The following is a 57,671-nucleotide window of genomic DNA, read 5'->3' on the forward strand; positions in this document are numbered from 1 at the left end:
TTCGGCGAGCTGGTGGGCACCTCCGTCGTCGCGCGCGCCAGCTTCGCGCTCATGGAGCGCGCCGCGGCCAGTGACGCCACCGTGCTCCTGGAGGGAGAGACGGGCACCGGCAAGAGCCGCGCCGCGCTGGCCATCCACCGCGCGGGCTCGCGTGCCGCCGGTCCCTTCCTCACGGTCGACTGCGGCGCCATCCCCGGCAACCTGCTGGAGAGCGAGCTGTTCGGGCACGAGAAGGGCTCCTTCACCGGCGCGCTCCAGCGGCGCATCGGCGCCTTCGAGGAGGCCGACGGCGGCACCATCTTCCTCGACGAGGTGGGTGAAATGCCCGCGGAGCTGCAACCCAAGCTCCTGCGCGTGCTGGAGCAGCGCGAGATTCGCCGGTTGGGCGCGAACACGTATCAGCCCGTCAACGTGCGGGTCATCGCGGCGACCCACCGGGACCTGCGCGCGGAGGTGAACGCGAGCCGCTTCCGGCCGGACCTCTTCTTCCGCCTCGCGGTGGTGCGCATCCTCATCCCCTCGCTGCGCGAGCGCCCCGAGGACATCCCCGCCATCGCCGAGCGCATCCTCGCGGGCTTCGGCGCCGCGCCCGAGCAGGTCTCCGCGCTCAACACACCCGAGTTCATCAACCAGCTCCAGCACGCCGCGTGGCCCGGCAACGTGCGCGAGCTGCGCAACCACCTGGAGCGCTGCCTCGTGTTCCAGGACGCGCTGCCGCCCGAGACCGAGACCGTGGGCGCCCAGGGTGTCATGGGGAGCCTGGTGGACCCGAAGCAGCCCTACGCGGATGCACGTCGCAGGGCGCTCGAGATCTTCGAGCGCGAGTACCTGGACGCGCTGATGCAGCTTCACCACGGCAAGGTGTCCCAGGCCGCCACCGCGGCGGAGATGGACCGCGTGTACCTCTACCGGCTGCTGCGCAAGCGCGGACTGCGGACGTAGCTAGCGCGCCGCGTGCTCGGTCACCTGGCCGGGCACGCCACCCGTGGTCCAACCCTCGAGCCGGGCCAGGGGGCTCCCCGCGAGCTGCCGCGCGCCTCGCGCATCCGTCGAGAGCGCTCCGGGCTCGGCGTGCAGATAGATGCGCGTCTCGAGCTCCGTCCCCGCGAGCTCCAGGACACGCGCGAGGAGCCGCTCGGCGAGCTTCCGACAACCCCGTTGCTCCAGCGCCCGCGCCGGCGCCTCGTCGGACAGCGCGCGCCACGCGAGCAGGGCATTGCCTCCCTCCAGCGCCAGGGTCCACCCCTCGGACTCCAGCAGCTCACGGCCCGCGTCGAGCGCGGCGTCCCTCGCGTCGAGCGCTTCGTCCGTCGGGTCCACGTCCGAGGTCGCGAAGCGCAGGTCCAGGTACAGCGCCGAGGCCCACGTGTTGGAGTCGGAGGATGCGATGAGCGCCGCGAGGAAGCTCGTCACGTCCGGCCAACGCTCCTCGGGCCTCTTGGCCAGACAGCGTGAGACCACCGCCTCCAACGCCGCGGGCACCCGGACGTGTTCGCTCAAGCGGGGCGGAGGCGCGTGCAGGTGTTGCTCCTCGACCTCCACCGCGCTCTCGCCGTCGAACGGGGGGCGTCCCACGAGCAGCTGGTAGAGCAGCACGCCCAGCGCGTACAGGTCCGTGCGCGCGTCCACGGGTTGGCCGAGGATCTGCTCCGGCGCCATCGCCACCGGAGTTCCGAGCACCGCGCCCGCGGTGGTCAGCGCCGTGCCTCCGGACAGGGGCGCCACCTTGGCGATGCCGAAGTCCACCAGCTTCACCGTGAAGCCCTCGGGGCGCGGCAGGAACATCACGTTCTGGGCCTTCAGGTCGCGGTGCAGGATTCCCTGCCCGTGTGCCGCCGCGAGCGCGCTCCCCAGCTCCTCCATCACCGTGTGGGCCTCGGCGAGCGAGAAGGGGCCTTGCTGGGAGAGCCACCGGTCCAGGCTCTCTCCCTCCAGCCACTCCATGGCGAGCCAGGGCCTTCCGTCTCGCAGCTCCCCGTACTCCAGCACGCGGACGATGTGGGGATGGTCGAGCGCCAGGAGGGTGTCCGCCTCCTGCTTGAAGCGCAGGAGGACCTCGCTGACGTGGTTGAGGTGGGCCCGCACGATCTTCACGGCGGCGGGCGTCCGGGTGTCCAGGTGGATGGCGCGATAGAGCGACGCGGTGATGCCGGAGTGGACCCGCCGCTCCACCATCCACGCGCCGACGAGGGCTCCGGGCTCCAGCTCGTCGCCGTACAGGGCGACCTGGGCGTTGCCCTCGCGCTTGTCCCACTCACTCATTGCGGCCCTCCATCCCCTGCGCTCGCGTCCTTCCAGGACGTCCCATCGGGTGCCTATGGACCTGTCTTGGCACGCGTGCTCGCGGGAGCGCCATCCGGCCACTGGCCCTTCACGGCCGACTCGAGCCCTCGCACACGCGAGGTCCAGAGTGGCGCCTCATGCGCGGTCTGCTCGACCTCGGCCACCCGGGCACCCAACGCTTCGTCGTCGCCCGCCGCACGGGCCGCTCGCGCCGCCCAGACGAGGACCTCCATCCGTTCATCGGGCGGCATCCGTGTTCGCGAGGCCTCCACCTGGGCCTCCCAATGCTCGCGGGAGTAGGGCACCGAGGCCGAGGACTCGGCGACCACGCGGCGCACCACCTCGCCCATGAGCTGGTCCGCCGACGTGAGGCGCACGCGTGAGGCCTGTTCATCGAGCCACGCGAGCTGCTTCGTGGCCTCGGACAGGTCGCCCAGCTCGCAGCACAGGCGCGCCACGAGCAACGCGTCCTGCGCCATGGAGTGGGGGAAGCAGCGCTGGCTGAGCACTCCCGCGCGTCTGGCCAGCGGCAGGGCTTCTTCCGCGAGGCCCTGGTAGCCCAGGAGCACGGCGAGGTTGAACGCCGAGGTGCGCTCTATCTGCACGTTGCCGAGCTCGCGTCCCAGGCTCACCGCGCGCTCCAGGTCCGTGCGCGCCCCCGCCACGTCGCGGCGCTGGACGTGGAGCACCAGGCGGTTGTTGAGCGCGACCCCCAGGTGCAGCGTGTCTCCGGTGGACTCGCACAGTGCGATGGCCTCGGCGAAGCGGCGCTCGGCGTCGTCGAGCTGCCCTGTCCAGCCCAGCATCGCGCCGAGCATGGCCAGGGCGATGGCCTCCGTCTCCTCGTCGCCCGTCGAGCGCGCCAGCGTCACGGCTTCTTCGAGGGGCGCGATGGCCCCCGTGATGTCCTCCCGACGCACGAAGGCGCGCGCCTTGGCCAGGGCGTGGCGCGCGGCCAGCTCGGAGGGGACGGGCTCTCCGAGCAACTGGAGCGCCTGTTCCTGCAGGGCCGTGGACTCGTCCGTGTCGTCCCTCCAGTCGAGCGCGGTGGCTTCCTCCAGCAGCAGGTCCGCCTCGCGCAGCACGGCGCCTCGGGATGCGGCGATTCGCCGCGCCTCACGCAGGTCCTCGAGGGCGTCGTCGATGCGCTGGAGTCGGTAGCGGACGCGGCCCCGGCCCGACAGCAGCTCCAGTCGACGCACGTCATGCTCGCGAGGCGCGCACTCCAACGCGGCGGAGAAGTGGCGCTCGGCCTCGAGCAACCGGTGTCCACGGCGGCTCGACTCCGCCAGGGCGTGGTGGAGCTCGAGCGCCAGGATGGTCTCGCCCGCGCCCTCGGCCCAGCGGGCGCGCCGGGGCAAGGGGGCGTCGGGCAGGGCCTCCAGGGCGGCGGAGCAGATGCGGCGACGGAGCGCTCCAGGCAGCCTCGCGGCGAAGGCCTCGCGCAACAGGGTGTGCTCGAAGCGCCAGCGGCGGGGGCCTCGGGGCTCCAGCATCCCGAGCCGCGCCAGTCGCTCCAGTCCGACGCCCGGGTCCAGGGAGAGGTCCAGCGCTGCGCTCCCGTCGAGCCGGGTGAGCGTGGCGGACAGCTCCTCCCAGCGCACGTCTTCGCCGAGCACGGCCGCCACCTGGAGCAGCGCGCGCAGCCCAGAGGGCAGGGCGAGCAGGCCGCGCTCCGCCACGCGCTCGTCCGGGCTCTCCACGGCCAGCGCATCCAGGGCCTCCGCCGCGAGATAGCCTCCTCCTCCGGCGCGAGTCCGGATGGCGCCGGCGGCCCTCAGCGCGCGGACCGTCTCCACCAGGCGCAGCGGCGAGCCACCACAGCGCTCCACCAGCTCACGGAGCATGCTCTCCGCGGGGACATCCACGGGACTCAGGAGCTGCCGCAGCACGTGGCTCGCGGCCTCGTCATCGAGGGGCGCAAGCGTGCGCCGGGCGCTGTCCGCCGCGCGCTCACCGAGGTATGGGCGCAGCTCCAGGAGTCGAGGGCGTCCGGTGAGGACGATGCAAAGCGGCGAGGTGAGGCCGGAGAGCGTGGCCAGCTCCAGCGCGTCGAGCGCGGTGGGGTCCATCGTCTCCGCATCGTCCACGAGCAGCACCAGGGGGCGCTCCTCGGCACGGCGGCGCAGGTGCGACGCGAGCGCTCGTGCGAGGTGCTGTCTGCGCGCCGCGGGATGCGCGGTCGCCAGATCCAGCGTCGTGTTCGTGCTCTCGATGAGCCTGCGCACCCCTTCATCAGAAGAGGTGGTTGGCGGCAGGCCGAGGAGGGTGGAGATGAGGTGACCCAAGCCACTCTCGGTGGCGCTGCCTTCGTCCCGCTGCGCTCCCACCAGCAGGGTGGACAGAGCGCCTGCTGTCAGCAGCTCACCGTGGAGCTCGGTCAACAGCCGCGTCTTGCCGAGCCCTTCGTCGCCCAGCAGGGTCAGCAGCATGGGCGAGCGCTGCTCGCGCACCTTCGTGATGCCCGCGCGCAGCCAGTCCAGCTCCGCGTCGCGGCCCTGCACGGTGGCGATGGGGAGGGGGGCGAGGTCCGATGGCGTGGGTGTGCTGACAGGGTCGAGCGCGCCGAGTCCTTCACGCGCTTCGGCAGTCAGCAGGAGTGTGTCGGATGGGGCCGCGGGCTCGGGCCACCACCTGCCCACCTGTTCGAGCGCGACGCCACCGAGAACCCATCGGCCACCTCGCTCGCGCACGCGGAGCCGTGCCTGGTGCACGACGCGCATCGAGCCGGGAGGAAGCTGGCTCGTCAGGGCTTCCGCGGCCTTGAGCGCGGCGCGCAGCCCCGACTCGACCTGGGGCGCATGGGGAAACGCGAAGATGGCGAGCCCCGGCTCCATGCGCGCCAGCTCCGCGCCGGTGCTGGTGAGCAGTCCGCGCAGCGTGGGGACATCGAGCGGCGTCTTGACGCCCAGCAGGGCGACGTCCCTGGCTCGTTGTGCGGAGGTCTCCGAAAGGCCCGGGGGGCTCTCACCCGTCGTGGCGACCGTGCGCGGTTCGGGAGACTCCAGCACTGGCGCGGAGGTCCCCATCAGGACCCCGTCCGCGTCTTGCGTCGCGCTGAGCAGTGGCGGGGTTGCGGCCCTCGAAATGGTCTCGGCGTTGAGCGCATCCGCCACGTCCGCCCGTTGCGTCGAGCTGAGTTGCGGCGGTGCGGAGGTCCTCGCCCAGGTCTTGGCTTCGAGCGCATCCGCCACGACCACCCTTTGCGTCGAGCTGACTTGCGGCGGTGCGGAGGTCCTCGCCCCGGTCTCGGCATCGAGCGCATCCGCCACGACCACCCTTTGCGTCGAGCTGACTTGCGGCGGTGCGGCGGTCCTCGCCCCGGTCTCGGCATCGAGCGCATCCGCCACGTTCGCCCTTTGCGTCGAGCTGAGTTGCGACGGTGCGGAGGTCCTCGCCCCGGTCTCGGCATCGAGCGCATCCGCCACGTCCGCCCGTTGCGTCGAGCTGAGTTGCGGCGGTGCGGAGGTCCTCGCCCAGGTCTCGGCATCGAGCGCATCCGCCACGCCCGCTCCCTGCGTCGCGCTGCCCCGTGGCCTCCCAGAGGTCCCCTTCCGCGGCACGGCTTCGAGCGCATCCGCCACACCCGCCGCGCCGGGCCCGCGCTCCTCCGGGGCCTTCGCCAGCAAGCGGGACACCAGGGCATCCAACTCGAGCGGCACCGCCCACGGCGCCAGCTTCGAGAGCACCGGTGGCCTCCGGGCGACATGCGCCTGGAGCACCGACGCGGTGTCTCCCACGAACGGCGGACGCCCACACAGCAGCTCGAAGAAGACGACGCCCAACCCGTAGAGGTCCGCGCGCGCATCAATGGCTCGCGCATCGAGGCACTGCTCGGGCGCCATGTACTCGGGCGTGCCCAGGCGCTGCCCGGTCCTTGTCACCGTCGGCGCGGGCGCCGCGTCCCGCTCCGCGCCCAGGCGCGCCAGCCCGAAGTCCACCAGGACCAGCCGCTCTCCGGAGAGCATGATGTTCTCCGGCTTGAGGTCGCGGTGCACCACTGCCGCGGCGTGCACCCGCGCCAGCGCGCGCGCCAGGGCGAGCATCACCGGCCTCGCCTCCTCCCACGGCATCGCGCCCGACCGGGGCAGCTCCGCCAACCGCTGCGCGAGCGTCTGCCCGGCGATCAGCTCCATCACCACCACGGGCTCACCCGTCAGCGTGCGGGCCTCGCCCAGCAGCTCCGGCGTCACGGGCGGGCCGATGCGTCGCAGTGCCTCCAGCTCCCGCGCCAATCGTTCCGCGGCGAGCGGCTCCAGCACCTTGAGGGCCACGGGCCGGCCGTCGGACTCCCGCCGCGCGGCGAGCACACGCCCGAAGCCGCCTCGTCCCACGGAGACGCCCCGCTGGTACCCCGGGACGTCCGGAAGGGGGGCCGCGGGGACTCTCGGCGGGAGCTCGGCCGAGGGGTGGAGGGGACAGTGCTCCACCACACGGCGATGACAGGCGGGACAGCGCATCGATGGCGGCGGCGAGGGGGGAGAGAGAGTCCGACGTGCGAGCGGGCCCGTCGAAGCATCGCCTCTCGGTGGCATGGACGGAAGACCTCCCCCGATACGCCCCCGTCCATCCGTCAGGCGCCGGTCGGGGCCATCAGCCCTCGTCCCGGCGCGCTTCCGGACGCATCCTCAGTCACTCATCTCCGGCAGCTCCTCCGGCAGATTGTCCGGATCCAACCGGAGGATGATGCACAGCCGTACCAGGGTGGAGATGGTGGGCACCATCACCCCGCGTTCCACTCGGGAAAGAACCTCCACGGGCATCTCCAGGCGCTCGGCGACTTCCTCCATGCCGAACCCCTTTGCCTGGCGGGCGGCCTTCAGTGCCGCCCCGAGCACCTCGGCCCTTTCCGCGCGACTCGTCTTCATGGATGCGAGCATGACGCCATCCGGCCCGCTCGTCATCCAATTCACCACATGCTTTGTCGCCGACGCCCGGCCTCCAACACTGACGTGGGGCTGGAGTCGGAGCCGGGGAGGCCTCGGCCGGCGGGGTGCCCGGCGCAGGGTGGAGTGCCACCCTGGAGGAGGGCTGGGCGCCTGCCTGGGGCGTGCCTAGGCTGCCTGAATGGGGGCTGTGGCATTGGCGCCGGGCGAGGGCTGTGTTAGGCCGCCCCTCCCTCGTTGGCCTGCCCAGGAGTCAGGAGAAGCGAATGGCCCGTCGCCACGTCCGCGTCGTCGGTGCGATGCTCGAGAACGAGCAGGGACGCTACCTCATCACCCAGCGCCCCCCCACCGCGTCGCTCCCCCTGCTGTGGGAGTTCCCCGGCGGACGGGTGGAAGAGGGGGAGAGCGACCCCGAGGCGCTCATCCGGGAGATCCACGAGGAGATGGGAGTGGCCGTGGAGGTGCTCGACCAGGCCATGCACACCCGCCACGAGTATCCCACCTACGACATCGACTTCCGGGTGTTCCGCTGCCGTCTGGCCGAGGCCGAGCACCACATCCGCCACCTGCGCGTGCATGACCACCGCTGGGTGACGCTGGAGGAGATGTCGCAGTACCGCTTCCCCGACGCGGACGCCAAGACGCTGGCGAAGCTGTTGGACCTGGACTCCTGACGTGTGGCCCCGCTGGACCTGGGCCCTCCTCGTGGGGATGGGGCTCGCCGGTTGCTCCAGCCCCAAGCCCCTGCCGCCCGACTCGGGCGTCGAGGACGCCGGCGCCCAGCCCCCGGCGACGGGCCTGCCCGGGTGCACCTGGTACGGCGTGCCGCTGCGCACCGGTGAGGTGCCCTCCGAGCTGCCGGAGCTGTCCGGCCTGGCCGCCAGCCGCCGCTTCCCCGGCGTCTTCTGGGCCCACAACGACTCCGGCAACGACTTCGAGCTGTTCGCCATCGACGAGACCGGCCGCGTGCGGGCCCGGCTGAAGCTCACCGGCGCCCAGCCCCGGGATCTGGAGGACGTGGCTGTGGGGCCTTGCTCACCCGGGGAGACGCGCACGTGTGTCTTCCTGGCGGACACGGGCGACAACTTCGAGATTCGCGACCAGGTGCGCCTGTACCGGCTGCCGGAGCCGGACGCGCTCGGCGACGCGACGGTGGCCGTGGAGGTGCTGGCCTTCACCTATCCGGACGGCGCCCATGACGTGGAGGCGCTGGTGGCGGACGCGCGCTCGGGGCGGCTCATGGTCCTCACCAAGACGCGGCGCTCGCTGGGGGAGGTCTTCGCGCTGGACGGCCTGAAGCCCGGCGCCGCCATCCAGGCGACGAAGCTGGGAGCGCTGGAGGCGCCCGGGGGCGTGGACCGCGCGACGACGGGCGCGTCGCTGCAGGCCTCCGGACAGCGGATGCTGATTCGCACCTACTCGCGCGTGTGGGAGCTGCGCCAGCCGGGGGCGGAGGATTTCGAGTCGCTCTTGAAGGGCTCGCTCGTCGAGGTGCCGGGCGGACCCCAGGCGCAGGCCGAGGCGGTGTCGTACCTGTCGGATGGCGAGGGGTATCTGCTGGGGACGGAGTTCACCGGTCAACCGTTGTGGCGCGTCGGGTGTCGCTGATCTCGCGACTCGGGTGCGTCCGGGGTGCAGGGAAACCGTCCAGCGGGTTGACGCTCTGGCGCCGGTGAACATCTTTGCCCGGCTGAGTGTGACGCCATCCGGGCACGGGGCCCGAATGAGCGGGGAGGGGGAGGGCGAGCGTGCCGACGATGAAGCCACAGGAGCTCCCGCCGGGTGTGGGCCCGCGGGGAAAGAAGTCCGACAAGCCAGGGACGCCGGGCAAGGGGTTCAAGTTCGGCTCACCGCTGGGCTACATCCTGCTGCTCGTCCTGGGCTTCCTTCTCTTCCGGAACGTGTTCCAGGACGCGGGCGTCCGCCGGGTGAGCTACAGCCAGTTCCGGGACGCGGTGGAGTCCGGCAACTTCAGCCGGGTCCAGATCTCCAACGAGTGGGTGAAGGGCTTCCTCAAGGACACCGCCCAGCCGCCTCCGCCGGCGCAGGGGGAGCGTCCGCTGCGAGGCGAGCCCAGCGCGTTGCCGTGGATGGCCTACCGCGTCCAGGGGGACGAGTCGCTGGTGCCGCTGCTCGAGCAGAAGGGCGTCCAGTTCGAGGCGGTGCCGCAGTCCGGGTTGGGCGAGGCCCTGTGGATCTGGCTGTTGCCGCTGGGGCTGTTCTTCCTCTTCTGGAGCTTCATGATGCGCCGGGTGGCCGGCGGCATCGGCCAGGGTCCGCAGAGCGTCATGAGCTTCGGGAAGACGCGCGCCAAGGTGCAGGCGGAGGCCGACACCGGCGTGGGCTTCAAGGACGTGGCGGGCGTGGACGAGGCGGTGGACGAGCTGCGCGAAATCGTCGAGTTCCTCAAGACGCCGGAGAAGTTCCGCCGCCTGGGTGGCCGCATCCCCAAGGGGGTGCTGCTGGTGGGCCCGCCGGGCACGGGCAAGACGCTGCTGGCGCGCGCGGTGGCGGGCGAGGCGGGCGTGCCGTTCTTCAGCCTGTCCGGCTCGGAGTTCGTGGAGATGTTCGTCGGCGTGGGCGCGGCCCGCGTGCGCGACCTGTTCGCCCAGGCCACGGCCAAGGCGCCCTGCATCATCTTCATCGACGAGCTGGACGCCATCGGCAAGAGCCGCAACTCGGGCGTGGCCGGCGGCCATGACGAGCGCGAGCAGACGCTCAACCAGCTGCTCGCGGAGATGGACGGCTTCGACAGCCGCGCGGGCCTCATCATCCTGGCGGCGACCAACCGTCCGGAGATCCTGGACAGCGCGCTGATGCGGCCGGGCCGCTTCGACCGGCAGGTGCTGGTGGACCGTCCGGACAAGCGCGGTCGCGAGCGGGTGCTGGAGATCCACGCCCGCGGCGTGAAGCTGGGCCCGGACGTGGACCTGAAGACCATCGCCTCGCGCACGCCGGGCTTCGCGGGCGCGGACCTGGCCAACGTGGTGAACGAGGCGGCGCTGCTGGCGGCCCGACGCAACCGCGACGCGGTGATGCGGGCGGACTTCGAGGAGGCCATCGAGCGCGTCGTCGCGGGCCTGGAGAAGAAGAACCGCCGGATGAACGAGCGCGAGAAGGAGATCGTCGCGCACCACGAGGCGGGCCACGCGGTGGTGGGGTGGATGCTGCCGCACGCCGAGCGGGTGACGAAGGTCTCCATCATCCCGCGCGGTCTCGCGGCGCTGGGCTACACCATGTCGCTGCCCCTGGAGGACCGCTACCTCATGTCGCTGGACGAGCTGCGCGACAAGATGGCGGGGATGATGGGGGGCCGCGCCGCGGAGGAGATCTTCATCGGCGAGGTGTCCACCGGCGCGTCCAACGACATCCGGCAGGCCACCGAGGTCGCGAAGATGATGGTGCGCGACTACGGCATGAGCACGCTGGGGCCCGTCGCGCTCAGCGCGGACCACGGCCCCAACTTCCTGCGCTCCGCGGGCCTGCCCGAGTCGCGGACGTACTCGGAGCAGACGGCGCGGATGATCGACGAGGAGGTGCGCAAGCTCGTCAGCGAGGCGCTGGACCGGGCCCGGGAGGTGCTCAGCAAGCACCGGGACAAGGTGCAGGCGCTGGCGGCGCGGCTGCTCGCGGTGGAGGTGGTGGAGGAGGACACGATGGTGACCATCCTCGGCCCCAAGGTGCTGGCGCAGCGGGGGCTGTTGCACCCCGAGGCCCGCCAGGTCATCTCCGCCCACCCGGTGGGCAGCAACGAGGAGCCGCCTCCGCCGACGCAGCACGCCGACAAGCCCCTGGACTCGTAGCCGACGTCCGGGCGCCTGCTCTCCGGCCTGGCCCACGCCCCCCGCCACCGCGCATTCCTGCGGTGTCCGGGGGGCGAAATTATCTTGAGACCTAAAGGAGGCGTCGCCGTGGAGAACAGGATCGGCAAGAGCTACATGGCCCGGAAGGCCCTCTTCGCGAAGGGGCTCAAGGAGGGGCGGCTCACGGTTCAGGAGATAGAGGAGGCGCTGCCGGCGGGGACGTTGACGGCGGCGGAGCGCTGGCTCCTCTACTACTCGCTGCGGGCCGCCCAGGTGGAGATCATCGACGAGGTGACGGGACAGGTCGACCATGGGTTCATGGCCGAGTCCCCCGCCGCCCAGGAGCACTAGCTCCGCTCGTTGACACGCACTCGCGCGCGGTTAGGTTGCGCCTGTTGACGCCTACCCGCGCGTGAAGCGCGCTCTTCCACCTCGACTTCAGGTTCGACATGTCCGGTCCCTCGCACTCCGACCCCTCCCAGGAATCCCAGCACGCCCAGTCCGCCAACGGCGGAGGTCCGCCGGGCCCGGAGGCCGGTGCGGCGGGCGAGGCCGAGGCCAGGACGCCCGCCGATGACGTGGTCTCCGAGGCGGCCGACGCGGAGAAGGAGCGGCTGCGCGCCGACCTGGAGTCCTCCCGGCGCCGGGTGGACGAGCTGGCGCGCGCCTACCAGGCGGTGAACAAGGACCGCGAGGAGTTCAAGCAGCGGCTCACCCGCGAGCGCGAGCGGATGATGGACGTGGAGCGCGGCAACGTGGCCGTGGCGCTCCTGGAGGCCATCGACGAGCTGGACCGGGCGCTCTCCATGAGCGGCCAGGACAACTCGCCCCTGGCGCAGGGCGTGCGGATGATCCGCGACTCGCTCTTGAGCAAGGCCCAGGGCATGGGCATCGAGCGCATCAGCGTGATGGGGCAGCCGTTCGACCCCAACGTGGCCGAGGCCACGGACATGGAGATCACCACCTCGCCCGACGAGGACCAGAAGGTGGTGGCGGAGATTCGCGCGGGCTACCGGCTCAAGGAGCGCGTCATCCGCCCGGCCCGGGTGAAGGTGGCCAAGTACGTGGCGCCCGCCCAGGCCTGAGGACGTCCCCACCGGAAAACGAGGAAGACGGCGGCGGGGTGGGTTGTTCCCGTCGCTCGTCATGCGCCGCCGTATAAGCTTCCACCTCGTGGCTTCCCGACTGCTCTTCGTCCTGTTGTCCGTGGCCGTGCTCCCCCTGACGGCGTCCGCCGAGGAGGGGCCGGTGGGGCCCTGGCTGCAGGCGCGCATGCGAGAGCATGCCGCCTGGTTCTCGTACCAGGGCTCGGGTGAGGCCCGCCCCGGCGGCGCGCTGGGCCTGTGGCGCGAGCGCCCCGCCGGGGAGACGGGCCTGCCCGCCTTCGTGCCGCCCACGTCGCTGGCGCCGTTGATCCGCGCGGTGGAGGCGGGCGTCGTCAACATCACCACGGTGAGCCCCCGGGACAGTGGCCTTGCCGGGATGAAGCGCTCGACGGGCTCGGGCTTCGTGCTGACGCCCGACGGGCTGGTCGTCACCAACAGCCACGTGGTGTCGGGGGCGAGCAAGATCGCCGTGCGCCTGTCGGACGGCCGCGAGTTCTCCGCCGAGGTGGTGGGCCGCGACGCGTCCACGGACGTGGCGCTGCTGAGGCTCAGCGGCTCGGAGATGGGGGACCTGCCCGCGCTCTACCTGGGGGACTCGGACCGGCTGGAGGTGGGGGACTGGGTGGTGGCCATCGGCAACCCCTTCGGCCTGGACCACTCGGTGTCGCACGGGATGATTTCGGCCAAGGAGCGCGTGCTGGGCGTGGGCCAGTTCGACGACTTCATCCAGACCGACGCGCTCATCAACCCGGGCAACTCCGGCGGGCCGCTCTTCAACATGAAGGGCGAGGTGGTGGGGGTGAACACGGCCATCATCAGCCAGGGGCAGGGCATCGGCTTCGCGGTGCCCATCAACCTGGTGAAGGACCTGCTGCCGAACCTGCGGGAGAACGGGAAGCTGACGCGCGGCTGGCTGGGCGTCATCGTCAACGACGACCGGGAGAGCGCCGAGCGCCGGGCCCCGCTGGTGAAGGACGTCTACCAGGGCAGCCCCGCGGCCGCGGCCGGCATCCGCTCCGGGGACCGGCTGGTGGCGGTGAACGGGCGCACCATCGGCTCCTACCTGCAGCTGCTCCGGAAGGTGGCGCTGCTGGCGCCCGGGACGGAAGCGAAGCTGACGCTGCTGCGCCAGGGGACGACGCAGGAGGTGGCGGTGCGGCTGGTGGAGCGCCCCGCGCAGGAGGCCGCCGAGGGGCTGGTCCAGCGTGTGACGAGCGACGAGGACCTGGGGCTGACGCTGCGGGATTTGACGCCCGAGGTGGCCGCGCCGCTCAACCAGGTGGCCTGGGACGGGGCGCTGGTGGCCGCGGTGTCGCCCCGAAGCCCCGCGGAGGCGGCGGGGCTGCGCATGGGCGACGTGGTGACGGAGGTCAACCGCAAGCGGGTGAAGGACGCGGCCGGGGTGCGCGCGGCCCTCTCCAAGGGGAGCTCCGGGGCCAGCATCCTCCTGCGCGTCAAGCGCGGGGACTCCCAGCAGTACCTGGCCATCGCCCGGTGAGGGAGCCCCCGAGGACGTCCGCCTAGCGGCTGGCGTTGGCGTCCTTGCCGTTGAGCCACAGGCCCAGCGGGTGGCCCGTGCGGCCCTCGGTGAGGATGAGCCCGTCGATGCGGGCCGTCACGCCGTGGTTCTTCCCGCCGCCCTTCTTCGGCAGGGACCACACGGCCTGCGGCGTGAAGACGACCTGGGCGCGCACCTGCCGCATGGAGAACATGCGCGAGAAGAGCGAGCCGTTCCACCCCTCCGGCAGCGTGCCCGTGACGGTGAGGAAGGGCAGCACCGGGTTGCCGTTGCCGTCCTGCTTCTTCGGAGCCCCGTGGGTGAGCGCGTAGCGGCCGCCCGGGAAGAACGGGGTGATGTTGATGGTGTACTCCCCGGCGCCCGGGTTGTACGGCCCCGGCGACAGCATGGTCGCGTCGTCCTCGCCGATGATCATGTACAGCCGCTTGCCCTGGTACTTCTTGCGGAAGGCCTCCGCGTCCGACTTGCACTTCGGGTCCACCAGCGCCCCTTCACACGCGCCGATGTACTTCTCGAGGAAGGCCCCCAGGCCCCCCAGCGGCTCGGCTTCGTCGCGCAGCTTGGCGAAGCGCGAGTCCACGTCGGCCAGGGCCAGGGTGGGCAGGAGGAGGGCGACGGCGGCGACCAGAAAGCGGCTCAAGACGAGGGGCTCCGGGGTACGGGGGGAATCCGGATGGTGCCATGTCCCCGCGCAACAGGGGGCAGCCTTCTCGTAGGTGTGTGGGGGTGGATGTAGGTGAATAAATTGCCTACATGTGGCTACCATGTAGGGTGTGCCTGTCACCACCTGTTGCCGGGAGGCACCCCCAGTGTTCGAGCGTCCGCAAGAGCGCCGCAGTCACCTGCGCTTCGACAAGGTCTTCACCGTCTACCTCACCACCCAGGACGGGATGATGAGGGGGGTGGGGCGCAACATCAGCGCGCGAGGCATGTTCGTGGAGGTCCGCGACGCGGTGGGGCTGGGGGAGAAGCTGAAGGTGACGTTCGCGGGCGAGGACGGCACGGAGATGACGTGCCTGTGCGAGGTGCGCTACCAGGTGGCGCTGGCGTTCGGCCGCAAGGACGGGCGCGAGGGCTCCAGCCGCGGGGTGGGGCTGCGAATCGTGGCGTACGAGACGCACGACGACGCGCCGCTGCTCCTGGTGGACCGCGAGCGGGTGATGCACTGAGGTTCGTAGCGTGGCCGCCTGGCTGAGCGGCCCGGTGGCCCGACGACGCTCCCGGGACAGGGGGCCGCCTGGGGCCGCCACAGCGGGCGCCACGACATGACAAGGGCACGGTCCTCACGAGGAGAGCCGTGCCCTTGGTGCTTTCAGGAGGCGGGAGGGCCTACTGCGAGAAGCCCTCGAGCAGGTAGTGGGCCTCGATGCGCTTGAGCGCGAGGATCATCGCGGCGCAGCGGCTGTCCACGGCCTCGCCGACGCAGTACTGGCGGCTGTCGTGCATGTCCGTCTTGCGCGGCTGGTTGCGGGAGATGTCGCGGATGATGCGGTAGTTGCGCTTCATCGCGCGCTCCAGGCGCTGGTCGACCTCGGCCTCGCTCCAGCGCTCCATGCGCTTGTTCTGGATCCACTCGTAGTAGCTCACCGTCACGCCGCCGGCGTTGGCGATGATGTCCGGGATGAGCTCGATGCCGCGCTTCTGCAGGACGCGGTCGGCCTCCGGGGTGGTGGGGCCGTTGGCGCCCTCGGCGATGAGCTTGACCTTGAGGCGCTCGGCGATGTCCGCCGTGATCTCGCCACCCAGGGCGGCGGGGACGAGGATGTCCGCCTGGACATCCCACAGGTCCTTCTTCTCGATGCGCTGGGCGCCCGGGAAGCCGAGCACGCTGCGCTTGAGGTTCTTGGGGTCCTGCACGTAGGCGGTGAGCGCCTGCACGTCGATGCCGTCACCGTTGTAGATGGTGCCGTCCGCGTCGTTGACCGCCAGCAGGCGCGCGCCCATGCCGCCCAGGATGTTGGCGGCGTGGCTGCCCACGTTGCCGAAGCCCTGGATGACGAAGGTCTTGCCCTTCACGCTCTCGCCGCGGTCCGCGTAGTAGTCCTCGATGCAGAACGCGACGCCCTGGCCGGTGGCCTTGCCGCGGCCCTCGGAGCCGCCGATGCGCACGTCCTTGCCCGTGACGATGCCGCGCAGGTTGTGGCGCTCGCGCTCACCGTCGGAGAACTGGCGGTACAGGAGCGCCATGATCTCCGGGTTGGTGCCCACGTCCGGGGCCGGGATGTCGATGTTGGGCCCGATGAGGCTCTTGAGCCGGTACATGAAGCGCAGGGTGATCGCCTCCAGCTCCTCGCGGCCGTACTCGCGCGGGTCGATCTGGATGCCGCCCTTGCCGCCGCCGAAGGGCACCTCGGCGATGGCCGTCTTCCAGGTCATCTCCGCGGCCAGGGCCTTGAAGAGGTCCAGGGACACCTCGCGGTGGTAGCGCAGGCCGCCCTTGTAGGGGCCACGGGCCTGGTTGTGCTGGACGCGGTAGGCCTTGAAGCGCTGGGACTCGCCGGGGACCAGCTGGTAGACCTTGCCGTCCGGCAGGCGCAGGTGGCCCTGGCGGATGGCCACGTCGGAGCCCAGGAGGGCGCGGCCGTTGAGGATGATGCTGCCGTTGGCCAGGGCCTCCAGGCCCTCCTTGTTGCGCACCTGCGTCTCCGGCAGGTCCGCGAACTGCTTGGCGCGCTCGGGGATGAGCGGGACGAGGCGATCCTTCAGCTTCGCCGTCACATAGAAGATGTGCTCGTAGTCGGGCTCCTCGAGCTCCAGCCGGACGCGCTTGTCCAGCTTGATGAGGTCGGCGGCCCGATGGAAGATCTCCATCGCCTCGGTGTAGACGGTGCGCTTCGGCGTCGGCGCCGGAGCGCGCATGAAGTTCTCTTCGCTGGCCATGTCGAAAACGGCTCCTTGTGGTCCCAGCCACGCTCGGGCCGGGGACGCGGGGATAGCGGCGCCCTTATGTGCATATGCGCCAACCGAGTTCAACCGCCGTGGCGCCACGCTTCCTCCCGAAAAACCGGAGCGATGACGGGGACTTATGGCAACGCGCTGTGTCACCGACGGCGGATGCACCGTGTCATGGATGTCACGGTGGGGTGGGTTTGTTCGTTGGGGAACGAAGCACCTGGGCCGGATTGAAAACGGGAGGGCCTTCATTTCGGCTTGCCCTACCCGGAACGCCATGGTACTTCCCGCGCCGCCTTGCGCCGACATAGCTCAGCGGTAGAGCAACTGATTCGTAATCAGTAGGTCCCCAGTTCAAGCCTGGGTGTCGGCTAGAGAGTAGAGAAGGGCCGGTTGCGAAAGCAGCCGGCCCTTTTTCTTTTCGGCGTGCTGCTCGCCGGGCGGCCGGGTTCCCGGGCTTGCCTCATCGCCCTGGAGGCGGGCGGGCTTGCGCTCGAGGCTCCGGGATGGGGGGGCTCCGCGCCTCCGTGCGTTCCCGCGGTCGTTGTGTCCGGAAGCCGCCGCGCGGGGCTCCACTCCTCCAGGTCTCTTCGAAGCGGGGGCGAGCACGACGCGCTCGCGGACGTGGCGGCCGGAGCAGGTGAGGGCCGCGTCAGGGCGCTGCAGCCGACGTGGGGTTCCAGGCTCGAAGCATGGTTCCTCGTAACCCCACTGGGAGGTTCGGGTGTGTGTCTTTGAGGAGTCGTCTGGATTTTTCCACGGCTCTCGATGTCTGACTTGATGAGTGTCCGCGAGCGGACGAATCCACGGTTCTCGAATGACACCTGGGTGCGCCGCTGACCCATCCGTGGCGTTCTTCCAGGTCCGGGCAATGGCAGACAAGTGCTGATTGAAATCCTCCATTTTAACTGGAAATGCGTGTTTTCCTTGTTGTGATTTGCAATAAAAGGGAGCCCGATGTTAGGAAGGTTGCGGCTCAGGCCAACACCAGACAACACAGGAGAAATACCCATGACGAGGAACGTGAAGCGTTTCCTGGCCGTCTCCCTGCTGTCCCTCGCGCCGTCCGTCGCCGCCGCCGAGCAGTTCGACTTTGGTGGGCTGGAGTTCTTCCGGGGTGAGTACGTCACCGCGGTGAAGACGGAGACCTTCGAGCTGAAGGCGCGTCACGCCGAGGGTGGCGTGTCGCTCCTGGCGAACCCTCTGCAGACCTTCGCCGTGGGCAACTGGACGGGCGTCAATGTCAGCTTCGGTGGCACGCTTTCCGGCGTCCGCCTGCCCATTCCCCCTCCGAACCCGCTCGGCCCCGTCGCGAAGCCGTCGGTCAACGGCGTCTTCCAGATTGAGGTTGCTCCGGCCACCTCGGTGACGCAGACGTACTACTACACGACCAATCCGGCGGACCCGACGGGCGCGGCGAAGACGTGCCTCTGGCAGCTGGCGGTGACGTACAACGCCGGCACCGCGACCTGTTCGGCCACCATCGGTCAGGCGGCCTACGGTACGCAGGGCGTCCTCTGCTACCTGGACAATGCGCAGTCGTGGATCAACCCGACCACGTGTGACGCGCAGGTCGTCTCCGCCATGGAGTGAGCCGGGCTTCCTTCCGCGGGTGGCGCGCTCGTCGCCACCCGCGGTGGGGTTCGTTGCTCAGGGTGGAGTAGAGGCTCAGTAGTCCCAGGCGTTGAGCCGGATGGCGCTCTCGAACTGGGAGACCTCCGGATGAGTCTCCTTCAATGCATCCATGATCTGTTGGACCCACTGCTGGAGCTCGGGGCTGTTCTTCCGGACCTTCGCCCCATAGATGAAGACGTACTCGATGGTCCCCGACGAGTTCATGTCTGGCATGGCCCTGTAGAGTGATAACCTCAGGACTCCGTCGTCGTTCTCGTCCGCCTCGTCCGCCTCGTCCGCCTCGTCCGCCTCGTCCGAGGGCGTGAAGTAATGATGCTTGGCGAGGTAGTCATTGATGAAGGACATCGCGGTGGTGGCGACGGTATTGATGTTCGCGGAGTTCATTTGAAGAGACCTCATGAGCCTGCTTTCACGGCGCTTGGGGCTGCTCTGTCCGCCGTGCCCAGAGTGCGTGGTAGGCCCGCTTCAGGCTTTCTTCTCGATTGCATGGACTGACCGGCCCAGCAGCGCGCTTGCTCAATAGTCCGATGAATTCAGCTCGATGACGCTCTGGTACTGGGAAACCTCCGGATGGGTCTCCTTGAGCGCGACCATGATCTGCTCCAGCCACTGCTGGAGTTCGGGATCATCCTTCTCGACCTTCGACCCGTAGATGAAGGTGTACACGATGGTTCCCGGTGACGTCTGGTCCGGCATGGCTCTGTAGAGCGAGAGTCGCAGAGCGCCGGGATCCGATGAGTCAACCTCCTCATCAGGCGTGAAGTTCCCATGTTGGGTGAGGTAGTCGTCGATGAAGGACGTGGCGGTATCTGCGACGGTATCGATTCTCGTGGGGCTCATTCGAGGAAAGTTCCGAATGTGGCTTCCTGTAGGCCCTCCGTCGGCGGCTATGGCGATCTGGGGTCTGCAGGCGATGTAGGCCGCGTGATGGGGCTCGCGGCCCGCATTGAATGGGCCTTCAGTAGTCCCAGGCGTCGAGTTCGATGGTGCTCTTGAACTGAGAGACCTCGGGATGAGCCTCCTTCAGCGCGGCCATGATCTGCTCGACCCACTGCTGGAGCTCGGGACCGTCCTTCTCGACCTTCGACCCATAGACAAAGGTGTACACGATGGTTCCGGGCGAGGTCTGGTCCGGCATGGCTCTGTAGAGCGAGAGCCGCAGGGAGCCGTCGTCGTTCTCGTCCAGTTCATCAGATGGGGTGAAGTACTGGCGCTGGACGAGGTAGTTGCTGATGAAGGATGTGGCTGTCTCGGCGACGGTATCGATTTTCGTGGGGCTCATTCGAGGGGACCTTTGAAAACAGGTTGAAATAGAGGGATGACGCTCAGCGCGCACTGCCCTTGGTTCGCGGAGGCCCTGCTCCAGGGTCGCCGCGCAGGCGCGAGGCCTGTTCAGCCCGGCAGCGCCCCCTCCGGAAGGTATTGGCTGCTCGCCGCGCCCTGGTGACTTCCGCCTTGGCCGCATCCTCTCCGGGCGTTCCCCGTGCGGCTTCTCGGTTGGCGGTGGCATTGTGGACGTTCTGGTCCAGATGAGCCTGGTACTGGTCCTGGCGAGAAGGCGGTGGCGGCGAACCCGTGAATGAGGCGGGAACGGTGCTGTCCCGCTCATGTTTGGCCATGTCATCCGCCATCTTCTGCTTCATCTGTGCTTCGGCCTTCTTACGCCAGTTGTTGATGCACTTGGCGGCGGACTTCCCATCAACGACGTCGGCCGGAGGACAGGTTGGGGACTTCACTGAGCCCAGGCCCGCGCCCGCGGCGCCTCCTGGCCCTCCCGAGGCGCTGGCCGAGCCTCCTGCCCCCGTCCCACTCGCCCCTGCAAGTCCTGGAGGTTGTTGGTTCGCCTCGCGTTCGGAGGTACGCCACCGCTGCCGGTGTTCCCTCACGTACTGGTTGACGCGTTCGTCTTCATCCGCGTGTCGTTGGCGCTGGCTGTAGTCTGTCTCCGGCCGACCTGTCTCGGAGTTCTCGTAGCGCCGCCGTTGGGTGTCCGCGTTCTCCCGGCGGGTATGACGTCCGTGCTCCATGTTCTCGGAGGCCATGCCTTGCTGGGGAACAGCGGGTGCGCGATTCGACTCATAGCCGTCGATGACGTTCCGGCAGGGGTCTCCGCGCGCATCATTGCCCATGTCATCCGAACCGCTCTCCCGGAAGTTGGAGTCACGGACAAGATGGCCTGACTGGCAACTGGCGAGATAGCGGTCACCAGCCGTGGGCCGCTCCAGCGGAGTCCCGTCCTTCATCCCCGCGGCATGCTCCGCGGCAGTCGCCGTGTCCCAACGGTTGCATTTGGCCCGTGCCTCCTTGTTGAGCTTGGCGACGTGGTCATACGAGCCGAACCAGTCCGGGTTCAGCTTGGCCTGGATGAGCAGTTGCTGGCACTGCCGGGAGAAGAAGCTGCTGCCGCCGCCCTCGAGATAGTTGACGGGTGTGTGCGGTGGTGGCGTGGGCGCGCTGGCTGTCATGTCGGGTCCCCCTCGAACGGACGGCTTCGCTGACCTTCGTGAATCGAGTCTCTCACCACTTGCGTGGAATGTCCTGGACGCAGGCGACGAAGTCCGCGAGCGGAATGGTCCGGAACTCCTTCGCGTCCTCGGTGTCGACCAACCCCTCCGACGTGGCCATCACCAGCCGCTTCCGGGTGTCCAGGCTCAGGGGCTTCACAGGCGCCTCCACCTCCTCGAGCTGATTGCCGCGCAGCGTGAAGAGCCCATACGTCCCACCCGCCACCCAGACCTGCTCCCGGTACTTCGCCACGCTCATCAACATCCCGGGGGACTCCGCCACCTCCGACCAACCATAGACGCTGCCTTCGTGCACCCCCGCGTCGCTGCACGCATACATCTCATCCTTGCTGACGACATGCACAGCCGTCATCACCGCCTCCGTGAAGGACGGTGCCGGATGCCACCGCGCCCCATCCCAGCGTGCGATGAGCCCCTCCCCACCCACCGCGTAGACCAGGTCCGGCGCCAGCCCATGCACCGCGAAGACCTCGCCAGGGCAAGGAAGCTCATGCCATTGCCTGCCATCCCAGCGGTAGAACGACTCCTTGCGCTGCTGTGAATGCGGTCCCCAGGCCAACACGAACCGGTCATCCAATCCCCAGATGCCCGACACGACGCATGGCAGCTCGTGGAACTCCCACGCCGGACGCGAGGGATTCTCCGAGCGGTTGATGTGCACCCCTCCGCGACGGAAGCTGCCCTCGGCCACGTAGACCGTGCCCGACGGCGAGCGCCAGAGCGAAGTGAGCCACCCCACCTGGCCCAGCTGCGTGTAGACGCGCCCGTCCACCACCTGGCCCACCCACGACTCCGCGTGGTCCTCCATCCAGTCCTTGCCATCCCACCGGTCCGCCAGGAAATGGCAATCCCAGGCCGAGTCTCCGCTGGCCCGGCGGAATGCGTGTGCGAGCTTCATGATGTGGGGTCCTCGGGTACGGGGCGCCTCGCGGCGGCGGGAAGCTCGCCTGGGTCTCTTGAAGCCACGGTCTCGTGATAGTCGTACATCGCTCGGGGTGTTGCCAGGAGGCGGTGACGATGTCGAAGCTGCGTGGACCGGGGGGCGACGTGCTCGCGGAGAACCCGGAGGTGACGCTGACCCGATATGCCCTCGGGCTGACGCTGTACCTGGATGAGCCCTACGTCTGGGCCACCGAGGGCGCCGCGGCCCTGCTCCGGCGCTTCCTCCAACTGGCTCCCGCCGAGCGACTCACCTGGTACACCACCTCCACGCTTCCGGAGTGGCACCGCTTCACGCCTCGGGTCGCCGACGACGTGCTCGCCTCCCTCTCCGTCTCCTGGGCCGATGTCCGCGTCAGGCACCTGTTCACGTTCCGCCTGGTGGATGACCTCGGAGCGCCAGGGCTCGGCTTCATCTACCGGGAGCTGGACGCGGCACGGGGCCGTCGAGGCTTCCTCCAGGTGCTGCTGCCGGAGACCCTCGACCCGAAGCAGCTGCTTCAACTGGCCAAGGAGGTTGGCGAGCGCTGGCCCCTGCTCTGCGGCGTGGGCGGCTACGTGGGCACCTGGAACGAGTGGGTCAAGTCCACAGCGTTCTGGAGTCTGTACCGCTCCAGCCAGCGCTACCTCGGGCTCGACATCCAGGACCCGGATGCCATGTCCTGGTGCGTGGGCGAAGGGCTGCCCGGGAGCAACTGGCTCACGCTCGTGGGTGACGGCCTCGCCGGGAAGCTCGCGCTGGACGTCGCCGCGCTCAAGGCCCGTGCCTGGACGTCCGAGGTCCACGTGCACACGCTGAAGGGGACCACGCTCATCCAGGCGGGTGAAGCCCCGACGCTCGGTGACGTCAACGCGCTCGAGTACCCCTCCGCCTACGCCGAGGTGGCGCGTGTCCTGGAACCCCACTTCGTCAAGAAGCCCACCGAGTTCTGGGGTGGCTTCCAGGAGGAGCAGAAGACAGGGGCCTGGCTGCGCCGCTTCGTCTTCCCGGAGGACCTGCGCTGAGCCCATCTCACGGCTCCCGTGAGAGCAGCACCACGCCGCGCGCGCCGCCCGCGCTCGAGCCCGTCAGCAGGCAGGTGGCCGCGCCCGGGTCACCTCGCAGCATGCCCTCCACCGCGACGGCCAGCCCCGTGGGCATCGCCGCGGCGCCGAGGTCCCCCAGGCACTCGGACAGGTACTCGAGCGTGGCCTCCGGCGGCATCACGTCGTGGGCCACCCGAGGCCAGGCCAGCTTGAACTCGTGCACGCGCAGCTCCTCCGCCGTCATGTCGGAGAGCCACCAGTCCAGCGTGCGTCGCTCTTCACGGAGCCGCTCGGACACCACGCGGCCCGCGCGTGTCAGCGCCGCCGCCATGCAGGGCATGTCGTTGTCCTGGGTGGCCAGCTCGACGTCGGTGGCCACGGTGTCGAGCCGCGCGAGCACCGGCCACTTCGTCCGCTTCGCCACGTCCGTCCGGGTCAGCGCGCAGAAGGCCGCGCCTTCTCCTCCGACGAAGGTGTCCAGGTTCTCCCCATCGAAGATGCGCTGCTGGTCGATGAGCGTCTGGACCACCTCCGGGTCGTAGTACGTGTCCACGCCTCCGACGAGCGCGACGTCCACCTTGCGGCCTCGCAGCGCCTCGCCCGCCTCGATGAGCGCGAAGGCCAGCGAGGCATGACCCCGCGGCACCACGTGGACCACGGGCCGGACGTCTCGCTCCTCCAGGAGCCGCACCAGCGCCTTCTCCACCTGGCGTCGCTGCGTGGCGAAGCCCTCCTGCGTCCGCTCCCCCATCCGCTCGGGAAGACAGAGCACCAGGGCCACGGTCGCGTTCGGCGGCAGCTCCTCCAGGTTCGTCAGCAGCTGCGTCAACGTCCGGGTGGCGATGGGCACCAGCCGCTCGGCGCCCGAGTCCCGGGTGGGCAGTGTCCGGATGGGCGCCATCGTCACGCGCTTCCCGTTGGGCGCGCGGAAGGGCGTCTCCGCGTAGGCGGACAGCTCCGCGCGGCGGAAGGCCCACGTCTGGTACGGAGCGAAGGCCAGCCCGTTCCACGCGGCCGTCCCCACGATGACGGGCGCCGAACCCCACCGTCCGCCGTAGTGCGCCGAGTCCAGGTGTCGAGCGGTGCTCATCGGACGACCTCCTTCTCGTGCACCTGGATGTAGTGCAGGCGGCGCGCGGGGCGCGGCATGGGCACCACGGTGCGCCAGGTCAGCTCCAGCGTCTCCTCGTCCGAGGGCCGCAGCAGCACCGTGTCCAGGACCGGGCGGTGGTCCGTGTCCCCCTGCGCCGTCCGCGCCGTCACCGCGAAGTGCAGGCGGGGGAGCGCGAAGTGATACGAGCCGCCCGCGGAGAGGTTGAGCAGCTTCACCATCTCGCCCCCCTTCAAGTACTCGGGGCAGATGAGCTCGGGCGTCGCGCACTGGTTGTGGCGCTCGTCGAAGTCCAGCGGCTGCAGCGGCATGCGCTCCTTCATCCACTTCTCGTCCGCGGTCCCCGCGTAGCGACGACGGGGCTCCCAGTGTCTGCCGATGGCGCCCACGCCGGCGGGCGCGGGCCGCGTCCTGGCGGAGGAGATGAGGTCGCGTGGATCCTCGATCTGCGGAGCAAGCTGGTTCACCAGCGCGTCCGAGTCCCGCGCGACGCCGCGCCCCAGGGGGTTGCGTGCCTCCTCCACGGGCGGCTTGTTGGCGTCACTCGCGTCGAAGCCCCCATACGCGAGCTCCCACTTCAGGGGCACGCTGGTGAAGGGCTGCGGCGGTCCCAGCGCCATCCCGAGCGCGCCCCGGTACCAGACCCGCGTGCCGAACACGCGCAGGCTCTTGGCGACGGGGCCCACCTCGATGTGGACGTCCAGCTGCTTGACGGCCTGGCCGCCCTTGCTCATGGCGTTGCCCACCACCACCACATCCGTGGAGGGCTTGCGGATGCACACGTCCGCGGGGAGCTGGATGCTGCTGGCCTCGGGCGCCTTCTTGTCCCAGGGCTCGTCGGCGTGGCGGACCTGGGCGCCACCGACGCGTGTCACCCGCGCGCTGCCCGGGGCGATGGAGAAGAGCTCCTTGATGAGGACCACCATCAGGATGCCTCCGTCCATCCCCAACTGGGGAACGAGGGCCACCGTGGATGAGGTGCCGTTGAGCAGCTCGGGCGTGTTCACGTCACGTCACCTCGCATACCGCGTCGTCCATCCATCCGACGGGCTCCGCCGGCTGCCCGACTCCACATGAACCCTCCAGGCCTCGAGCTGCGCGAGCTGCCGGACGACGAAGTCCGCGCGGTCCAACGGAACGGCTCCGCCCGTGCGCACCGCCAGCTCCACGTGCACCCAGCGGCGCATCGCGGGCAGTGACTCCGGAGCCTCCAGCTCCCACAGGGAGACCTTCGGACTCCACGCATGTCCGAAGCGGTAGCGCGTGCCCTTCCTGGCATGGCGACCATGCTTCGCCCACCAGTCCGCCCACACGACGGCCCGGTCCGCGAGGTCGAGCACGGGCGTGGGCGGCGTGAAGGGTCGCTGGAAGGGCAGGGCGTCCCGCGTGTACTCGGGGCTCGGGACGTCCTCCGTCAGGGACGCGCCTGTCATCCGTTGCAGCGCGTCCAGCGCCGCGACCTTCGTGTCGGGAGTGTCCATCGCCAGGTGCTCGAGCAGCACCTCCATGAACGACAGGTCCCCGAACCACCCCAGGGCCCGCAGCACCGCGGGCACGTCACCCGAGTCCAGCGCGGCGCGCAGGTCGTCCGCTCCGGACGCGTCCGCGGACATCGCCAGGAAGAGGGCCGCGTCCGCGAAGGCGCCCTGACCCTTCAGCACCAACGCGCGCGCTCGCTCCAGGCCTTGCTCGCTTCTTCGCAGCAGGGCGCTCTCCAGCGCGGCGCGGACGACCTCCTCGTCCTCGTGGCGCAGCGCCTGCTCGAGCGCGCGGTGAGGCACGGGACCCTGGGTGGCTCCGAGCGCCTGGCTCGCGGCTCGAATCACCTCCAGCTCCGGGTCCTCCAGTCCTCGCTCCACGTCAGACACGGAGAGCGCGCCGCGCCGCGCGAGGACGCGCAGGCCCGCGGCCCTCCGCGCCGGCAGCTCCGCGTCCAGCCACGGGCGCACCGCCCGCTCGATGCCGGGATGCGGCGCGAGCGAGAGCGCGTCCGTCACCGCCTCGGCCATCCTCGGCTCGCTCAGCTCCACGGTCCGGATGATGCGCAGGGCCTGGTCGAGCGCGTCGTCCCCGGCCAGCGAGCCGAAGAGGAACACGTTGGCCCAGGTGAGCTCGGGGTCCGGCTCGGGACGCTCCTCCAGCAGCTTCACCAGGCGCGGCAGGATGGGAGGGCCACAGGCGACGATGGCGTCCACGCGGCGCACCAGCCGTTGCTCGGTGCGCTCGCTGTTCGACCAGGGCGTGAGGGGCCGGGCCCGACGCATCAGCCCGAACATCCCCAGCTCCTCCAGGCAGGTGCGCGCATGGCCGAAGAGCACGTCCTCCTCGGCCTTCGGGTGGCCGAAGTGGAGGGGCAGGGCCTGCGCGTCCGTCGCCGCGACCCTCGCTTCGTCCTCCTCCGGCGCGGCGTCCTCGTCGTCTTCTTCTTCGGCCTCGAACGCCGCCAGCCGTGCGTGCGCCTTGGCGAGCAGCGCGTCGAGCTGCGCGAGCGTCGTCACGGGCGGAGGCGCCGCGGGTGGGGCAGGGGGCGGCGCTTCCGGCTCGGGCAGCTCCGGCAGGGGGATGGCCGGCAGGAGGACCTCGCGCACCGGCTCGAGCAGCCGGGGCTCGCGGAGGCTCGCGCGCAGGGGCTCGGCGCGGACCTTGGGCGGCAGTGGGCGCGCGTCGGCGCCCGTGGAGAAGGGCTCGCCCAGGGCGCCGATGGCCGCCTTCATGGCCTGCTGGAGCAGCGCCAGCTCCGCGAGTCCGCCCGGGTCCTCCGTGGGGACCTGCGCGAGCAGCCGCGCCGCCGCGTGGAGGTTCGTCGCCATGGCGCGGATGCGCTCGCGCCGGACGTTGAACTGCGCGCGCGCCGCGTGGGCCTCGTACGCCTCACGCAGGGCCAGCGCGAGCTGCTCCTCGGCCTGCCGGACGGGCAGCGCCGGGTCTGTCACCGCCCTCAAGCCGAGCAACGCCTCATCGAGCAACGCCTGGACTGTCTGGATGCCCATCCGCTCCGTCACGCCCACGCCCCTACCGGGAGTCCCCGAAGCCCACGTTCCCCGTCACGCAGACGGGCTTGCCCTCGAAGTGCACGGTGACGGCGGGGACGGGCAGCCCCCACGCCACGCCGCGGTTGACGCCCGCGACGGTGATGTCCTTGGTGAGCGCGACGCCGGGCTCGTTGCCCTTCATGTTCCCCGTCTTGCAGAACGAGCTGTGGACGTGCTTGCTCTCGATCTCGATGTTGCTGCACTTGACGCTCAGCGAGCCCGAGTCCCCGGTGATGGGGTAGGGCATGGGCAGCGGGCTGGGCGCCGCGGGCGTGTGGCACATGTTGGGCGCCATGGGCACCACGGTGTGCTTGCTCTTCTCTCCGACGACCGTCATTCCAAGCGCGGTGACGCTCATGGCGCGGGCTCCTAGTTCAGCTTGATGAGGGTGGCCAGGACCTTGGCCACCTCGCGTGCACGGGTGATGACCCGGTCGGCGTACAGCTCGACCTCGGTCGCGGTGACTTGGAGGAACGCGCCGGGGACGCGCAGCAGCGCCTTCTCGTCCGCCGTCACGGAGAAGCTGCGCACGCGCGCGTTGACCGCTCCCTGCCGGTCCAGGTGCAGCGCGCGCTGCGTGGTGAGCAGGCCCGCGATGAGCGGCGTCTCGTCGGAGGCATCCACGATGACCCTCGCGCCCGAGGCGAGCGCTTCGTCGAGGAGCGCGGGGTCCACCGCGGGGTCCACCTGGAGCAGGTGCTCCGTGGCGCCGATGCGCACGCGCCACCCCTCGCCCTCCCGCGCCACCAGTCGCCCCAGGCTCATCGGAGGCAGGGCGGCCGCGGGCGCCGGTGCCAGCCTCACCTGACGCGGAGACTCCTCGGAGGTCTCGGCCTCTTCACGTGCCACGCTCTTGAGTGCCTGCATGCTCATGTCCTTCTCCTCATCCCGGCATGATGGCGGGAGGGTGCATCTTGATTTCGGAGGTGCCTTCGATGGTGACGCCCAGCGCGCCCTTGATGGCCACGCCGCTGGAATCGATGACGACCTCGGAGGCTCCACACGTCAGGGTGATCTTCCCGGACGCCTCGAGCTTGAGATTGGCGGCGGTCACCACGCCCGCGGCGCCCGCGGTGATGGAGTGGCCTCCGGTGATGTCCTGGGTCTGGCTGGCCACGTTGATGGCCACGGCCCCCTTCGCATCGATGGCGAGCGCCTTGGCCACCTTCACCATGTACGCGCCCACGGTCTCGAGCTTCGCGATACCCACCTGCTCGTTCTTGCCACCGTTGATCAACTCGATACGGGCAGCGCCGATCGTCTCCGTCGAGTCTCCGCCGACCGCGAACGAGACTCCCGTCACCGCGTTGATGACCGCCAGCGCGCCGATCTTCTCGGTGACGGAGCCCTCGACCGTCGTGCCCCACGTACCGGAGCCGCCGCCTCCACCTCCGCCGCCTCCACCTCCGCCGCCTCCACCTCCGCCGCCTCCACCTCCGCCGCCTCCTCCTCCGCCACCACCTCCGCCACCGCCGTCTCCGCCACCGCCACCGCCACCGCCGCCGCCTCCGCTACCCGAGTTCGCGGTGGCCGGCGCATCCCACGATCCCCCCGCGCCGCCTCCGCCACCACTTCCTCCTCCGAAGCCCCCGAAGCCTCCTCCCTCGGTCCCCCCTCGCGTCAGCGCGCCGCTCGACACGGCTTGCGCCATGCCGGATGCCATGACGCTCGAGAGGGACAGGTTCCCGTCCTCGGCGAGCTGGCCCACCTCCGAGCCGAAGACGGCCACTGCGGTGTTGTCGCCTCCGAGGAGGGCCGCTGCCGGGCCGGCCAGCTCCGCGGCGGTGCCCAGCGCTTCCCGGGCAGCGTTCAGCCCCGGCATCAAGGGCCCGAGCAGGGCGGCTTCGGCGCGGCTCGCCGCCTTGCCCGCGAGGGCGATCGCCCCTTCGAGGGCCAGTGTCTCGATGCTCTCGAGCAGCCCTTCCGCCGGGTCGCCGACCTGCATGTTCTCCAGCCCGCCGACCTTCAGCGTGACGGCGCCGGTGATCTCCTCGCCGATGATGCCGCTGACCTTGACCGCGCGGTTGGCGCCCACGGTGACCTTGTGGTCCTTGCCCACCGAGGCGTTGTGAATTCCCTTCACCGCCATCTTCTCGTTGGCGCCGACGGACATCTCCCGATTCGTGCCGATGGTGCGCTTCTGGTTCACCGCGACCTTGGCGCTCTTGTCGTTGGCGGCCTTGATGTTGATGTCGTAGGCGCCATTGACGTAGACGCGCTGGCTGTCCGCCGAGTCGTCGAAGCTGACCTCGTTCGAGCCCCCCGCGCCGGGCGACGAATTGGAGCGGTGCCCGGACACCGTCTTCTGCGCGGGCAGGCTGTAGTCCGGCGGGTTCAGCGGGTTGTAGAGGCGCCCCAGGCACACGGGCCTGTCCGGGTCTCCCTCCACGAACTCGATGAGCACCTCCCAGCCGATGCGGGGAATCATCACGGAGCCCGTGGTGTGCGCCTGCGTGACGCGGACCCAGCAGGACGACTTGTCGTCGAGCATGCCGTCTCGGTCCCAATGGAACTGCACCTTCACGCGGCCATGCTCGTCGCAGTGCAGCTCCTGCCCCGAGGGCCCCGTGACTCGCGCCGTCTGGAGTCCCAGGATGCGCGGCCGAGGCGTCTCACGTCGGGGACGGAACACCTGCGCGGAGGGCACCACGTCGAAGTCCACCTCGCAGTGCGCCGCGCCGGTGTCCACGAGCGGACCGGGCTCCTGCTGGCCGTGGAAGCGCAGGTGCAGCCGCGAGGCGGTGATGAAGTACTCGCCATCCGCGAAGGGGTGGCCCACCAGCGACACGCGCCGGCCCGGCGCCAGCGTCATCGCGTTGGTGCGCGCCCGCGCGGACTTCCGCCGTCCCCGGAGCTCCTCCAGGCGACGCTTCGCCAGTCGTTTGCCGTCTGCGGGCTGCGTGTAGCGGCCCGGGTACTCGTACCACTCCGCCTGCACGGAGTCCTCGGCGAGCTGGTCCGCGGCCAGCTTCTTGGAGGGGTGCAGCATGTCGTAGTCGTCCAGGCTGACCTTGGAGACGCTGGCGCGCACGCCGCTGCGCCAGTCCCACACCGCCACCGCGTCGCCTCCGAGCGAGGCGTCGTAGCGGAAGGGCAGGGCGTCCGGCTCCATCACCTCGGCGGACTCGCTCGCGTCCGAGAGCACCATCACATGCCCGTCCGCGCTGTGCTCGAACGCGAACCAGATGCCCTCCTCCTCGAGCAGCCGGCACACGAAGTCCCACTCCGACTCGTCGTACTGCACGCAGTACTCACGCCGGGGATACGCGCCCTCCAGCGACCAGCGGAACAGCTTGTCCTCGAGCCCCGCGTCCTTGAAGACGGCCTTCACGATGTCCGGGACGGACAGCTCCTGGAAGATGCGGAAGCCGTACCGGTACGCGACGAGCCACGGCTGCGGGACGAGCGTGAGCCGGTAGCGCACGAGCTGCGCCGGGTCATCCGTGGCGACGACATCGACCCGGTCCACCACCCCCGACACCTCGCGCACCTGCCCGAAGGCGTCCTCCAGCACCACGTGGGCGAACCCTCCGCGCGCCTCCTCCGGCGCCAGCTCCGTCGCCGACAGGTCGAGCTCGAACACGAACCGCCGTGACACCTCTTCTTCGCCACGCAGGGCGTGGACGACCAGGTCCCCCCGCTGACCGGGGATGCTGGCGGTGACGGACACTGCCGAGGGCGAGTCGCTCATAAAGCCTCAGGCGCTCTTGTGCAGCAGCTGGTTGAGCACCTTGTTGTTCTTGATGACGACGGTGGGGGCCTTGATGTTGATCTGCCCGCTGGCCAGCAGCTCCACCGTGCAGGCGCCGCCCCGGAGGACCAGCTTGTTCTGGGCGGAGAAGGTGACGTTGGTGGCCTTCACCTTCATGCCTCCGCCCGCGGTGATGGCCACCAGGCCCTTGGCCGTGTCGGTCCTGCTGCCGCCGCACTTCACCTTCTCCACGCCCGCGTTCATCACGTAGCCCGCGCCGCAGGAGACGGACATCTGCTTGGCCTTGGTGAACTTCAGGGCGCCGATGGTCTCCGTGAAGTTCGTCGACACCGAAACGAGCCGGCTCTTCCCCGCCAGCTCCATCCAGGCCGCGCCGACCTTCGTCGAGGAGGCCCCCACCACCTTGCGCGTGTAGGCGACGAGCGCCGTCACCACCTGCATCGCGGCCACCTTCCGGTCCAGGGTGCCCTGGATGCTCTCGGCCATGTCCCCACCCACCTTCACCATGCGCGCGCCGCCGACGCTCACGCTCAAGTCCCCGCCGACGCCATCCGTGTAGTCGCCCCCCACGTTGATGTCCTGGTTGGCGCCCACGCTGAGCGTCCGGTTGCCGGTGACGTTGGCGTAGTGGTTGCCTCCCACGCTCACCGTGTTGTCCACGCCCACCGAGCAGCGCTCAGCGTTGGCGACCGTCATCTCCGCGTCGTTGTCCACCAGCAGCGTGTAGTCCTTGGACGCGTTGATGAAGATCTCCTCGGCGCCCGCCGCGTCCTCGAAGCGCAGCTCGTTGGCGCCCGGTCCGCCGCCCGTGGTCGCACTCTGGATGGAGCTGCGCGTGGCGCCGTCCGGCAGCGCGTACGGCGGCGTGTGCTCGGCGTTGTAGAGGTGGCCCGCGACGAAGGGCCGGTCGAAGTCCCCCAGCTCGAAGTCCACCAGGAGCTCGAACTCCACGCGGGGGATGATGAGCGAGCCGCTGAGCGGAAGCTGGCCCACGCGCAGCCACGTGGAGCTGCGGTCATCCTTCAGGCCGGAGCGGTCCCACGGAAAGCGCACCTTCACCCGGCCGAAGGACTCCGTGTGGATCTCCTCACCCGAGGGCCCGGTGACGAACGCCAGCTGCGTGCCTCCGATGAGCGGCTTGGGCGGCGCCGTCACCGGCCGGTAGGGCACGGTGTGCGGGATGGCCCAGACCTCGTTCGAGTAGAAGCCGGGCCGCTGCGTGTCGTGCTCGCTGGAGGCGTGGTGCACCACGCGGGTGATGAGCAGGTCCGCGTTGGCCTCCGTCCGGCCGTGCCCCGTCACGCAGAACGTCCTGCCGGGCTCCAGCCGCGGGCAGGTGCTCTGGCCCTGGAGCGTGCGCGTCCCCACTCGCAGCCGCTCCATCAGGCGCCTGGCGCGCGTGCGGCCCGCCGCCGCCTCCACGAAGTCACCCGGATGCTCGTAGACCTCGCGCCCCGTGGTGGACTCGGCGCTGTGGGTCGCGGACAGGTCGACCGCGGGGCGCTTGAAGTCGTAGTCGCGCAGGAACACCTGGTCGGAGGCCATGCTCCGGCCATCACGCAGGTCGATGATGACGTCGTCGTCGAGCTGGCTGCTGTCCCGGTCCACCAGCAGGCTCTGCCCCCGGATGGGCTCCAGCCGGGTGCTGTCGTCGAAGAAAAGCAGCCGCGCGCCGTCCGCCTCGTGGTGCACCGCGAAGGCGATGCCCTCCGAGTGGAGCAGCCGCGACATGAAGGCGAAGTCGCTCTCGTTGTACTGAACCACGTTGACGCGCGTGGGGGGCGGCTCCGTCAAATCCCAGCTGGACGCGTCCCCCAGGCCCGCGTCGTCGAGGACGCTGGAGACGACCTCCTGGACGCTCTGCTCCTGGAAGATGCGCGAGGTGCGGCCCAGCTTGAGCAGCTCCACCGGGGCGCAGATGACGACCACCAGCCGGAAGGCATGGCTCTGCGTGGCCTCCAGGTGCGCCTCGGTCACCACGCCGTGGAAGGGGCGATCCTCCGAGTCGTCGTGGAAGCGCAGCCACAGGGCCGCCGGCGTGCCCGGCAGCGCGTCCAGGTCCACCTGCTCCGGCGTCTCCGCCTCCACCTGGACCCGACAGCCCTCGCTCAGCCCTTCCGTGGCCTCCATCCGCAGGACGCGGAAGCTGGTGGGGTCGAACCCCTCCAGGGACAGCTCCAGGCTCAGTCGACGCATTCCCATGATGAGCGCCCCCTACTTCTTGAAGTGAATCTTCCCCTTGAGCTGCACCTTGGCGCCGCCCTTGAGGCCCTCCGCGTCCACCGTCAGCGTCGAGCCCGACAGCTCGAACACCTTGCCCCCGCCCTTGAGCTTCGCGCCGCCTGGAGCGGTGAGGGTCACCGTCTTGGCGGACATCGCGAAGTCCTTGCCCACCTTCTCGGAGATGGGCCCCGCGGAGGTGACGGCCACCGCGCCCACGGCCTCCAGGATGAGGTCCTCGCCCGTCTTGAAGTCCGCCAGGCCCGTGGTGAGCACCTTCGCCGCGCCGACGTCCTCCGACTTGGCGCCCTTGAGCACCTCCACCTTGGCGCCGCCCACCGTCTCCGTCTTCCCGCCGCCCACCGTCTCGACGATGGCCGTCGCCGCGTTGATGGAGAACGCAGCGCCCACGGTGCGTGAGCAGTCCGCGTTGAAGGTCTCCAGCACGTGGTTGGCCAGGACGTTCATCGGTCCGCCGATGGTGTCGCTGCGCTGGCCGTCCACCGTCTGGGAGAAGTTGCCGGTGACGCCCCAGTCGTCCACCGCGCCGACCTGGACCACCTTGGAGCCCGTCGTCTCCAGCACCGCGTTGCTCGTCACGCTGAGCCCCTGGTTGGCGCCGATGTCCACCGACTCGTCGCCTCCCACCAGCGAAGTGGACTGGTCGCCCACCTCCTCCTGCGCGTTGTTGACGATGTCCTCGGAGAGGTCGTGCCCGGTGACGAGCTTGAAGTCCTTGGAGGAGTGGATGAAGAACTCCATGCCCCCGTTGCCGTCCTGGATGCGCACCTCGTTCGTGCTCCCGCCGCCGGGCGAGGTGGCCGACTGGAGCGTGGACTGGGTCCGCTCGTCCGGGAGGGCGTACGGCGGCATCGTCTCCTGGTTGTAGAGCTTCTGCAGGACGACGGGGCGGTCCGGGTCTCCGTCCAGGAAGCCCACCTCCATCTCCCAGCCCACGCGCGGCAGGAGCATGCTGCCGCTGGTGTTCTGCTGCTGCACGCGCATCCAGCACGAGGCGGTGTCGTCCACCTTGCCCTCGCGATCCCAGTAGAAGTGGACCTTGATGCGCCCGAACTCGTCGACGTGGATCTCCTCGCCCGGCGGGCCGGTGACGACCGCGCTCTCCTTGCCCCACACGCGCGGGCGCGGGGTGCGCCGCGGGGGGCGGAAGTCGGCGCCCGCCGAGGGGATGGCCCGCACGCGGGTGCCGAAGCGGGTGGACTCCCCGTCGTCCGCCTGGACCAGCGCGTAGTCGTGGGTGACCTGCAGGAGCAGGTACTCCTGGCAGAGGAAGGAGGGCAGGGCGTCGAGCAGGGAGAACAGTCGCCCGGGCTGGAGCCGGAAGCTGTTGCTGCGCGCCTCCAGGACCATCCGCTCCTGCACCAGCCCGCTCAGGCGGTTGCGCGCGCGGCGGACGCCATCCGAGGGGCTGGAGAAGGAGCCCGGGTATTCGTAGCGCGGGAAGTCCGCCTCACTGGAGCGCTCCTCGGCCTCCAGCGGCTCGCTGGGGCTGCGCCAGTTCCAGTCCCGCGTGGTGTACAGGCCGTGCACCAGTCGCGAGGTGAAGGTGAGCTCCGCCACGCGCTCGTCCTCCGCGTGGATGAGCGAGTCGCGCGTGAAGCCGAGCCCGGGTGTCCCCAGGATGGGCTCGTGGGCGGAAGGGGCGTCCGCGAGCTTCAGCACGTGCTCGGTGGGCAGGTGCTCGAACCAGAAGAAGATGCCCTCGTCCTCCAGCAGCCGGAGCACGAAGTCCAGGTCGCTCTCCTTCCACTGGGTGCAGTACTCTCGCTTCATGTAATCGCGGGACAGGTGCCACTCGGTGGACTCGGCCGGAAGGCCCGCCTTCTCCAGGACGGCCTGGATGATCTCCACCGCCGTCATGTCCTGGAATATCTGGCTGCGGCTGCGGTAGCGCAGGCCGTGCAGCCGGGGCCGCAGGCGCAGCCGGTAGACGAAGCCATGGGTCGCCAGCCTGGAGCGGTACTCCGCCTCCTCCACGACGCCGTGGAAGCAGCGCTCCTCGAAGCTGCCCTCGGAGAAGGTGGGGGAGAGCCTCAGCGTCCCCGCCGTCCCGATGAGGGCCGTCAGGTCCAGATCCGGATCATCACAGGCGAACTCGAGCTCCACGTCGAAGAGCTCGGACAATCCCTCGCGAGCCGTGGCCCGCAACACGATGGCTTCCGCGGGAAGGCTCGCATGGTCGATATGGGCACGCACCTCCATGCTGTCTCCCCCTCGTCGTTCAGGATGTCAGTCTCAAGGACATCCTTGCCCATATGCAACTCCATGTGGCGCGGTCGCCCTCATCCCTGGCGGCCAACACCTCCCTGGGTGGGGTGAACGCGGACGGTGTGAAGTCTTCGGTCACAAGTCCGCGACCCGTACTTCCGGAGGACCCGTGGAGGCTGGCGGCGACCCCCTCTAGAGGAGCGCTCGATGCGCTGACGGACCCCCGGTGAAGCGTGAGCCCTCGCACTTTCCGTGAACAGTGGCGGGAGATAATTCCCGCGAAAATGTCGCGTCGTCATGCGTCAATGACATCCCGGACGCTGGCTGTGCCCTGTCTTGAACTGAAAGGGGTGGCTGTGGCACGTTGTGAGCGATTCTGCTGGCGCGCAGCGACTTTCAGAGAGGATGCCATGCCGGTTAGTGGGGGGGGCTTCGGCCCACGGGCGCGGGTTTGCGTCGGGGGGTTCCCGGGAGTGACATTGCTCTGGGGGCTGCTCGCGGGTGCTTGTGCCCACAACCCGCCGCCCCCGGCGGCGTGTGAGCAGCCGCCTCCATTCCTCATCCAGCTGGAGGCCGGCACGCGACTGAACCCGGATGACCAGGGCCGCTCGCTGCCGACGAACATCCAGGTGTACCAGCTCAAGGACTCGCGCCGCTTCGAGGCCGCGGAGTTCCAGGACCTCTGGCAGCGCCCCAAGGAGGTGCTGGAGGAGGACCTGCTCGCCGTGGACGAGCTCACCCTGGAGCCGGGCCAGCGCCTGTCGCGCGAGGTGAACCGCACGCCCAAGGCGGAGTACCTCGCCGTGGTGGGCGTGTTCCGCCGTCCCGCGGGCGTGGTGTGGCGCGACGTGGAGCGGCTGCCCGCGGTGAAGCCGGAGGACTGCCGCCCGGGCGCGCCGCGCGAGACGTCGCTGCGCTTCCTCGTCGAGGACTACCGCGTCGAGGCCCGGGCCGGCGAGGTCCGCAGATGAAGACGCCGCAGCGGGTCGTCTGGTCCGAGGGGATGTTCATGAATCCCCAGCACCTGCAGCAGTCGGACCTCTACCACGAGGGCCTGCTGGCGGCCCGGCTCGGCGCGCTGACGCCCTACGACTGGGGCGTGGTGGAGCAGGAGGTGGACGAGAAGGCGCTCTCCGCCGGCCAGCTCCAGCTGCTGCGCTTCTCCGGCATCCTCCCGGATGGCCTGCCGCTGTCCTTCGAGCGCGGCCAGCCCGAGGCCCCGCAGACGCGGCCCATCGAGGAGCACTTCAGCGCCAACAAGCGCTCGCTGGACGTGTACCTGGGCGTGGCGCGCGAGCGCGAGGGCATCGCCAGCTACGGCGCGCCGGACGAGTCCACCACGTCGCCGCGCTTCTCCCTGGTCAACCGCACGGTGCCGGACCTGGCGGCGGCCGAGTCCGTGGTGCCGGTGGCCTTCGCGCAGCGAAACCTCCGGCTGCTCTTTGGCACCGAGCCGCGCGAGGACTACGACGTCATCAAGATCGCGGAGCTGGTGCGCGACAAGACGGGCGGCGTGGCGCTGGCGAGCAACTACATCCCCCCGTGCCTGCGCGTGTCCGCCTCGCCCTTCATCCTGGAGCGCATGCGCAGCATCCTCAAGGCGATGCAGGGCAAGCAGCGGGAGCTGGCGGACGGGCGCCGGCACCGCGACGCCACCGCGCTCGAGTTCACCGCCGGGGACGTGACGAAGTACCTGCAGCTGAGCGCGCTCAACGGGCTCATCCCCCAGGTGGCGCACGTGGTGGAGGTCGCGGACCTCAACCCGCAGATGGTGTACCTGCTGCTGTGCCAGGCGGCGGGTCAGCTCTCCACGTTCTCCGCGGAGGCGGACCCGGGGGACCTGCCCAAGTTCCAGTACACGAACCTGCGCGCCACCTTCGAGGGCCTGTTCCAGGTGCTCCAGAAGCTCCTGGACGTGGTCGCCATCGAGCAGTGCATCACCGTGTCGCTGGAGCCGCGCAAGGACGGCATGCACCTGGGGCGCATCGAGGACGAGCGCTTCCTGAAGTGCTCGCAGTTCATCCTCGCGGTGCGCAGCGACCTGCCCGAGGCGGACGTCGCCAAGAGCCTGCCGGTGCTCTCGAAGATCGCCAACTTCGCGGAGATACGCGACATCATCAAGGCCGCCGCCCCGGGGGTGCCGGTGGAGGTCACCTTCCGCCCGCCCGCCGAGGTGCCGGTGAAGCCGGGCGTCGTGTACTTCTCGCTCGAGAGCGGCGACCCCTACTGGAAGAACGTGATGAGCGAGCAGAACGTGGCCGTGTACCTGCCGCGCCCGTTCGAGCCGTCGAAGACGAAGCTGGAGCTGCTCGCGGTCCCCAAGGGGGGAAGCGGGGGGCCTCCGGCGAAGAAGAACGCCGTCAGTCGTTGAAACAAGGTCGTGCGGGGGGCCGTCCAAACACCGGCGAGCGGCGGTTCGCGGTGAGGCTCCCTGTCGACATGGGGTGGAGGCATCGACAGGATGGACCGGATCAATTCCATCACGCAGGAGTGCTTCGGGGCACTGCTGCAGCTGAGGCAGTTCGGGGACCATGCGCTCCCCTCGGCGGAGCTCGTGCACCGGCAGCTGCGCACGTTCTTCGACCGGCTGCTCAAGCGCGCCGGGGAGCTGGGCTTCAACCACCAGGACGCGCAGGAGATCGCCTACCCCATCGTCGCGCTCGCCGACGAGCTGGCCCTGGCGCGCGCCGACACCTTCCGGGAGTACTGGCTGGCGAACCTGCTCCAGTTCCACTACTTCCGGGAGAACCGCGCCGGTGACGGGTTCTTCACGCGGCTGGAGGAGGTGCGCAAGGACGCCCAGCGCACCGAAATCCTCCGCGTCTACTACCTGTGCCTCATCTTCGGCTTCAAGGGCCGCTTCCGGGTGCGGGGCGGCGAGCTGGAGCTGATGCAGCTCACCGAGGCGCTCCAGCGGGAGCTGGCCCGCACGCACAAGTTCGACACGGAGACGCTCTCCCCCCATGGAGACCGTCCGCCCGACAGCGCGGTGAGCGCCAAGCGCACGCTGCCCCTGTTGGCCATCTCCGCCGCCGCGGTGGTCTTCGCGCTGCTGGTCTACACCGGCCTGCGCATCGGCCTGTCCAGCAGCGTGTCCTCCCTCGTCGAGGAGGTCGCGGCCTCCTCTCCCCAGCAGCCCTAGGACGCTCGCGATGCTGCTGCTCACCTTGTTCATCGCGGTCTTCATCGTCATGGTGTGGACCGTCGTCATCCTCTTCAGCCTGCCGCTGTGGGGCGCCATCGTCCCCACCGTGCTGCTGGTGGCCATCGTCATCGGCGCGTACCTGTACCAGCGCCACCTGGCGTCCAAGGCCGCGCGCGACATCGAGCGGGAGCTGGGCGTGCAGGCGGACGCCCAGCTGCAGAACGTGCGGCCGGATCAGCAGGAGGAGATCCAGGCCATGCAGGCCGAGTTCTCCAAGGCGCTCCAGTCGCTCAAGTCCTCGAAGCTCGCGCGAGCGCGGCAGGGTAAGGACGCGCTGTCGGTGCTGCCCTGGTACATGATCATCGGCCCGCCGGGCTCCGGGAAGAGCACGGCGCTGCGCAACTCGGGCATCCAGTTCCCCTACCTGTCGGCGCGCGGCGGCGGCGTGAAGGGCGTGGGCGGCACGCGTAACTGCGAGTGGTGGCTCACCAACGAGGGCGTCATCCTCGACACGGCCGGCCGCTACACCACGGAGGACGATGACCGCGAGGAGTGGCTGAGCTTCCTCGACATGCTCAAGCGCAACCGACCGCGCAAGCCCGTCAACGGGCTGGTGGTGGCGGTGAGCGTGGGGGAGCTCATCGGCATCGACGAGGAGCAGACGGTGCAGCTCGCGCAGACCATCCGCGAGCGCGTGGACGAGGTGATGGAGCGGTTGAAGATGATCGTCCCCGTCTACGTGATGTTCACCAAGTGCGACCTGCTCGCGGGCTTCGTGGACCTCTTCGGGGACCTGGCGAAGGCGGAGCGCGGGCAGATCTGGGGCTTCACGCTGCGGCCCGAGGACGCGCGCGAGGCGATCGGCGAGACGTTCGCCGCGCGCTTCGACGAGCTGGCGGAGGTGGTGGAGCAGCGCTCCATCGTGCGCCTGGGCTCGGAGCGGCACCCGGAGACGCGCGAGCGCATCTTCCGCTTCCCGCAGCAGTTCGAGGGGCTGCGCGGCAACCTCATCGAGTTCGTGCAGGCGCTGTTCGCGGAGAACGTCTACGCGGACACGCCGGTGATGCGCGGGGTGTACTTCACCAGCGGCACGCAGGAAGGCAGCCCCATCGACCGGGTGATGAACAAGATGGCGGAGGCCTTCGGCATCCGCCGCACCACCACGCCCTCGGGCAGCCGCCCCGCGGTGGAATCCCGCTCCTACTTCCTGCGGGACATGTTCGCGGACGTGGTGTTCCCGGACCAGAACCTGGCGATGCGCAGCTCCGCGGAGGTGCAGCGCCAGAAGCGCATGCAGCTGGCCTACGCCGGAGGCTGCCTCGCCGTCGCCCTGCTCATCCTGCTCTTCCCGGCCATCTCCTTCTTCGAGAACCGCAAGTTCATCCAGACGACGCGGGTGATGGCGCAGGCGCTCAAGCTGGAGGAGGCCAACAAGGAGGGCGGCGCCGGGAAGATGGTCGACGCGATGATGCCCATGCGGCAGCAGCTCGACCAGCTGCTCCAGTGGAAGGAGGACGGCCCGCCCACCGGGATGCGCTTCGGCATGTACCGGGGCGACGACCTGCTGGGGCCGCTCGGCGCGTTCTACGGCGCCACCGTGCGCCGCGTGCTGGTGGACCCGGTGCTCACGGGGGACCTCAAGGACGCGAAGGCCTGGGTGGAGAAGGCGCGCGACCGGGAGGAGCGCCCCACGGCGAGTTCGTACGCGCTCTACTTCGACCGACTGAAGCTGCACCTGCTGCTCTCCGGTCCTCGCACGCCCCGCGAGCCGGAGCTGGGTGAGGCGGAGCGCGAGTGGATCGTCAACAGCCTCCGGGAGCGGTGGGGGCGCAAGGCGGGCTTCACCGACAGCGCCCACCGCACCACGCAGATGGCGAACCACATCGACCTGTACGCGAAGCTGCTGGCGCAGGACCCGGCGCTCGCCTTCACGCGCAACGACCAGGTGGTGCGCGACGTGCGCGTGGTGCTGGACCGGCTGCCGTTCTCCGAGCTCGCGCTGGCGCAGCTCATCTCGGAGGTGTCGCGCAAGAAGGACCAGTACGACGTGACCCTCTCCTCCATCCTGGGCAGCACCGCTCAGCACATCAAGGGCACGGGCCGCGTGCGCGCCGCCTTCACGCGCAAGGGCTGGGAGAAGGTGGTGGAGCCCAAGCTGGAGCACCCGCTGCAGGGCGCGGACATCTGGGTGCTCGACAAGGACGCCAACTCCACCAACGAAATCGAGCTGGCGCGCCAGGAGCGGGCGCTGCGCTCCGCCTACTACAAGCAGTACATCGAGGAGTGGAAGGAGTTCCTCAGCACCCTGAGCATGAAGGAGCCCACGGACGCGACCGTGGCGCTGGCCATGCTGGAGGACCTCACCCGCGGCGAGCCGCCTCCGCTGGGAAAGCTCTTCCGCGCCGTGGCCTACAACGTGCGGCTGGGCGGAGAGCAGGTGGAGGGCAAGTCCGACGCGGACGGCATGCTCGACAAGCTCAAGCAGAAGCTGGGCCCCAAGGGGAAGGTCATCGAGTCGGGCGTGCGGTTCGCCAACGGGAAGCTCTCCGAGGACGAGGCGCCGAGCGAGGAGGAGGAGCGTGACTACACCGCGGTCGACGTGGAGCCGGCCTTCGCGGGCCTCCTGAAGTTCGGCGCCGCGCCGCCGCAGGCGAAGGGGCCCGACGCGCCTCCGCCCGAGGCCATCCCCCTGGACATCTACCAGGAGCAGCTGCAGTTCCTCCGCGACGCGCAGCGCGCCTCCATGGAGAGCCAGTCGGAGACGGCCGCGATGATGACGAGGGTGCAGACGGCGCGCGTCATCATCCAGTCGCTCATCCAGGCGCAGGAGGTGGGGTGGCGCCCGCGCATCGAGGCGCTCTTGTGGCCGCCCATCGAGAAGATCTCCGACCTGACCATCCGCGAGCAGGGTGGCAAGGCGAGCGACCAGTGGTGCAGCGAGGTGGCCAACGCCTTCAAGCAGAAGCTGGCGGGGCACTACCCCTTCAACCGCAACGGGCAGGACGCGGCGGTGGCGGACGTGGGGGACTTCTACCGCTTCGAGTCCGGCACGCTGTGGGGCTTCTACGGCGGCGTCCTCAAGAGCCACGTCGAGCAGTCGGGGACGCGCTTCAAGTTCGTCACGCGCGCGGGCCGCGCGGGCGGCAACATGTACTACGGCTCCGTGCTCTCGTTCCTCGCGCGCTCGCGGGAGATCTCCGAGTCGCTCTTCGGCGCGCGGGACGCCGAGCCGGGCGTGAAGTTCGCCTTCCACATCCGCCCCTCGCCGAAGCTCTCCTCCATCCGCTTCACGGTGGACGGACAGACGGTCGAGTACAACAACGGCCCCGAGGAGTGGCACAACTACGAGTGGCCCGGGAAGGGCGGCAAGTCGCTGGGCGCCACCATCCGCGTGCGCAACAACCAGGGCAAGACGGAGACGCTCGAGCAGGAGGGCGAGTGGGGCCTGTTCCGCCTGATGGAGGAGGGGACGCCGAACGTCTCGGGCGGCGGCCGGACGTTCTCGGTGACGTGGTCCATGCCCTCGCTGGACGCCGAGGTCATCATCGACTTCCGTCCGACGCGCAGCGCCTCGCCGTTCTTCGGCGTGTCCCCGGGCCGCACCCCCAAGCTGATGCAGCCATTCCGCGCGCCGGGGATGAGTCCTCCACGCGTCATCGCGAAGGGAGGCGTGGGATGCTCGGGGTAGTCGGCCGCAACCAGGTGGCGCTGTTGGGCAAGGCGCCGTGTCAGGGAGACTTCATCCGCTGGAACGCGGCGGATGCGGTGTCACAGGCCTTCCACCGGTGGCTGGAGGAGTCGCACGAGGCGGTGCGGCGCGCCAACACCCAGCTGCCCTCGGAGCCCACGTGCTTCGTCTTCACCATGCCCGGCGGACGCCAGGCCCTGGTGGGCACGCTGGCGACGAGCACGGACAAGGTGGGGCGCGTCTTCCCGCTCGCCGTGTACGTCGCCGTCGACGCGGCGGGCGCGGCGGAGCAGTTCCCCTCGATTCCCGACAGCTTCCGGGCCTTCTTCGCCGCCGGCGCGCGCCTGCTCGCCGACGCCGCGACGCTGTCCGCCAGCGAGCTGGAGTCGCGCGTGGAGGCGCTCTCCGCGGTGTCCTCCGCGGACACAATGGGCGCGAGCGCGCAGCGCCGACGCCTGGAGTCGAGCCCCGCGGGGCCGCTCGTCCAGCGGCTGCAGGGCGAGGGGGCCGCGCCCGGCGTGGCCTACTACGCGTTCAACACCTTCCTGAAGGCCTGCCAGGCCGAGCGCGGCAAGGAGCCCGCGAAGCCGGGCGTGACGCTGGAGTGTCCGTTCCCGGAGGCGCTCGGGCCCTTCTGCTGGGCGGAGTTGGCGAAGCGGCAGCTGGGCTGGCGCTCGATGCCTCCGGCGATGTTCTGGCACCTGGGGCCGTCGCCGCGGCTGCTGCTGTCCATCGGCACGCCGGGCGTCGCGCTGCTGATGCACCTGGCGAAGCCCGAGCACTCCAGCATGAAGGTGTGGCCGCTGCTCACCCGGCAGCAGTCCGCCATCGACAGCGCGCAGAAGGCGCTCACCCCCGCGAGACGGCAGGCGCTCGAGGACCCCACCACCCCGGTGGAGTCGCTGCTCGCCGCGTTCGGGACCTGAGCACGAAGGCCGCACGGCGAAAGGAGGGCGGATGGCGATGACGTTGGAGCAGCTCAAGCAGCGCGCGAAGGAGTGGTTGGAGCCGGTGTCGGCGGCGTCGCCCGCGGGCAAGGCGGCCAAGTCGGAGCCGGGCTACCTGGCCGTGCTCGCGGAGGTGGCCAAGCTGGAGGCCGTCACCGGTGGCGCCGTCGACTGGGCGCTCGTCCTGGACTCCAGCGGCAAGGTGCTCCAGACCAGCTCGAAGGACCTGCGCATCGCCACGTACCTGGCCCAGGGCCTGTACCAGACGCAGGGCCTGGACGGGCTCGCCACGGGCCTCGTCGTCGTCTCCGAGTTGATGGACCGCTACTGGCCGGAGCTCTTCCCGGAGCTGACGCGCATGCGCGGCCGCTCCAACGCGGTGACGTGGCTGGTGGAGCGCGCGTCCAATCAGCTGCCCTCGCTGGAGGTGGGCGCGTCGGACCGCGAGCGCGTGGAGGCGCTCGACGTCGCGGCCAGGCGCCTGGCGGAGGTGGCGCGCCAGAAGTTCGAGGCCAACGGGCCCGCGATGCGCCCGCTGCTGGAGAGCGTCCAGCGCCTGCTCGCGTCGCTGCCCGAGGCCGCGCCGCCCCCGCCGCCCGTCGCACCCGTCACGTACAAGCCCGCACCGGCTCCGAGCGCGCCGACTCCTCCGGCCGTGGCGCCTCCGCCGCCACCGAAGATCGCTCCGGTGGCCGCGCCCGCGGCGGCGATGCCGGAGGTGGGCGCGCTGGCGAGCGCGGAGGGCGCGGTGGACTTCCTGCGTCAGACGGGCACCGCGCTGGCGAGCGCGGCGGGGCTCGTGCGGCGCGCGTCGCCCGCGGAGCCCATGCCCTACCGGCTCCTGCGGGTGGGGCTCTACCTGCACCTGGCCCAGCCGCCTCCGGGGGACGCCAGCGGCAAGACGAGCATCCCCGCGCCGCCCGCCGCGCTGCGGGCCAACCTGGAGCGCATGGCGGCGAACGCGCGCTGGGTGGAGCTGCTCGAGGAGTCAGAGTCGGCGCTCGTCCAGCACCGCTTCTTCCTGGACCCGCACTTCCTCAGCGCCCGGGCGCTGGGCGAGCTGGGACACGCCGCCGCGCGCCAGGCGCTGATGGGCGAACTGGCCTCGTGGCTCAAGCGCATGCCCGCCGTCCCGGGGCTGCTCTTCGGCGACGGCACCCCCGTGGCCTCCAATGAGACGCGGACCTGGCTGGACACGGTGCTCGCCACGCCTGTGGCGCCGGCGGCTACACCGGCCTCGCGCGATGAGAAGGACGACGCCAGCGCGGACGTGCTCGCCGAGGCGCGCAAGCTATTGGCTGGCGGGAACCCCGCGGGCGCCGTGGGGCTGTTGCAGACCCAGGTGGGCGCTGCGGGCACGGGCCGCAAGCGATTCGTGGCCCGGCTCTCCCTCGCGCGGCTGTGCGCGGCGGCGGGGCAGGCCCCCGTGGCGCGGGCCCTCTATGAGTCTTTGGACCGGGAGTCGGTGACGCACGGGCTGGATGTCTGGGAGCCGGCGCTCGCGGCGGAGTGTCTGGAAGGATGGCTTGCGCTCACGCGGCCTCCTCCAAAGTCGCCGGAGGCGCTGGTGTCTGACTTCACTGCCCGTTATCATCGGCTGTGTCTGCTTGATCCCGGTGCTGCGCTGAAGGTGTCTCTGTGACGGGGGGCAGCGAAGCCATCCCCAACCAGGAGGTCGTGCGGTGAGCAAGGAAGGGTCTGTGGCTCCGAAGGAGCGCGTCAACATCGTCTACAAGTCGGAGACCGGGAATGCGCAGTCGGAGGTCGAGCTGCCGCTCAAGGTCCTCGTGGTGGGCGACTACACCGGTCGTCAGGATGAGCGCCCCGTGGAGGAGCGCGCGCCCATCAACATCGACAAGGGCAACTTCAACGAGGTGATGGCCAAGCAGGGGCTTTCACTGGACGTGAGTGTGCCCAACAAGCTCTCCAACGAGCCGGACGCGTCCATGTCTGTCTCGCTGAAGTTCCAGACGCTGGCGGACTTCACCCCGGAGGGCATCGTCAACCAGGTGCCGGAGCTGCACCAGCTGTTGCAGCTGCGCGCGGCGCTCAACGCGCTGAAGGGCCCGTTGGGCAACGTGCCCGCCTTCCGCAAGAAGATCCAGGCGCTGCTCGGGGACACCGAGGGACGTCAGCGATTGATGGCGGAGCTGGGGCTGGACAAGAAGTCGGAGTAGGGCGGCATTCGCAAACGCACTCAGAAAAGGCGTGACACAGATGAGCACTGAAGCCAAGGCGTTGGCCCCGGTCGAGACCGCCGATGCCGCCCCCTCGCTCCTGGACGAAATCCTGTCCGAGACGAAGATGAAGCCCAACGACGACGGCTACGACGTGGCCCGTCGGGGCGTGCAGGCCTTCATCGCGGAGATGCTGGCCCCGGGCCGGTCGGCCGAGCGCGTGGACAAGGCGCTGGTGGACGCGATGATCGCGGAGGTGGACCAGCGGCTGAGCGCGCAGGTCAACGAGATCCTCCACCACAAGGACCTCCAGTCGCTGGAGTCCGCGTGGCGCTCGCTCAAGTTCCTGGTGGAGCGCACCGACTTCCGGGAGAACGTCCGGGTGGAGGTGCTCAACGCCTCCAAGCAGGACCTGCTCACCGACTTCGAGGACGCGCCCGAGGTGGTGAAGTCCGGCCTGTACCGCACCGTCTACTCCAACGAGTACGGCGTCTTCGGCGGCAAGCCCTACGGCCTGGTGGTGGGCAACTTCGACATCGGCCCGGGCGCGGAGGACCTGACGCTGCTGCGCAGCATCGCCTCCGTGGCGGCCATGTCCCATACGCCCTTCGTGGCCAACGCCTCGCCGGAGTTCTTCGGCCAGCCGTCGTTCCTGGAGCTGCCGGCGCTCAAGGACCTGAAGTCCCTGTTCGAGGGGCCGCAGTACGCGCGCTGGCACTCGTTCCGCGAGAGCGAGGACGCGCGCTACGTGGGCCTGTGCATGCCGCGCTTCCTCTTGCGGCTGCCCTACAGCGAGAAGACGGTGCCGGTGAAGTCGTTCAACTTCACCGAGGACGTGGTCGGCTCGCATGACCGCTACCTGTGGGGCTACGCCTCCACGGCGTTCGCCACGCGCGTGACGGACTCGTTCGCCAAGTTCCGCTGGTGCCCGAACATCATCGGTCCCCAGGCGGGCGGCGCGGTGGAGCAACTGCCCCTGCACCAGTACGAGGCCATGGGGGAGATCCAGACGAAGATCCCCACCGAGGTGCTCCTCACCGAGCGGCGCGAGTACGAGCTGTCGGAGGAGGGCTTCATCGGCCTGGTGTTCCGCAAGGACACGGACAACGCGGCGTTCTTCTCCGCCAACTCCGTGCAGAAGCCCAAGTTCTTCGGCAACAGCCCCGAGGGCAAGGTCGCGGAGACGAACTACCGGCTGGGCACCCAGCTGCCCTACATGTTCATCATGTCCCGCCTGGCGCACTACGTGAAGGTGCTCCAGCGCGAGCAGATCGGCAGCTGGAAGGAGCGCTCGGACCTGGAGCGCGAGCTCAACCAGTGGATCAACCAGTACGTCGCGGACATGGACGACCCGGCGCCGTCCGTGCGCTCGCGCCGTCCGCTGCGCACCGCCCGCATCAAGGTGGAGGACGTGGAGGGGCAGCCGGGCTGGTACCGCTGCAACCTGCAGGTCCGCCCGCACTTCAAGTACATGGGCGCATCCTTCACGCTCTCGCTCGTCGGCAAGCTGGACAAGGAGTGAGCTGAGCGGGCGTGAGACCCGGAGCCGAAGGGTCCTTCCGGTCGCCGTACCCATCAGGGACGGCGGCCACCATGCAGTCCGGAGCCCCGCGGCACGAGGGCTCCTGTTCCACGTCGCAGGCGTCACACCACCAACAAGCAGGGGGAGAGCCACATGGCCGAGACAGTACATCTGTACCTGAAGGCGAACGGGAAGGACATCAAGGGCGCGAGCACCCAGACGAGCCTCGGTCGCGAGGACTCCATCGAGTGCGTCTACTACGAGCAGGGTGTCGTCACCGCGCGCGAGGCCGGCTCCGGCATCGCCACGGGTCGCCGCCAGTACCAGCCGCTGCTCATCCGGAAGCGCATCGACAAGGCGACGCCGCTCTTGATGAAGGCGCTGACGAACAACGAGGCCATCGACGCCACGTTCAAGTTCTTCCGCCCCAGCCCCACCGGTGACGGCACCACGGAGCAGTTCTACACGGTGACGTTCTCCAAGGGCCGCGTCGCCAGCGTCAAGCAGGTGGTGGAGAACACCATCGTCCCCGCGACGGCGACCAACCCTCCGCTCGAGGAGGTCTCCTTCGTGTTCCACACCATCAGCTGGACGGTCAGCGAGGGTGGCGTGACGCACGAGGATACGTGGGACAAGCAGCAGTAAGGGGAGCCATGGCGCGTGCTCCCTGAAGGGAGCGCGGGCCGGGGCGGCGAGGCAGGAGGGAGCGACGGGATGGGACGCGGGTTGTTGTCGCGAATCGAGGTGGGGACGGGCTCGGCCGAGCGAGAGCAGGACATGACTGACTCCATTGCCCAACACCTGCGCGTGCTGCTCAACGCGCGCAAGGGCGGCTCGGCCACGGTACCGGGCTTTGGAGTCATGGACTTCACCGACCTGGTGCACACCTTCCCCACGGCCATCCAGACGCTCCAGTCGGCCATCCGCGCGACGGTGTTGGAGTTCGAGCCGCGCATCCAGCACGTGAGCGTGCGCCACGTCCCGGACGTGGACCCGCTGCTCTTGCGCTTCGAAATCACCGCGCAGCCCGCGGGCAAGGGCGCGCGGGGGATGCTCCGCTTCCGGACGCAGATGTCGCCGGGAGGCAAGGTCGAGGTCTGGTAAGCGAACCGGTACGGCGGGGGAGTCGCGGTGTTCAGCAAGTACTACCAGAGCGAGCTCACATATCTGCGGGAGATGGGCCGCGCGTTCGGCACCGTCAACCCGGCGCTGGCCGGGCTCCTGGTGGAGCGCGGTGGCGACCCGGACGTGGAGCGGCTCCTGGAGGGGTTCGCGTTCCTGACGGCGCGCGTGCGCGAGCGCATCGACGGCGCGGTGCCGGAGGTGATTCACGGGCTGACGGAGCTGCTCCTGCCGCACTACCTGCGGGTGGTGCCGGCGTGCTCGGTGGTGGAGTTCACGCCCCACGCGCGCCTGTTGCGCGGCCGCTCCCGGATTGCGGCGGGGACGGAGGTGGGCGCCAAGCCCGTGGACGGCACCGTCTGCACCTTCCGCACGACGCGCGCGGTGGACCTGCTGCCGCTGACGCTGACGGAGACGACGCTGGACCAGTCCTCGCCCGCGGCGCCCGTGCTGCGCGCGCAGCTGCAGCTGGTGGAGCAGGGCCGGGCGGAGATCTTCACGGAGGAGGGCCTGTCGCTGTTCCTCCACGCGGAGCTGCCGGTGGCGTCCATGCTGCTGGTGTGGCTCTTGCGCCATTGCAAGGGCGTGGTGCTGCGCAACCCCGCGGGCGGTCCGTCCGTGCGGCTGGGACCGGAGTGCATCCGCGCCACGGGCCTGGAGGCGGGCAACACGCTGTGGCCCTGGCCGGCCACGGTGCCGGAGGGCTACCGGCTCCTGCAGGAGTACTTCACGCTGCCGCAGAAGTTCCTCTTCATCGACGTGAAGGGGCTGCAGGCGGCCAGCGAGCTGACCGGCCAGAAGCTGGAGCTGCTCTTCGAGTTCGAGCGGCCGCCCACGCTGCCCGGGCGCCTGCCCAAGGACGTCTTCCGGCTGCACTGCGCGCCGGTGGTCAACCTCTTCGCCGCGTCCGCGGACCCGGTGCGCACCGGCTCCCTGGGCCACGAGCACCTGGTGCGCGCCTCGGGCGTGGAGCCGGGGCACATGGAGGTGTACTCGGTGGACTCCGTCACGGGGCTGCCGCAGGGCCGCACCGAGCGCCAGCAGTACCGGCCGTACTTCGACTTCGCGCACGCCACGGGCGACGCGTCGCGCTTCTATCGGCTGCACCATGCCCTGTCGCCGCTGGATGACGCGATGGACGTCTCGCTGTCGCTGGGCAGCCCGCGCGACGCGACGCCGTCGCTGGCGGATGAGACGCTGTCCATCGAGCTGACGTGCACCAACCGCTCGCTGCCCTCGCGGCTGCAGGTGGGGGACTTGAGCGTGCCCACCGCGGCGTCGCCCACCACGGCGCGCTTTCGCAACATCGTCGCGGTGACGCGGCCGTCCAGGCCGCCCATGGGCTCGGAGCTGCACTGGCGGCTGCTCTCCCACCTGAGCCTCAACCAGCGCTCGCTGCTGGAGCCCGGCGCGCTGCAGTCGATGCTGGCGCTCTACAACTTCCAGGCGACGGCGGACCAGTCCACCGCGCGCGCCAACGAGCTGCGCGTGGGCGCGCTGCGGGAGGTGAGGGGACAGCCGCTGACGCGCTTCCTCCAGGGCGCCCCCGTGCGAGGCGTGCAGGTGACGGTGGAGCTGGACGAGGCGGGCTTCACGGGCCCGGGGGACGCGTTCCTCTTCGGCTGCGTGCTCGACGAGCTGTTCGCCTCGCACGTGAGCCTCAACTCCTTCAGCGAGCTCGTGCTGCGCCTCCAACCCTCTCGACTGGAGTACCGGTGGCTTCCCCGGAACGGCCGACAGACGATCTGCTGAAGGCCGTCCAGCGCTTGAGCGAACGCCCCGGGCAGTGGGCCTTCAGGCCGCTGGTGGCGCTGCTGGAGCGGCTGACGTCGGAGGCGGTGCCCGTGGGCGGCACGGGGCCCGTCGTGGAGGAGGCCATCCGCTTCCGGCATGACCCGTCGCTCACCTTCAGCGCGGGGGACGTCAGCCGCATCCGCGTCGTGCCCCCGTCGGGCGAGCTGGGTGGCTCCTCGCACGTGGTGGAGGTGATGACCACGTTCCTGGGGCTCACCGGCGCCGTGTCGCCGCTGCCGGACTACATCCCGGAGGAGATTGCCCAGGAGGACCCGGACTCCGCGCGCCGGCGCGACTTCCTGGACCTGTTCCATCACCGGCTGCTGTCGCTCTTGTACCGGGCGCTGTCGCGCTACTCGCTGCAGGCGGAGACGACGCGGGAGGGCAGCGACGTCTGGTCCCAGCGACTGTTGTCGCTGGCGGGGCTGGACACCTACGAGCGGCCGTACCCGGGCGCGCTGTCATCCGCGCAGCTGTTGCGCCTGGCGCCGCTGCTCGCCGCCCGCGCGCGCACGGCGGGCACGCTGGAGCTGGCGCTGACGGACGTGCTGGCGCCCGTGCTGGGCGAGGCGAAGGTGTCGCTGCGTCAGTTCTCCGGCCACTGGGTGGACATCGAGGCGGACAACCGGATGCGGCTGGGGCGGACGAACACGAACCTGAGCCGCACCGCGCTGCTCGGCTCCAGGATGTTCGACCGCTCGGGCAGCTTCGACATCCACATCGCGCCGCTGGAGGGGGACGTCTACCGGCGGCTGATGCCCGAGGGGGACTTGTCCCCGGTGGTGCGCGAGGTGGTGGACCTGGTCGTGAGGGACCCGCTCGACTGCTCGCTGGTGCTGGGCGTGCGCGAGGCGGAGCTGCCGCGCTTCCGCCTGGCGACGCAGTCCCCCTCGCGGCTGGGCCACGACTGCTACCTGGGGCAGCGCCGGAGCGACACGCGCCTGCGCCTGCGCACCGTGCCACTGCCGGCCGCCCCCCGGCGCGCCGCGCCGCCTTCGCCGTCATGACGCCGTCCTTCCGGTGTTCCCACCCGCCGCCAGCCAAACCCCTGGAGCGTAATCATGCGCGTTGAACCCAAGACCCTCGTGCGGCGCCTGACGCCCTCGGCCACGCGGATGCTGGAGGCCGCCGTGTCGCGCGCGAGCACCGCGCGCTGCTACGAAATCATCCCCGAGCACCTCTTGCGCCAGCTCCTGGAGGACGAGGACGGCGAGGCCTCGCGGCTGTTGCGCCACTTCCAGGTGGACCGCGCGAAGGTCATCGGCTCCATCGAGGACGCGCTGCGCGAGCTGCGCACGGGCAACGCGGGCCGGCCCGTGTTCTCCGAGAGCCTGTTCCAGTGGTTCGAGGACGCGTGGCTGGTGGCCTCGCTGGAGCACGGCGCGGCGCGGCTGCGCTCGGGCGCGCTGCTGTGGCAGTGGATCGCCCGCTCCTCGCGCTACTCCGCGGAGTCCTACCCGGCGCTGGACGCCATCTCCGTGGAGGCGCTCAAGAAGGTCTTCGACGAGGTGGTGGGCGGCTCGAAGGAGGCGGCGGAGGTGGGCAGCGCGGCCTCGGCGGCGCCCGCGGCGGGAGGGGGCCGGGGCGAGGAGGCGCTCACGCGCTTCACCAACTCCTTCACGCAGAAGGCGCGCGACGGGAAGATCGACCCCATCTTCGGCAGGGACCGGGAGATTCGTCAGGTCATCGACGTGCTGGCGCGGCGGCGCAAGAACAACCCCATCATCGTGGGCGAGCCGGGCGTGGGGAAGACAGCGCTGGTGGAGGGGCTGGCGCGCGCCATCGTCGCGGGCGACGTGCCGGAGTCCATGCGCAACCTGGAGGTGCTCGGGTTGGACCTGGGCGCGCTGCAGGCGGGCGCGGGGGTGCGCGGTGAGTTCGAGAACCGGCTCAAGGCGGTCATCTCCGAGGTGAAGGGCTCGCCCAAGCCCATCATCCTGTTCATCGACGAGGCGCACACGCTCATCGGCGCGGGCGGCCAGCAGGGCGGCGGCGACGCGGCGAACCTGCTCAAGCCCGAGCTGGCGCGCGGCGAGCTGCGCACCATCGCGGCCACCACGTGGGCCGAGTACAAGAAGTACTTCGAGAAGGACGCCGCGCTGGAGCGGCGCTTCCAGCCCATCAAGGTGGACGAGCCGTCGGAGGCGGACGCGGTGCTGATGCTGCGTGGCCTGACGCCCACGTATGCGCAGTCCCACGGCATCACCATCCGCGACGAGGCGGTGGTGGCCGCGGTGGAGCTGTCCCACCGCTACATCTCCGGGCGGCAGCTGCCGGACAAGGCGGTGGACCTGCTCGACACGGCGGCGGCGCGCGTGAAGATTGAGCAGAGCGCCCGGCCGGACGAGCTGGTGGAGGCGCAGTCGCGCCTGGCGGCGCTGGAGCGCGAGCTGGGCGTGCGCGAGCGGGAGCGCGCCGCGGGGCACGTGTCGAAGGACGAGGACGAGGGCCCGACGCTGGAGGAGAAGCTCTCCGCCACGCGCGACCAGGTGGCCACGGTGAAGGCCCGCTGGGAGCAGGAGCGGGCGGCGGTGGACGAGGTGAAGAAGGCCCGCGCGGCGCTGGAGGCGGCGGAGCCCGACGCGGACACCGCCAAGCTGAAGGCGGACGTGGCCCAGGCGCGCGCGAAGCTGGAGACGCTGCAGGGCGAGTCTCCGCTGATCCACGTGGAGGTGGACCCGGACGTGGTGGCGCGCGTGGTGGCGGGGTGGACGGGGGTGCCGGTGGGCAAGCTGCGCAGCAGCTCCGTGGGGGCGGTGCTCTCGCTGGAGGAGACGCTGCGCTCGCGGGTGCGCGGGCAGGACGCGGCGCTGCGCGCGGTGGCGGAGACGCTGCGCATGTCGCACGCGGGCATCCGCAACCCCAACACGCCCATCGGCGTGCTGCTCTTCGTGGGGCCCAGCGGCGTGGGCAAGACGGAGACGGCGCTGGCGCTGGCGGACTCGCTCTACGGCGGAGACCGCTTCCTCACCACCATCAACATGTCGGAGTTCCAGGAGAAGCACACCGTGTCGCGGCTCATCGGCTCGCCGCCCGGCTACGTGGGCTACGGCGAGGGCGGCGTGCTGACGGAGGCGGTGCGCCAGCGGCCCTACTCCGTCGTCCTGCTGGACGAGTGCGAGAAGGCGGACCTGGAGGTGATGAACCTCTTCTACCAGGTGTTCGACAAGGGCATGTTGTCCGACGGCGAGGGGCGGCTCATCGACTTCCGCAACACGGTGGTCATCCTCACCAGCAACCTGGCCACGGACGCGCTGATGCAGCTGTACTCGGGCCCGGAGGCGCCGAGCACGGACACGGTCAGCGAGACCATCCGCCCCATCCTCAGCCGGCACTTCAAGCCGGCGCTCCTGGCGCGCATGTCGGTGGTGCCGTTCCTGCCGATCGCCAAGGACGTGCTCAAGCAGATCGCCGAGATGAAACTTTCGGCCCTGGCGGACCGGCTGCACACGTCGCACCGGGTCAAGACGGAGTTCGCCCCGGAGGTGTACGAGGAGTTCGCCCGGCGCTGCCAGGACAACGACTCGGGGGCTCGCAACGTGGACCACGTGCTGCGTGCCTCGTTGATGCCCCGGCTGTCGTTGGAGGTCCTGGAGAGGCTCGCCGCGGGAGGCGTCCCGAGCCGCCTGAGGGTCGGCCTGGGGGCGGGGGGCGACTGGGACCTCGCATTCTCAGACAGCTGATAGTCGGGTGGTGCATCTCGGACCTGGGGGAGGGATGATGCCTCCCGCCGGGCCGTGACGAACTGTCGCGAGGTACACCCCCCGGGGGGGCTTCCCCCCACCGCTTCGGGATAGGAGTGAGCCGTGCTGCCCCTCGTCATCCGAATCAAGGACCTGGAGACGCAGCCGCCGAAGGAGCGGCAGTATGTCTTCACGCACTCGCCCGTGCGCATCGGTCGCAACCAGCTCAACGACATCTCCATCCCCAAGTCGTTCGTGTCGTTGTTCCATGCGCTGGTCCGGTTCAACCAGAAGTCCATCCACGTGGTGGACCTGGGCTCGACGAACGGGCTGAGCATCGACGGGCGGCGCATCGACAAGAACGTCCCGGTGCGGGTGGGCGAGGAGACGCGCGTCACCATCGGCACCATCGAGATGCGCCTGTCGCGGGAGGCCGCGGCGTCGGCGGGGGATGGGCAGTCGCGCATGACGCAGTTCCGCGCGCTGGCCACGCTGCAGGGCCCCGATGACGGGACGCCCATGAGCTTCAAGCCGACGCCGGTGCAGGGGCGCGAGCAGGTGGTGGCCACCGCCATGCTGCCGGCCCTGAGCGACGCGGCGATCTCGCAGTCCCGCCGTCAGGAGGAGGTGAGCCCTCGCACGCTGCTGGTGCCGGCGCTCGACGAGGAGCTGGAGGGACAGGACCCGGGGCAGCGCACCATCATCTCCGGCATCCCCATTCCGGACCCCGAGCCTCCGACGGCGCCCGCGGGCCGCCGCGCGCCGACGAGCAACAGCGTGCGCGTGGTGGCGCCGCCGCCGCCCGCCGCGTCCTCGAACGGCTTGCAGAGCTCCATCCAGCAGCTGGTGCCGCTCTACAACGCGTACCGCAACGCGTGGCAGACGCTGCACGAGTCCATGGTCCGTCAGGCGGGGACGCTGCCGGAGGCGGACCGGGCGTCGCTCGTCGCGCAGCTGCAGCGGCGGCTGCCCGGGGTGGCGCATGAGCCGCAGTTCGGCCAGTTCGCGCGCTCGTTGGGGGTGGCGCTGCCGCAGTCGTCCGGGGGCAACTCCCAGGTGACGCCGGTGCCCGCGGCGCCGGGGGGCGGCAACCGGCTGGATGTGATGGCGCGGGAGTTGTTGGGTCAGTTCGTGCGCTCGTACCTGCCGGGGAGCAAGGGATTGGAGTCGGGGGCGGACATCGACCGCTTCCTGGACCGGTTGGCGGATGTGCTGGAGACGTTCGGCCGCGCGTTCGTGGAGCTGCGGCAGGGGCATGACCAGTTCGGCCAGGAGATGGCGGTGATGCTGGCGCGGGACGTGACGCCGCTCTCCAAGAGTCGCAACACGCGCGAGGTGTTGCGCTACCTGTTGGACTGGAAGGCGCCGGACAGCGCGGAGCGGGTGCAGGAGCTGATGGGCGGGTTCGTGGATGTGATGATCCACCAGATTGCCTTGCTCAACGGCATGCGCGAGGGCGTGAAGGACCTGCTCCAGCGCTTGTTGCCGGGCGAGCTGGAGGAGGGCAAGGGCGGCTCGTTCTTCTCGCGGCTGTGGCCGTTCCAGGCGTCGCGCAAGCTCAAGCGGCTGGAGGAGCGGCTCAGGACGCTGATGGAGGAGGAGCGCGAGCTGAGCGCGGTGTTGTTCGGTCCGGAGTTCGCGAAGGCGTACCACGCCATCGTGGGTGACGCGGCGAACAAGAGTGGTGATGGGGAGGTCTCAGTGGTGTCCAAGCGCCGGGCTCGGGAGTCATCAGGGACATGAGGAAGACACAGTCGTTGGTGTTGGGGTGCGCGTTGGCGTTGGCGGGGTGCAAGAGCACCGCGCCGGTGCGCGCGGCGCCGGCGGTGGCGGCGTTGTGTTTCTCGGAGCGGCCCACGGGGGTGCATGCGCTGTCGCCAGACCAGTGGCGGGCGGAGGTGCTCTATCCGTTGCTGCTGAGTGGTTACGACACGCGGACGTGGCAGGTGGCGACGCCGGTGACGGACTGCATGGGGACGCCGGTGCTCTGGCAGGACCCGGCGCCGGGGGAGTGCGTGGAGGCGGGCTCCACGGCGGCGATGTTGCCTCCGACGACGCTGACGGCGGGGGACGTGGTGGTGAGCGAGATCCGGCCGGAGCTGCGGCTGGTGTGGGCGGTGGCGCGTCACTTCGCGGATGGAGAGGGGCTGGGCCCGGTGGCGTTGGTGGAGTCGACGCCGCGAGGGTTGGCGGTGCGGGCGTTGGGGGTGCTGCGCTCGAGGACGAAGAACGCGAGGTTGCGGTTGGAGCGGATGGGGGGCGTGGACCTGCTGGTGGCGGAGGGGGAGCGGTGCGCGGGGCCGATGGGGACGGCGTGCCAGCGCGCGGTGCGGGTGTTGTTGCAGCGGGGCAACCGCTTCATCAACGAGCCGGTGTTGACGGCGGAGGGGGCGTGCGCGAGCCCGGCGCTCTTCCAGCTGAACCGGACGGCGTCGCGCTCGCTGCCGAGCCGGTGGCTGCGTCGCTACGACTACACGGCGGCGCTGAGCTTCGCGGCGGACGCCATCCGGTTGCAGGAGCAGATGGTGGTCAACGACATGGACCCCAAGCAGCCCAGCATCCCGCCAAGGCAGTTCCGCAAGGCGCAGATCGACCGGAGCGTGAAGCTGTCCTCGGGACGCCTGGTCGTCGACGACTCGTCCTTGTGGGGCCGGCTGCTGGAGGACGGCGCGACCGAGTCGACGAAGTAGACGTCTTGGAGGGCCCCGGTGACGAGGCCCTCCTCAGGGCTACGCTGCCCCCGCCGTGGCGAGCAGGGCCCTCAGGTGCGTGAGGTACGCCGAGGACAGCTTTTCGAGCGTGCCCCTCGCATGGAGGTTCTCGCTGTAGGCCCACGCGAGGTGGAAGGTGCCCTCGGAGACGTAGGCCGTGATGTCCAGGACGCGCGAGCGCGGGCCAGCCGGTGCCCGCTCGGGCCCGACGGACTCCGACGCGGGCCGCAGCGGTGCGTTGCCCGAGCGCACCAGGTCGAAGTGGCCCAGGTAGTTGAAGCACACCTCGGTCCTCGGCAGCCGCGCGAGCTGCTCTCGCACCGCCGTGTCCCGGCTCAGGTAGCGCAACACCCCGAAGCCCACGCCGCGGTTGGGCACCGCCTGGAGCTGCTCCTTCACCGCCTGGAGCAGCGCGCTCGCGGAGGCTCCCGCGGGCTCCTCCACCACCACGGGGCTCAGCGCCGTGAACCAACCCACGGCGCGTGACAGCTCCACGCCCTCCAGAATCGACTCGCGGCCGTGGTTGTCCAGCTCGAGCAGATGCGCCGCGCGGCCCGTCCACTCCGTCAGCGCACGCACCAGCGCCGCGAGCAACACGTGGTCCACGTTGACGCCGTGCACGTCGCGCATCCGGTGCAGCAACACGCGCGTCTCCTCCTGCGCCAGCGCACCCTCCACCAGTCGTGTCGAGCCCTCGAGGTTCCGCCCCTCCGGGAAGTCCCGGGGAATCGGCGCCACCCGGCCGTAGACCTCCGAGGTCCACGTGGGCAGCTCCCGCCGCGCCTTGTCCGACTGCGCGTACTCCGACAGCTTCCGCGCCCACGCCTGATACGACGTGCTCTTGGGCGGAAGCTGGAGCGCCTTCCCGGCGCCGAGCTGCTCCCACAGCGTCTGCAGGTCCTCCATCAACACCCGCCACGAAATCCCATCCGTGGCCAGGTGGTGGACGATGAGCAGCAACCGCCCAGGCTCCTCGCGCCCCCAGTCGAAGAAGGCCACCCGCATGAGCGGCCCCGCGGACAGGTCCAGGCTCTTCTGGAGCGAGGTCGACAGCCGTTCCTGCTCCTGGACCCGCTGGCTCGCGGACAGCGCGCTCAAGTCGTGGTGGCTGAACGGCACCGGCACGTCGGGTCCGGCGTAGGACTGCTCCCACCCCGCGGAGCCCTGCACGAAGCGCAGGCGCAGCGAGTCGTGGTGCCGCATCAGCTTGCGCACCGCCTCCTCCATCTGCGCGGGCGACAGCCGCTGGTGCACCTCGAACAGGAACGCCTGGTTCCAGTGGTGCCGCTCCGTCGGGTACAGCTCGAAGAAGCGATTCTGGATGGGTGTGAGCGGCAAGGTCCCGGACACCGTCTGCTCGTCAGCGGCCTCTTCGGGGCTGCGCACGCGCGCGGCGAGCTCCGCGAGGCTCTGGCACTCCAGGATGTCCAGCGGCGTGAGCTGCAACCCGGCCTGGATGGCCTTGGCGACGACCATGATGCTCAGGATGGAGTCGCCCCCCAGCTTGAAGAAGTTGTCCGCCGGGCTCACGTGCTCCACGCGCAGCACCTGCTTCCAGATGTCCGCCAGGAGCAGCTCCGTTGGCGACTGGGGCGCCTGCGCCTCCTCCGGCTTCGGAGCGCTGGGGCTCACGGGCTCGGGCAGCGCCTTGCGGTCCACCTTGCCGTTGGGCGTGAGGGGCAGCGCCTCCAGCACCATGAAGACCGCCGGCACCATGTACTCCGGCATCTGCTGGGCGAGCCGCTCGCGCAGCGGCTCGGTCGCGAGCGTCTGGCCCGGGTGCGAGACGAGATACGCGACGAGCCGCTTCGTGCCCACGTCGTCCTCGCGCGCGAGCACCACCGCGTCACGCACCTCGGGCTGCTGGCAGAGGATGGCTTCGATCTCCCCCAGCTCGATGCGGAAGCCGCGAATCTTCACCTGATGGTCGATGCGGCCGAGGAACTCGAGCGCTCCATCCGGGA

44 protein-coding genes and 1 tRNA gene (2 of these 45 cut by a window edge) are annotated in these 57,671 nt (G+C 70.1%); 26 read left to right on the plus strand and 19 right to left on the minus strand.

Annotated elements, in window-relative coordinates; translation table 11 throughout:
* Positions 1-942: the 3' portion of a sigma 54-interacting transcriptional regulator gene (locus K8625_RS38990; RefSeq protein WP_223785564.1), read on the plus strand. The gene continues 438 nt to the left of window position 1, outside the view; the window shows 942 of its 1,380 coding nt (coding positions 439-1,380); its start codon lies off the left edge, out of view; the stop codon is at positions 940-942.
* Here the strand turns inward: K8625_RS38990 and K8625_RS38995 are convergent, their stop codons facing one another.
* From K8625_RS38995 to K8625_RS39005, 3 genes are all read right to left on the minus strand, one after another.
* Positions 943-2,262 (minus strand): serine/threonine-protein kinase, encoded by a 1,320-nt coding sequence (locus K8625_RS38995; RefSeq protein ID WP_223785565.1) that lies wholly within the window; start codon positions 2,260-2,262, stop codon positions 943-945.
* Between the two features lie 53 nt (positions 2,263-2,315).
* Positions 2,316-6,617: a protein kinase gene (locus tag K8625_RS39000; RefSeq protein WP_370642028.1), complete on the minus strand. Its 4,302-nt coding sequence runs from the start codon at positions 6,615-6,617 to the stop codon at positions 2,316-2,318.
* Between the two features lie 294 nt (positions 6,618-6,911).
* A complete protein-coding gene (locus K8625_RS39005) occupies positions 6,912-7,163 on the minus strand; it encodes a helix-turn-helix domain-containing protein (protein ID WP_223747546.1) in 252 nt (83 codons plus the stop codon).
* 272 nt (positions 7,164-7,435) lie between these two features.
* On the opposite strand from K8625_RS39005, the gene K8625_RS39010 reads away from it, so the two are divergent.
* The 6 genes from K8625_RS39010 (at position 7,436) to K8625_RS39035 (ending at position 13,576) form a co-directional block, all read left to right on the plus strand.
* The gene (locus tag K8625_RS39010) at positions 7,436-7,843 is read left to right on the plus strand and encodes a (deoxy)nucleoside triphosphate pyrophosphohydrolase (RefSeq protein WP_141328948.1); all 408 of its coding nucleotides are present in this window, start codon (positions 7,436-7,438) and stop codon (positions 7,841-7,843) included.
* A gap of 37 nt (positions 7,844-7,880) precedes the next feature.
* Positions 7,881-8,777: a hypothetical protein gene (locus tag K8625_RS39015; RefSeq protein ID WP_223785583.1), complete on the plus strand. Its 897-nt coding sequence runs from the start codon at positions 7,881-7,883 to the stop codon at positions 8,775-8,777.
* Between the two features lie 149 nt (positions 8,778-8,926).
* Positions 8,927-10,972 carry an ATP-dependent zinc metalloprotease FtsH gene (ftsH, locus tag K8625_RS39020; protein ID WP_223785584.1) on the plus strand — a complete coding sequence of 682 codons (2,046 nt, stop codon included), beginning with the start codon at positions 8,927-8,929 and terminating at the stop codon, positions 10,970-10,972.
* A 108-nt stretch (positions 10,973-11,080) separates the two neighbouring features.
* Entirely contained in the window at positions 11,081-11,323 is a 243-nt protein-coding gene (locus K8625_RS39025) for an RNA polymerase sigma factor region1.1 domain-containing protein (protein WP_046714502.1), read from the plus strand.
* 98 nt (positions 11,324-11,421) lie between these two features.
* Positions 11,422-12,057, plus strand: coding sequence for a nucleotide exchange factor GrpE (locus K8625_RS39030; protein WP_223785567.1), 636 nt, complete (start codon positions 11,422-11,424; stop codon positions 12,055-12,057).
* Between the two features lie 61 nt (positions 12,058-12,118).
* Positions 12,119-13,576 (plus strand): trypsin-like peptidase domain-containing protein, encoded by a 1,458-nt coding sequence (locus tag K8625_RS39035; RefSeq protein ID WP_223785568.1) that lies wholly within the window; start codon positions 12,119-12,121, stop codon positions 13,574-13,576.
* A gap of 22 nt (positions 13,577-13,598) precedes the next feature.
* Here the strand turns inward: K8625_RS39035 and K8625_RS39040 are convergent, their stop codons facing one another.
* Positions 13,599-14,237: a DUF6066 family protein gene (locus K8625_RS39040; RefSeq protein ID WP_223747549.1), complete on the minus strand. Its 639-nt coding sequence runs from the start codon at positions 14,235-14,237 to the stop codon at positions 13,599-13,601.
* Between the two features lie 169 nt (positions 14,238-14,406).
* On the opposite strand from K8625_RS39040, the gene K8625_RS39045 reads away from it, so the two are divergent.
* Positions 14,407-14,766: a PilZ domain-containing protein gene (locus K8625_RS39045; RefSeq protein WP_046714499.1), complete on the plus strand. Its 360-nt coding sequence runs from the start codon at positions 14,407-14,409 to the stop codon at positions 14,764-14,766.
* 160 nt (positions 14,767-14,926) lie between these two features.
* On the opposite strand, the gene K8625_RS39050 is transcribed toward K8625_RS39045, so the two are convergent.
* Positions 14,927-16,477, minus strand: a complete 1,551-nt coding sequence (locus tag K8625_RS39050) for a Glu/Leu/Phe/Val dehydrogenase (RefSeq protein WP_223747550.1) — start codon at positions 16,475-16,477, stop codon at positions 14,927-14,929.
* Positions 16,478-16,790: 313 nt separating this feature from the next.
* On the opposite strand from K8625_RS39050, the gene K8625_RS39055 reads away from it, so the two are divergent.
* A tRNA-Thr gene (locus K8625_RS39055) sits at positions 16,791-16,862 on the plus strand.
* A 638-nt stretch (positions 16,863-17,500) separates the two neighbouring features.
* Positions 17,501-18,082, plus strand: coding sequence for a hypothetical protein (locus K8625_RS39060; RefSeq protein WP_223747551.1), 582 nt, complete (start codon positions 17,501-17,503; stop codon positions 18,080-18,082).
* Between the two features lie 75 nt (positions 18,083-18,157).
* Here the strand turns inward: K8625_RS39060 and K8625_RS39065 are convergent, their stop codons facing one another.
* The 5 genes from K8625_RS39065 to K8625_RS39085 form a co-directional block, all read right to left on the minus strand.
* Positions 18,158-18,508 carry a hypothetical protein gene (locus K8625_RS39065; protein ID WP_223785569.1) on the minus strand — a complete coding sequence of 117 codons (351 nt, stop codon included), beginning with the start codon at positions 18,506-18,508 and terminating at the stop codon, positions 18,158-18,160.
* 132 nt (positions 18,509-18,640) lie between these two features.
* Positions 18,641-18,964, minus strand: coding sequence for a hypothetical protein (locus K8625_RS39070; RefSeq protein ID WP_141328936.1), 324 nt, complete (start codon positions 18,962-18,964; stop codon positions 18,641-18,643).
* 118 nt (positions 18,965-19,082) lie between these two features.
* The gene (locus tag K8625_RS39075; RefSeq protein WP_223785570.1) at positions 19,083-19,406 is read right to left on the minus strand and encodes a hypothetical protein; all 324 of its coding nucleotides are present in this window, start codon (positions 19,404-19,406) and stop codon (positions 19,083-19,085) included.
* A 43-nt stretch (positions 19,407-19,449) separates the two neighbouring features.
* Entirely contained in the window at positions 19,450-20,589 is a 1,140-nt protein-coding gene (locus tag K8625_RS39080; protein WP_141328932.1) for a hypothetical protein, read from the minus strand.
* A gap of 52 nt (positions 20,590-20,641) precedes the next feature.
* Positions 20,642-21,547, minus strand: coding sequence for a hypothetical protein (locus tag K8625_RS39085; protein ID WP_223785571.1), 906 nt, complete (start codon positions 21,545-21,547; stop codon positions 20,642-20,644).
* Between the two features lie 119 nt (positions 21,548-21,666).
* Here K8625_RS39085 and K8625_RS39090 point away from each other — a divergent pair, with 119 nt between their 5' ends.
* Entirely contained in the window at positions 21,667-22,593 is a 927-nt protein-coding gene (locus K8625_RS39090) for a type VI immunity family protein (protein WP_223747557.1), read from the plus strand.
* Between the two features lie 7 nt (positions 22,594-22,600).
* On the opposite strand, the gene K8625_RS39095 is transcribed toward K8625_RS39090, so the two are convergent.
* Genes K8625_RS39095 through K8625_RS39130 form a run of 8 tightly spaced genes read right to left on the minus strand, consistent with a single transcriptional unit; the run spans position 22,601 to position 34,912 of the window.
* Positions 22,601-23,704, minus strand: a complete 1,104-nt coding sequence (locus K8625_RS39095; protein WP_223747558.1) for a hypothetical protein — start codon at positions 23,702-23,704, stop codon at positions 22,601-22,603.
* On the minus strand, positions 23,701-24,732 hold the full coding sequence (locus K8625_RS39100; protein WP_223747559.1) for a DUF2169 domain-containing protein: 1,032 nt from the start codon (positions 24,730-24,732) through the stop codon (positions 23,701-23,703). Before K8625_RS39100 ends, K8625_RS39095 begins: the two co-directional genes overlap by 4 nt.
* A gap of 6 nt (positions 24,733-24,738) precedes the next feature.
* Positions 24,739-26,727 (minus strand): hypothetical protein, encoded by a 1,989-nt coding sequence (locus K8625_RS39105; protein ID WP_223785572.1) that lies wholly within the window; start codon positions 26,725-26,727, stop codon positions 24,739-24,741.
* Positions 26,728-26,737: 10 nt separating this feature from the next.
* Positions 26,738-27,115 (minus strand): PAAR-like domain-containing protein, encoded by a 378-nt coding sequence (locus K8625_RS39110; protein ID WP_046714488.1) that lies wholly within the window; start codon positions 27,113-27,115, stop codon positions 26,738-26,740.
* A gap of 11 nt (positions 27,116-27,126) precedes the next feature.
* Complete coding sequence (locus K8625_RS39115; RefSeq protein WP_223747561.1) at positions 27,127-27,630, minus strand: hypothetical protein; 504 nt, start codon at positions 27,628-27,630, stop codon at positions 27,127-27,129.
* A 10-nt stretch (positions 27,631-27,640) separates the two neighbouring features.
* Positions 27,641-30,448 (minus strand): type VI secretion system Vgr family protein, encoded by a 2,808-nt coding sequence (locus K8625_RS39120; RefSeq protein WP_223785573.1) that lies wholly within the window; start codon positions 30,446-30,448, stop codon positions 27,641-27,643.
* Positions 30,449-30,454: 6 nt separating this feature from the next.
* A complete protein-coding gene (locus tag K8625_RS39125; protein ID WP_223785574.1) occupies positions 30,455-32,671 on the minus strand; it encodes a type VI secretion system Vgr family protein in 2,217 nt (738 codons plus the stop codon).
* Positions 32,672-32,683: 12 nt separating this feature from the next.
* A complete protein-coding gene (locus tag K8625_RS39130) occupies positions 32,684-34,912 on the minus strand; it encodes a type VI secretion system Vgr family protein (RefSeq protein ID WP_223785575.1) in 2,229 nt (742 codons plus the stop codon).
* Positions 34,913-35,391: 479 nt separating this feature from the next.
* On the opposite strand from K8625_RS39130, the gene tssJ reads away from it, so the two are divergent.
* The 15 genes from tssJ to K8625_RS44015 all read left to right on the plus strand — a co-directional run bounded on the left by tssJ (position 35,392) and on the right by K8625_RS44015 (position 55,686).
* A complete protein-coding gene (gene tssJ, locus K8625_RS39135) occupies positions 35,392-35,889 on the plus strand; it encodes a type VI secretion system lipoprotein TssJ (RefSeq protein ID WP_223747565.1) in 498 nt (165 codons plus the stop codon).
* On the plus strand, positions 35,886-37,289 hold the full coding sequence (gene tssK / locus K8625_RS39140; protein ID WP_223747566.1) for a type VI secretion system baseplate subunit TssK: 1,404 nt from the start codon (positions 35,886-35,888) through the stop codon (positions 37,287-37,289). Before tssJ ends, tssK begins: the two co-directional genes overlap by 4 nt.
* Before the next feature lie 90 nt (positions 37,290-37,379).
* The gene (locus tag K8625_RS39145) at positions 37,380-38,060 is read left to right on the plus strand and encodes a DotU family type IV/VI secretion system protein (RefSeq protein ID WP_223785576.1); all 681 of its coding nucleotides are present in this window, start codon (positions 37,380-37,382) and stop codon (positions 38,058-38,060) included.
* Positions 38,061-38,070: 10 nt separating this feature from the next.
* Positions 38,071-41,751 (plus strand): type VI secretion system membrane subunit TssM, encoded by a 3,681-nt coding sequence (gene tssM, locus K8625_RS39150; protein ID WP_223785577.1) that lies wholly within the window; start codon positions 38,071-38,073, stop codon positions 41,749-41,751.
* Positions 41,739-42,677: a type VI secretion system-associated protein TagF gene (tagF, locus tag K8625_RS39155; RefSeq protein ID WP_223785578.1), complete on the plus strand. Its 939-nt coding sequence runs from the start codon at positions 41,739-41,741 to the stop codon at positions 42,675-42,677. Before tssM ends, tagF begins: the two co-directional genes overlap by 13 nt.
* 31 nt (positions 42,678-42,708) lie before the next feature.
* Positions 42,709-44,340 carry a type VI secretion system protein TssA gene (gene tssA, locus K8625_RS39160; protein ID WP_223785579.1) on the plus strand — a complete coding sequence of 544 codons (1,632 nt, stop codon included), beginning with the start codon at positions 42,709-42,711 and terminating at the stop codon, positions 44,338-44,340.
* A 58-nt stretch (positions 44,341-44,398) separates the two neighbouring features.
* On the plus strand, positions 44,399-44,875 hold the full coding sequence (gene tssB / locus K8625_RS39165) for a type VI secretion system contractile sheath small subunit (RefSeq protein WP_223747570.1): 477 nt from the start codon (positions 44,399-44,401) through the stop codon (positions 44,873-44,875).
* Positions 44,876-44,915: 40 nt separating this feature from the next.
* Entirely contained in the window at positions 44,916-46,397 is a 1,482-nt protein-coding gene (gene tssC / locus K8625_RS39170) for a type VI secretion system contractile sheath large subunit (RefSeq protein WP_141326399.1), read from the plus strand.
* A gap of 153 nt (positions 46,398-46,550) precedes the next feature.
* On the plus strand, positions 46,551-47,042 hold the full coding sequence (gene tssD, locus K8625_RS39175) for a type VI secretion system tube protein TssD (protein WP_046714479.1): 492 nt from the start codon (positions 46,551-46,553) through the stop codon (positions 47,040-47,042).
* Between the two features lie 69 nt (positions 47,043-47,111).
* Complete coding sequence (gene tssE / locus K8625_RS39180; protein ID WP_141326401.1) at positions 47,112-47,501, plus strand: type VI secretion system baseplate subunit TssE; 390 nt, start codon at positions 47,112-47,114, stop codon at positions 47,499-47,501.
* A 27-nt stretch (positions 47,502-47,528) separates the two neighbouring features.
* On the plus strand, positions 47,529-49,271 hold the full coding sequence (gene tssF, locus K8625_RS39185) for a type VI secretion system baseplate subunit TssF (protein ID WP_223785580.1): 1,743 nt from the start codon (positions 47,529-47,531) through the stop codon (positions 49,269-49,271).
* A gap of 14 nt (positions 49,272-49,285) precedes the next feature.
* Positions 49,286-50,320, plus strand: a complete 1,035-nt coding sequence (gene tssG / locus K8625_RS39190) for a type VI secretion system baseplate subunit TssG (protein ID WP_223747572.1) — start codon at positions 49,286-49,288, stop codon at positions 50,318-50,320.
* 54 nt (positions 50,321-50,374) lie between these two features.
* On the plus strand, positions 50,375-52,996 hold the full coding sequence (gene tssH / locus K8625_RS39195) for a type VI secretion system ATPase TssH (RefSeq protein WP_223785581.1): 2,622 nt from the start codon (positions 50,375-50,377) through the stop codon (positions 52,994-52,996).
* Positions 52,997-53,119: 123 nt separating this feature from the next.
* On the plus strand, positions 53,120-54,739 hold the full coding sequence (locus K8625_RS39200; protein WP_141326409.1) for an FHA domain-containing protein: 1,620 nt from the start codon (positions 53,120-53,122) through the stop codon (positions 54,737-54,739).
* Positions 54,736-55,686 carry a hypothetical protein gene (locus K8625_RS44015; RefSeq protein ID WP_223747574.1) on the plus strand — a complete coding sequence of 317 codons (951 nt, stop codon included), beginning with the start codon at positions 54,736-54,738 and terminating at the stop codon, positions 55,684-55,686. The genes K8625_RS39200 and K8625_RS44015 overlap by 4 nt, the downstream gene beginning before the upstream one ends.
* 39 nt (positions 55,687-55,725) lie before the next feature.
* Here K8625_RS44015 and K8625_RS39215 read toward each other — a convergent pair whose 3' ends face one another.
* Positions 55,726-57,671, minus strand: partial view of a non-ribosomal peptide synthetase gene (locus K8625_RS39215; protein ID WP_223785582.1) — the end only. Its footprint extends 2,488 nt past the window's final position; 1,946 of the gene's 4,434 nt are visible here — the last part of the coding sequence; its start codon lies beyond the right edge, outside the window — the gene reads right to left on this strand; its stop codon occupies positions 55,726-55,728.

It is taken from the genome of Myxococcus sp. AS-1-15 (assembly GCF_020037055.1).
Lineage (GTDB): Bacteria > Myxococcota > Myxococcia > Myxococcales > Myxococcaceae > Myxococcus > Myxococcus fulvus.

Coding starts and splice junctions, on each gene's coding strand:
- K8625_RS39005 (WP_223747546.1), bottom strand. CDS start 7,163: ATGCTCGCATCCATGAAGACGAGTCGCGCGGAAAGGGCCGAGGTGCTC.
- K8625_RS39090 (WP_223747557.1), top strand. CDS start 21,667: ATGTCGAAGCTGCGTGGACCGGGGGGCGACGTGCTCGCGGAGAACCCG.
- K8625_RS39085 (WP_223785571.1), bottom strand. CDS start 21,547: ATGAAGCTCGCACACGCATTCCGCCGGGCCAGCGGAGACTCGGCCTGG.
- tssA (WP_223785579.1), top strand. CDS start 42,709: ATGGCGATGACGTTGGAGCAGCTCAAGCAGCGCGCGAAGGAGTGGTTG.
- K8625_RS39015 (WP_223785583.1), top strand. CDS start 7,881: ATGGGGCTCGCCGGTTGCTCCAGCCCCAAGCCCCTGCCGCCCGACTCG.
- K8625_RS39050 (WP_223747550.1), bottom strand. CDS start 16,477: ATGGCCAGCGAAGAGAACTTCATGCGCGCTCCGGCGCCGACGCCGAAG.
- K8625_RS39145 (WP_223785576.1), top strand. CDS start 37,380: ATGGACCGGATCAATTCCATCACGCAGGAGTGCTTCGGGGCACTGCTG.
- tagF (WP_223785578.1), top strand. CDS start 41,739: ATGCTCGGGGTAGTCGGCCGCAACCAGGTGGCGCTGTTGGGCAAGGCG.
- K8625_RS39120 (WP_223785573.1), bottom strand. CDS start 30,448: ATGAGCGACTCGCCCTCGGCAGTGTCCGTCACCGCCAGCATCCCCGGT.
- K8625_RS39060 (WP_223747551.1), top strand. CDS start 17,501: ATGACGAGGAACGTGAAGCGTTTCCTGGCCGTCTCCCTGCTGTCCCTC.
- tssD (WP_046714479.1), top strand. CDS start 46,551: ATGGCCGAGACAGTACATCTGTACCTGAAGGCGAACGGGAAGGACATC.
- ftsH (WP_223785584.1), top strand. CDS start 8,927: ATGAAGCCACAGGAGCTCCCGCCGGGTGTGGGCCCGCGGGGAAAGAAG.
- tssE (WP_141326401.1), top strand. CDS start 47,112: ATGGGACGCGGGTTGTTGTCGCGAATCGAGGTGGGGACGGGCTCGGCC.
- K8625_RS39065 (WP_223785569.1), bottom strand. CDS start 18,508: ATGAACTCCGCGAACATCAATACCGTCGCCACCACCGCGATGTCCTTC.
- K8625_RS39080 (WP_141328932.1), bottom strand. CDS start 20,589: ATGACAGCCAGCGCGCCCACGCCACCACCGCACACACCCGTCAACTAT.
- tssH (WP_223785581.1), top strand. CDS start 50,375: ATGCGCGTTGAACCCAAGACCCTCGTGCGGCGCCTGACGCCCTCGGCC.
- K8625_RS39110 (WP_046714488.1), bottom strand. CDS start 27,115: ATGAGCGTCACCGCGCTTGGAATGACGGTCGTCGGAGAGAAGAGCAAG.
- K8625_RS39035 (WP_223785568.1), top strand. CDS start 12,119: ATGCGCCGCCGTATAAGCTTCCACCTCGTGGCTTCCCGACTGCTCTTC.
- tssK (WP_223747566.1), top strand. CDS start 35,886: ATGAAGACGCCGCAGCGGGTCGTCTGGTCCGAGGGGATGTTCATGAAT.
- K8625_RS38995 (WP_223785565.1), bottom strand. CDS start 2,262: ATGAGTGAGTGGGACAAGCGCGAGGGCAACGCCCAGGTCGCCCTGTAC.
- K8625_RS39070 (WP_141328936.1), bottom strand. CDS start 18,964: ATGAGCCCCACGAGAATCGATACCGTCGCAGATACCGCCACGTCCTTC.
- K8625_RS39010 (WP_141328948.1), top strand. CDS start 7,436: ATGGCCCGTCGCCACGTCCGCGTCGTCGGTGCGATGCTCGAGAACGAG.
- K8625_RS39130 (WP_223785575.1), bottom strand. CDS start 34,912: ATGGAGGTGCGTGCCCATATCGACCATGCGAGCCTTCCCGCGGAAGCC.
- tssC (WP_141326399.1), top strand. CDS start 44,916: ATGAGCACTGAAGCCAAGGCGTTGGCCCCGGTCGAGACCGCCGATGCC.
- K8625_RS39125 (WP_223785574.1), bottom strand. CDS start 32,671: ATGGGAATGCGTCGACTGAGCCTGGAGCTGTCCCTGGAGGGGTTCGAC.
- K8625_RS39115 (WP_223747561.1), bottom strand. CDS start 27,630: ATGAGCATGCAGGCACTCAAGAGCGTGGCACGTGAAGAGGCCGAGACC.
- K8625_RS39030 (WP_223785567.1), top strand. CDS start 11,422: ATGTCCGGTCCCTCGCACTCCGACCCCTCCCAGGAATCCCAGCACGCC.
- K8625_RS39075 (WP_223785570.1), bottom strand. CDS start 19,406: ATGAGCCCCACGAAAATCGATACCGTCGCCGAGACAGCCACATCCTTC.
- K8625_RS44015 (WP_223747574.1), top strand. CDS start 54,736: ATGAGGAAGACACAGTCGTTGGTGTTGGGGTGCGCGTTGGCGTTGGCG.
- K8625_RS39095 (WP_223747558.1), bottom strand. CDS start 23,704: ATGAGCACCGCTCGACACCTGGACTCGGCGCACTACGGCGGACGGTGG.
- tssM (WP_223785577.1), top strand. CDS start 38,071: ATGCTGCTGCTCACCTTGTTCATCGCGGTCTTCATCGTCATGGTGTGG.